The organism is Streptomyces sp. NPDC025638 (assembly GCF_055558775.1).
The window spans coordinates 578633-633203 of record NZ_JBVHLX010000001.1 but is presented as its reverse complement, the minus strand read 5'-3'; the positions used below and the strand labels follow the sequence as shown (position 1 = coordinate 633203).

General features: G+C 70.7%; 55 protein-coding genes (1 of these 55 only partly in view). 21 read left to right on the top strand and 34 right to left on the bottom strand.

The window, feature by feature from the left end; genetic code table 11:
• Positions 1-954: the 5' portion of a tRNA dihydrouridine synthase DusB gene (gene dusB, locus ACZ4EG_RS02835; RefSeq protein WP_467789284.1), read on the bottom strand. Its footprint begins 189 nt before the window's first position; only the first 954 of its 1143 coding nucleotides appear in the window; it begins with the start codon at positions 952-954; its stop codon lies off the left edge, out of view.
• A 79-nt stretch (positions 955-1033) separates the two neighbouring features.
• On the opposite strand from dusB, the gene ACZ4EG_RS02830 reads away from it, so the two are divergent.
• Positions 1034-2479, top strand: a complete 1446-nt coding sequence (locus ACZ4EG_RS02830) for an MFS transporter (protein WP_467789283.1) — start codon at positions 1034-1036, stop codon at positions 2477-2479.
• On the opposite strand, the gene ACZ4EG_RS02825 is transcribed toward ACZ4EG_RS02830, so the two are convergent.
• On the bottom strand, positions 2437-3357 hold the full coding sequence (locus ACZ4EG_RS02825) for a helix-turn-helix transcriptional regulator (RefSeq protein ID WP_467789282.1): 921 nt from the start codon (positions 3355-3357) through the stop codon (positions 2437-2439). The two genes, ACZ4EG_RS02830 and ACZ4EG_RS02825, sit on opposite strands and share 43 nt — an antisense overlap.
• Before the next feature lie 101 nt (positions 3358-3458).
• On the opposite strand from ACZ4EG_RS02825, the gene ACZ4EG_RS02820 reads away from it, so the two are divergent.
• From ACZ4EG_RS02820 to ACZ4EG_RS02810, 3 genes are all read left to right on the top strand, one after another.
• Positions 3459-4886, top strand: coding sequence for an MFS transporter (locus tag ACZ4EG_RS02820; protein WP_467789281.1), 1428 nt, complete (start codon positions 3459-3461; stop codon positions 4884-4886).
• A 111-nt stretch (positions 4887-4997) separates the two neighbouring features.
• Positions 4998-5216, top strand: a complete 219-nt coding sequence (locus ACZ4EG_RS02815) for a hypothetical protein (RefSeq protein WP_467789280.1) — start codon at positions 4998-5000, stop codon at positions 5214-5216.
• Between the two features lie 57 nt (positions 5217-5273).
• Entirely contained in the window at positions 5274-6434 is a 1161-nt protein-coding gene (locus ACZ4EG_RS02810; protein WP_453551940.1) for a serine hydrolase domain-containing protein, read from the top strand.
• Positions 6435-6703: 269 nt separating this feature from the next.
• Here the strand turns inward: ACZ4EG_RS02810 and ACZ4EG_RS02805 are convergent, their stop codons facing one another.
• Positions 6704-7291, bottom strand: coding sequence for a TetR/AcrR family transcriptional regulator (locus ACZ4EG_RS02805; protein ID WP_467789279.1), 588 nt, complete (start codon positions 7289-7291; stop codon positions 6704-6706).
• Between the two features lie 29 nt (positions 7292-7320).
• Entirely contained in the window at positions 7321-8328 is a 1008-nt protein-coding gene (locus tag ACZ4EG_RS02800) for an aldo/keto reductase (RefSeq protein ID WP_467789278.1), read from the bottom strand.
• A gap of 184 nt (positions 8329-8512) precedes the next feature.
• Here ACZ4EG_RS02800 and ACZ4EG_RS02795 point away from each other — a divergent pair, with 184 nt between their 5' ends.
• Positions 8513-9565: a chitinase gene (locus ACZ4EG_RS02795; protein ID WP_467789277.1), complete on the top strand. Its 1053-nt coding sequence runs from the start codon at positions 8513-8515 to the stop codon at positions 9563-9565.
• A 30-nt stretch (positions 9566-9595) separates the two neighbouring features.
• Here the strand turns inward: ACZ4EG_RS02795 and ACZ4EG_RS02790 are convergent, their stop codons facing one another.
• The gene (locus ACZ4EG_RS02790) at positions 9596-10207 is read right to left on the bottom strand and encodes a LysE family translocator (protein WP_467789276.1); all 612 of its coding nucleotides are present in this window, start codon (positions 10205-10207) and stop codon (positions 9596-9598) included.
• A 101-nt stretch (positions 10208-10308) separates the two neighbouring features.
• The gene (locus ACZ4EG_RS02785; protein WP_453551928.1) at positions 10309-11691 is read right to left on the bottom strand and encodes a glycine--tRNA ligase; all 1383 of its coding nucleotides are present in this window, start codon (positions 11689-11691) and stop codon (positions 10309-10311) included.
• Positions 11692-11852: 161 nt separating this feature from the next.
• On the opposite strand from ACZ4EG_RS02785, the gene ACZ4EG_RS02780 reads away from it, so the two are divergent.
• From ACZ4EG_RS02780 to ACZ4EG_RS02765, 4 genes are read left to right on the top strand one after another with little or no spacing between them, the layout of a single operon-like run.
• Positions 11853-12812 carry a metal ABC transporter substrate-binding protein gene (locus ACZ4EG_RS02780; RefSeq protein ID WP_467789275.1) on the top strand — a complete coding sequence of 320 codons (960 nt, stop codon included), beginning with the start codon at positions 11853-11855 and terminating at the stop codon, positions 12810-12812.
• A 20-nt stretch (positions 12813-12832) separates the two neighbouring features.
• Entirely contained in the window at positions 12833-13600 is a 768-nt protein-coding gene (locus tag ACZ4EG_RS02775; protein WP_453551922.1) for a metal ABC transporter ATP-binding protein, read from the top strand.
• A complete protein-coding gene (locus ACZ4EG_RS02770) occupies positions 13600-14502 on the top strand; it encodes a metal ABC transporter permease (RefSeq protein ID WP_363295048.1) in 903 nt (300 codons plus the stop codon). The genes ACZ4EG_RS02775 and ACZ4EG_RS02770 overlap by 1 nt, the downstream gene beginning before the upstream one ends.
• 58 nt (positions 14503-14560) lie before the next feature.
• The gene (locus tag ACZ4EG_RS02765; RefSeq protein ID WP_453551919.1) at positions 14561-14971 is read left to right on the top strand and encodes a Fur family transcriptional regulator; all 411 of its coding nucleotides are present in this window, start codon (positions 14561-14563) and stop codon (positions 14969-14971) included.
• A gap of 33 nt (positions 14972-15004) precedes the next feature.
• Here ACZ4EG_RS02765 and ACZ4EG_RS02760 read toward each other — a convergent pair whose 3' ends face one another.
• From ACZ4EG_RS02760 to ACZ4EG_RS02730, 7 genes are all read right to left on the bottom strand, one after another.
• Positions 15005-15523, bottom strand: a complete 519-nt coding sequence (locus ACZ4EG_RS02760) for a hypothetical protein (protein ID WP_453551917.1) — start codon at positions 15521-15523, stop codon at positions 15005-15007.
• Positions 15524-15583: 60 nt separating this feature from the next.
• Entirely contained in the window at positions 15584-16909 is a 1326-nt protein-coding gene (locus ACZ4EG_RS02755; protein WP_467789274.1) for a histidine-type phosphatase, read from the bottom strand.
• A gap of 37 nt (positions 16910-16946) precedes the next feature.
• Positions 16947-17783 (bottom strand): isoprenyl transferase, encoded by an 837-nt coding sequence (locus tag ACZ4EG_RS02750; protein WP_453551911.1) that lies wholly within the window; start codon positions 17781-17783, stop codon positions 16947-16949.
• A gap of 36 nt (positions 17784-17819) precedes the next feature.
• A complete protein-coding gene (gene recO / locus ACZ4EG_RS02745; protein ID WP_390706485.1) occupies positions 17820-18566 on the bottom strand; it encodes a DNA repair protein RecO in 747 nt (248 codons plus the stop codon).
• Positions 18567-18588: 22 nt separating this feature from the next.
• Positions 18589-19212: a DUF1266 domain-containing protein gene (locus ACZ4EG_RS02740; protein WP_390706486.1), complete on the bottom strand. Its 624-nt coding sequence runs from the start codon at positions 19210-19212 to the stop codon at positions 18589-18591.
• A gap of 16 nt (positions 19213-19228) precedes the next feature.
• The gene (locus tag ACZ4EG_RS02735) at positions 19229-19444 is read right to left on the bottom strand and encodes a hypothetical protein (RefSeq protein ID WP_453552289.1); all 216 of its coding nucleotides are present in this window, start codon (positions 19442-19444) and stop codon (positions 19229-19231) included.
• 126 nt (positions 19445-19570) lie between these two features.
• Complete coding sequence (locus ACZ4EG_RS02730; protein WP_467789273.1) at positions 19571-20287, bottom strand: FadR/GntR family transcriptional regulator; 717 nt, start codon at positions 20285-20287, stop codon at positions 19571-19573.
• 215 nt (positions 20288-20502) lie between these two features.
• On the opposite strand from ACZ4EG_RS02730, the gene ACZ4EG_RS02725 reads away from it, so the two are divergent.
• From ACZ4EG_RS02725 to ACZ4EG_RS02705, 5 genes are read left to right on the top strand one after another with little or no spacing between them, the layout of a single operon-like run.
• Positions 20503-22137 carry an ABC transporter substrate-binding protein gene (locus tag ACZ4EG_RS02725; protein WP_467789272.1) on the top strand — a complete coding sequence of 545 codons (1635 nt, stop codon included), beginning with the start codon at positions 20503-20505 and terminating at the stop codon, positions 22135-22137.
• A gap of 3 nt (positions 22138-22140) precedes the next feature.
• Positions 22141-23100: an ABC transporter permease gene (locus ACZ4EG_RS02720; protein WP_453551905.1), complete on the top strand. Its 960-nt coding sequence runs from the start codon at positions 22141-22143 to the stop codon at positions 23098-23100.
• Entirely contained in the window at positions 23100-25079 is a 1980-nt protein-coding gene (locus ACZ4EG_RS02715; protein ID WP_467789271.1) for a dipeptide/oligopeptide/nickel ABC transporter permease/ATP-binding protein, read from the top strand. Before ACZ4EG_RS02720 ends, ACZ4EG_RS02715 begins: the two co-directional genes overlap by 1 nt.
• Positions 25076-26092, top strand: coding sequence for an oligopeptide/dipeptide ABC transporter ATP-binding protein (locus tag ACZ4EG_RS02710; protein ID WP_467789270.1), 1017 nt, complete (start codon positions 25076-25078; stop codon positions 26090-26092). The genes ACZ4EG_RS02715 and ACZ4EG_RS02710 overlap by 4 nt, the downstream gene beginning before the upstream one ends.
• Positions 26092-27027: a dihydrodipicolinate synthase family protein gene (locus ACZ4EG_RS02705; protein WP_453551897.1), complete on the top strand. Its 936-nt coding sequence runs from the start codon at positions 26092-26094 to the stop codon at positions 27025-27027. The genes ACZ4EG_RS02710 and ACZ4EG_RS02705 overlap by 1 nt, the downstream gene beginning before the upstream one ends.
• An 18-nt stretch (positions 27028-27045) precedes the next feature.
• Here ACZ4EG_RS02705 and ACZ4EG_RS02700 read toward each other — a convergent pair whose 3' ends face one another.
• The 10 genes from ACZ4EG_RS02700 to leuA form a co-directional block, all read right to left on the bottom strand.
• Positions 27046-28233 (bottom strand): sialidase family protein, encoded by a 1188-nt coding sequence (locus ACZ4EG_RS02700; protein WP_467789269.1) that lies wholly within the window; start codon positions 28231-28233, stop codon positions 27046-27048.
• 102 nt (positions 28234-28335) lie between these two features.
• Positions 28336-28974 (bottom strand): hypothetical protein, encoded by a 639-nt coding sequence (locus ACZ4EG_RS02695; protein WP_390706492.1) that lies wholly within the window; start codon positions 28972-28974, stop codon positions 28336-28338.
• Positions 28964-30244 carry a hypothetical protein gene (locus tag ACZ4EG_RS02690; RefSeq protein ID WP_453551891.1) on the bottom strand — a complete coding sequence of 427 codons (1281 nt, stop codon included), beginning with the start codon at positions 30242-30244 and terminating at the stop codon, positions 28964-28966. The genes ACZ4EG_RS02695 and ACZ4EG_RS02690 overlap by 11 nt, the downstream gene beginning before the upstream one ends.
• Positions 30245-30389: 145 nt before the next feature.
• Positions 30390-30755 carry a hypothetical protein gene (locus ACZ4EG_RS02685; protein ID WP_363295063.1) on the bottom strand — a complete coding sequence of 122 codons (366 nt, stop codon included), beginning with the start codon at positions 30753-30755 and terminating at the stop codon, positions 30390-30392.
• A gap of 19 nt (positions 30756-30774) precedes the next feature.
• Positions 30775-31323 (bottom strand): HD domain-containing protein, encoded by a 549-nt coding sequence (locus tag ACZ4EG_RS02680; RefSeq protein ID WP_453551887.1) that lies wholly within the window; start codon positions 31321-31323, stop codon positions 30775-30777.
• Positions 31324-31753: 430 nt separating this feature from the next.
• Complete coding sequence (locus ACZ4EG_RS02675; protein WP_467789268.1) at positions 31754-32419, bottom strand: response regulator; 666 nt, start codon at positions 32417-32419, stop codon at positions 31754-31756.
• Positions 32416-33642: a sensor histidine kinase gene (locus ACZ4EG_RS02670; protein ID WP_453551881.1), complete on the bottom strand. Its 1227-nt coding sequence runs from the start codon at positions 33640-33642 to the stop codon at positions 32416-32418. The genes ACZ4EG_RS02675 and ACZ4EG_RS02670 overlap by 4 nt, the downstream gene beginning before the upstream one ends.
• A gap of 69 nt (positions 33643-33711) precedes the next feature.
• Positions 33712-35787, bottom strand: a complete 2076-nt coding sequence (locus ACZ4EG_RS02665) for an MMPL family transporter (protein WP_467789267.1) — start codon at positions 35785-35787, stop codon at positions 33712-33714.
• A 143-nt stretch (positions 35788-35930) separates the two neighbouring features.
• Positions 35931-36626 (bottom strand): tellurite resistance TerB family protein, encoded by a 696-nt coding sequence (locus ACZ4EG_RS02660; protein WP_467789266.1) that lies wholly within the window; start codon positions 36624-36626, stop codon positions 35931-35933.
• Between the two features lie 185 nt (positions 36627-36811).
• Positions 36812-38533: a 2-isopropylmalate synthase gene (gene leuA / locus ACZ4EG_RS02655; protein WP_467789265.1), complete on the bottom strand. Its 1722-nt coding sequence runs from the start codon at positions 38531-38533 to the stop codon at positions 36812-36814.
• Positions 38534-38872: 339 nt separating this feature from the next.
• On the opposite strand from leuA, the gene ACZ4EG_RS02650 reads away from it, so the two are divergent.
• The 4 genes from ACZ4EG_RS02650 to ACZ4EG_RS02635 all read left to right on the top strand — a co-directional run bounded on the left by ACZ4EG_RS02650 (position 38873) and on the right by ACZ4EG_RS02635 (position 42876).
• Positions 38873-39943 (top strand): M4 family metallopeptidase, encoded by a 1071-nt coding sequence (locus ACZ4EG_RS02650; protein ID WP_453551871.1) that lies wholly within the window; start codon positions 38873-38875, stop codon positions 39941-39943.
• A 21-nt stretch (positions 39944-39964) separates the two neighbouring features.
• The gene (locus tag ACZ4EG_RS02645) at positions 39965-40231 is read left to right on the top strand and encodes a protealysin inhibitor emfourin (RefSeq protein WP_453551870.1); all 267 of its coding nucleotides are present in this window, start codon (positions 39965-39967) and stop codon (positions 40229-40231) included.
• A 63-nt stretch (positions 40232-40294) separates the two neighbouring features.
• Entirely contained in the window at positions 40295-41626 is a 1332-nt protein-coding gene (locus ACZ4EG_RS02640) for a GH1 family beta-glucosidase (protein ID WP_467789264.1), read from the top strand.
• The gene (locus ACZ4EG_RS02635; protein ID WP_467789263.1) at positions 41623-42876 is read left to right on the top strand and encodes an MFS transporter; all 1254 of its coding nucleotides are present in this window, start codon (positions 41623-41625) and stop codon (positions 42874-42876) included. The genes ACZ4EG_RS02640 and ACZ4EG_RS02635 overlap by 4 nt, the downstream gene beginning before the upstream one ends.
• Positions 42877-42883: 7 nt before the next feature.
• Here the strand turns inward: ACZ4EG_RS02635 and ACZ4EG_RS02630 are convergent, their stop codons facing one another.
• The 3 genes from ACZ4EG_RS02630 to era all read right to left on the bottom strand — a co-directional run bounded on the left by ACZ4EG_RS02630 (position 42884) and on the right by era (position 44601).
• Positions 42884-43138 carry a hypothetical protein gene (locus tag ACZ4EG_RS02630; RefSeq protein ID WP_467789262.1) on the bottom strand — a complete coding sequence of 85 codons (255 nt, stop codon included), beginning with the start codon at positions 43136-43138 and terminating at the stop codon, positions 42884-42886.
• Between the two features lie 75 nt (positions 43139-43213).
• Positions 43214-43579, bottom strand: coding sequence for a DUF6183 family protein (locus ACZ4EG_RS02625; RefSeq protein ID WP_467789261.1), 366 nt, complete (start codon positions 43577-43579; stop codon positions 43214-43216).
• A gap of 59 nt (positions 43580-43638) precedes the next feature.
• Positions 43639-44601 (bottom strand): GTPase Era, encoded by a 963-nt coding sequence (gene era, locus ACZ4EG_RS02620; protein WP_402628366.1) that lies wholly within the window; start codon positions 44599-44601, stop codon positions 43639-43641.
• Between the two features lie 152 nt (positions 44602-44753).
• Between era and ACZ4EG_RS02615 the strand changes: the two genes are divergently transcribed.
• Positions 44754-46064 carry an ammonium transporter gene (locus ACZ4EG_RS02615; RefSeq protein ID WP_467789260.1) on the top strand — a complete coding sequence of 437 codons (1311 nt, stop codon included), beginning with the start codon at positions 44754-44756 and terminating at the stop codon, positions 46062-46064.
• Positions 46061-46399: a P-II family nitrogen regulator gene (locus ACZ4EG_RS02610; protein ID WP_235452279.1), complete on the top strand. Its 339-nt coding sequence runs from the start codon at positions 46061-46063 to the stop codon at positions 46397-46399. Before ACZ4EG_RS02615 ends, ACZ4EG_RS02610 begins: the two co-directional genes overlap by 4 nt.
• On the opposite strand, the gene ACZ4EG_RS02605 is transcribed toward ACZ4EG_RS02610, so the two are convergent.
• From ACZ4EG_RS02605 to ACZ4EG_RS02570, 8 genes are all read right to left on the bottom strand, one after another.
• On the bottom strand, positions 46293-47324 hold the full coding sequence (locus ACZ4EG_RS02605; protein WP_467789259.1) for a DUF916 domain-containing protein: 1032 nt from the start codon (positions 47322-47324) through the stop codon (positions 46293-46295). The two genes, ACZ4EG_RS02610 and ACZ4EG_RS02605, sit on opposite strands and share 107 nt — an antisense overlap.
• A 91-nt stretch (positions 47325-47415) precedes the next feature.
• The gene (locus ACZ4EG_RS02600; protein ID WP_467789258.1) at positions 47416-48744 is read right to left on the bottom strand and encodes a beta-xylosidase; all 1329 of its coding nucleotides are present in this window, start codon (positions 48742-48744) and stop codon (positions 47416-47418) included.
• A gap of 173 nt (positions 48745-48917) precedes the next feature.
• Complete coding sequence (locus ACZ4EG_RS02595) at positions 48918-49394, bottom strand: hypothetical protein (RefSeq protein ID WP_467789257.1); 477 nt, start codon at positions 49392-49394, stop codon at positions 48918-48920.
• Between the two features lie 199 nt (positions 49395-49593).
• The gene (locus tag ACZ4EG_RS02590; RefSeq protein ID WP_363295081.1) at positions 49594-49947 is read right to left on the bottom strand and encodes a cytidine deaminase; all 354 of its coding nucleotides are present in this window, start codon (positions 49945-49947) and stop codon (positions 49594-49596) included.
• 54 nt (positions 49948-50001) lie between these two features.
• Positions 50002-50361 (bottom strand): MmcQ/YjbR family DNA-binding protein, encoded by a 360-nt coding sequence (locus tag ACZ4EG_RS02585; RefSeq protein WP_453551840.1) that lies wholly within the window; start codon positions 50359-50361, stop codon positions 50002-50004.
• On the bottom strand, positions 50358-51659 hold the full coding sequence (locus tag ACZ4EG_RS02580) for a hemolysin family protein (RefSeq protein ID WP_363295083.1): 1302 nt from the start codon (positions 51657-51659) through the stop codon (positions 50358-50360). Before ACZ4EG_RS02580 ends, ACZ4EG_RS02585 begins: the two co-directional genes overlap by 4 nt.
• A gap of 9 nt (positions 51660-51668) precedes the next feature.
• Positions 51669-52166 carry an rRNA maturation RNase YbeY gene (ybeY, locus tag ACZ4EG_RS02575; protein ID WP_453551837.1) on the bottom strand — a complete coding sequence of 166 codons (498 nt, stop codon included), beginning with the start codon at positions 52164-52166 and terminating at the stop codon, positions 51669-51671.
• A gap of 15 nt (positions 52167-52181) precedes the next feature.
• On the bottom strand, positions 52182-53249 hold the full coding sequence (locus ACZ4EG_RS02570; RefSeq protein WP_363295085.1) for a PhoH family protein: 1068 nt from the start codon (positions 53247-53249) through the stop codon (positions 52182-52184).
• A 242-nt stretch (positions 53250-53491) separates the two neighbouring features.
• Between ACZ4EG_RS02570 and ACZ4EG_RS02565 the strand changes: the two genes are divergently transcribed.
• The gene (locus ACZ4EG_RS02565) at positions 53492-54199 is read left to right on the top strand and encodes an FAD binding domain-containing protein (protein ID WP_467789468.1); all 708 of its coding nucleotides are present in this window, start codon (positions 53492-53494) and stop codon (positions 54197-54199) included.
• The last annotated feature ends 372 nt before the right edge of the window (positions 54200-54571 follow it).

Here is a 54571-nt window from a genome sequence, read left to right as displayed (position 1 = left end):
GGAGGTGATCGCGAGCCGCTTGCGCATCTCGGAGCCGACCGAGAAGCCCTTCAGATACCAGGCGACGTGCTTGCGGAAGTCGATGACGCCCCGCGACTCGTCGCCGATCCACTCCCCGAGCAGGGTGGCGTGCCGGACCATGATGTCGGCGACCTCGCGCAGCGAAGGCCGCTCGATGTCGTCGGTCCGGCCCTCGAACGCCGCCACCAGGTCCGCGAACAGCCACGGACGGCCGAGGCACCCGCGGCCGACGACCACCCCGTCGCAGCCCGTCTGCCGCACCATCCGCAGCGCGTCCTCGGCCGACCAGATGTCGCCGTTGCCGAGGACCGGGATCTCCGGGACGTGCTCCTTGAGACGGGCGATGGCGTCCCAGTCCGCCGTGCCGCCGTAGTGCTGGGCGGCGGTGCGACCGTGCAGCGCGATGGAGGTGACGCCCTCCTCGACCGCGATCCGGCCGGCGTCGAGATAGGTGATGTGGTCGTCGTCGATGCCCTTGCGCATCTTCATCGTGACCGGCAGGTCACCGGCGCCGGAGACCGCCTCGCGCAGGATGGCCCGCAGCAGGTTGCGCTTGTAGGGCAGGGCCGAGCCGCCGCCCTTGCGGGTCACCTTCGGGACCGGACAGCCGAAGTTCAGGTCGATGTGGTCGGCGAGGTCCTCCTCCGCGATCATGCGGACGGCCTTGCCCACGGTCGCCGGGTCGACGCCGTACAGCTGGATCGAGCGCGGCTTCTCGGTCGCGTCGAAGTGGATCAGCTGCATCGTCTTCTCGTTGCGCTCGACCAGCGCCCGGGTCGTGATCATCTCGCTCACGAAGAGGCCCTTGCCCTCGCTGAACTCCCTGCACAGGGTGCGGAAGGGCGCGTTGGTGATGCCGGCCATGGGGGCCAGCACGACGGGCGGCTGGACGGTGTGCGGGCCGATCTGGAGAGGGGACGCGGGCGTGGGCATTCCCCCATTGTCGCGTACGACGACAGATGCCCCAGTCATTAGTTAGACGCACTATTGAAATCGGCGTACGATGCAACGCATGCCCGAGTTCAGCCCTCGTCGACGCCAACTGGTCCTCGCGATCTGCTGTATGAGCCTGCTGATCGTGAGCCTCGACGTCACCGCCCTGAACGTCGCCCTGCCGTCGATGCAGCACGAACTGGGCGCCGGTACGTCGGGGCTGCAGTGGACGATCGACGCCTACACGCTGGTGCTGGCCTCGCTGCTGATGCTCGCGGGCTCCACGGCCGACCGGGTCGGCCGCAAGAGGGTCTTCATGGCGGGCCTGATCGTGTTCTCGCTCGGCTCGCTGCTCTGCTCCCTCGCGCCCAGCCTCGACGCACTGATCGCGTTCCGCATGCTCCAGGCGATCGGCGGCTCCATGCTCAACCCGGTCGCCATGTCGATCATCACCAACACCTTCACCGACCCGCGTGAGCGCGCCCGCGCCATCGGCGTGTGGGGCGCGGTCGTCGGCATATCGATGGCCGCGGGACCGCTGGTCGGCGGCCTGCTGGTGGAGTCGGTCGGCTGGCGCTCCATCTTCTGGGTCAATCTGCCGGTGGGCCTCGCCGCGCTGCTCCTCACCCTGCGCTACGTCCCCGAGTCCCGCGCGCCCAAGGCCCGCCGCCCCGACCCCGTCGGCCAGCTGCTGGTGATCGCGCTGTTCGGCTCGCTGACGTACGCGATCATCGAGGCGCCCTCCTCGGGCCCCGGCACGGTGGCCCCGTTCGCCGCCGTGGCCCTCGTCGCCCTGCTCGGGCTGCTCCGGTACGAGCCCCGGCGCGAGGAGCCCCTCATCGATCTGCGCTTCTTCCGTTCGGTGCCGTTCAGCGGCGCCACGGTGATCGCGATCAGCGCGTTCGCGGCGCTGGGCGGCTTCCTGTTCCTGTCCACGCTCTATCTGCAGAACGTGCGCGGGCTCGACGCGCTGCACGCGGGGCTGTGGATGCTGCCGATGGCGGTGCCGACGTTCCTGTGCGCGCCGCTGTCCGGACGGCTGGTGGGCAGCCGGGGGCCGCGTCTGCCGCTGCTGATCGCGGGGTTGGCGATGACCACGAGCGGGGTGCTGTTCGCCGCGTTCGAGGCGGAGACGTCCGACGCCACGCTGTTCGCCGGGTACGTCCTGTTCGGCATCGGCTTCGGCTTCGTCAACGCGCCGATCACCAACACGGCGGTGTCGGGGATGCCGCGCGCCCAGGCCGGGGTGGCCGCGGCCGTGGCCTCCACCAGCAGACAGCTGGGGCAGACGTTGGGCGTGGCCGTGATCGGCGCCGTACTGGCCTCCGGGGTGGGCTCGTCGCCGTACCGGAACGTGTTCGTGTCGGCAGCCCGGCCGGGGTGGTGGATCCTCACGGTGTGCGGCCTCGCGGTGCTCGTCGTCGGCATGCTCACCAGCGGCCGCTGGGCCCGCCGCACGGCCGAGCGCACCGCTCAGCGGCTTCAGTCGCCGGAGATCAGGGAGGCGGCGGGCGTCACCGCCTGATCCTGCTGGGCGAGGACGAGGGCGTACAGCTTCTCCAGCCGCTCCCGGGACTCCTCGTCCGCCGGCACGTACGTCACCATCCGGGCCCCGGCCTCCGGGCTCAGCCACAGGTCCGTGTGCTCCAGGGTGAGCGGGCCCACGTCCCGGTTGCGGAAGTACTTGATCTTGGTGCGGGCGTTGACGACCTCGTACCGGTCCCAGTTGGCGCGGAACTCCGCCGACTCCGCCGTCAGCCGCTTGATCAGCATCTTCCAAGCGGGCTCGCCCAGATGACCGGCCATCGAGGCGCGCAGCCGTGCGGCCATGAGCCGTCTGGTCTCCTCCAGGTGGACGATCGCCTGCCGCCAGTCGGGGTTGGTGTGGACGAGCAGCATGCAGTTGCGGTCCTCGGGCGGTACGGCGTCGAGGTCGCCGAGGAGCCGGCCGTAGGTGCGGTTGTAGGCGAGGATGTCGTACCGGCTGTTCTGGATGCAGGCCGGGACGGGCTCCAGCCGGCGCAGCATCTCGCGCAGGGCCGGGGTCACGGTCTGGCAGCTCGCGGCGGGCGTGGGGTCGGTGGCGCCGGCCAGCTGGAAGAGGTGGGCGCGTTCGCTGGCGTCGAGCCTGAGCGTACGCGCGAGCGCGTCCAGCACCTGTACGGAGACCTGGATGTCCCTCGCCTGTTCGAGCCAGGTGTACCAGGTCACACCGACCGCGGAGAGGTGCGCGACCTCCTCGCGGCGCAGGCCCGGGGTCCGGCGGCGCGCGCCGCGCGGCAGCCCCACCTGCTCCGGGGAGATCCGCTCACGGCGGCTGCGCAGAAAGGTGGCCAGCTCGTGCCGCAGGATCTCCGAGCCCCGTATCGGCTGGGCGGGCGCCTCTTCGGTCATGGACGTCATGTCCCCAGCCTGCCCCTGCGCGAAGCCTGTTTCCAGGTAGTTCTTCTACCAGGACAAGAAGACTCTGGTACCAGTCTGAGCCGCGGAGCAGGCTCGGGATCATGACCGAAACCGTCACCACACCGACAGTCCGGTCCCCGGCCGTGTCTGCCTCGCTCGGCGGCCTGGGACTTTTCACCGTACTGCTGGCCGCGGCCCTTCCTCTGGTCGACTTCTTCATCGTCAACGTCGCCCTGCCCACGATCGGCAGGGACCTCGCCGCGGGCGAGGCCGTCCTCGAACTCGTCGTCGCCGGGTACGGGGTCGCGTACGCCGTCCTGCTGGTCCTCGGCGGGCGGCTCGGCGACCTGTTCGGCCGGCGCCGGCTCTTTCTCGGCGGCATGGCCGCCTTCGGCCTCACCTCGCTGGCCTGCGGGCTGGCACCGGGTGCCTGGAGCCTGGTCGCGGCGCGGGTCGCGCAGGGCGCCTCGGCCGCCGCGATGCTGCCGCAGGTCCTCGCCACCATCCAGGCGGCCACCACGGGCCCGCGCCGCGCCAGGGCGATGAGCCTGTACGGCGCCACGGCGGGCCTGTCCATGGTGGCGGGCCAGATCCTGGGCGGGGTGCTGGTCGCCGCGGACATAGCGGGCAGCGGCTGGCGTGCGGTGTTCCTCGTCAATGTGCCGGTCGTCGTCCTCGGTCTGGTCCTCGCCGCCCGCGTCGTACCGGAGACCCGGTCGCAGCGGCCCGAGCCGGTCGACGGCCCCGGCACGGTCCTGCTCGCGCTGTCCCTGCTCGCGCTTCTCGTCCCGCTCACCGAGGGCCGGGCGGCGGGCTGGCCGCTGTGGACGTGGCTGTCGCTGGCCGCGTTCCCGGTCGCGGCCGGGCTGTTCTACGCGGTGGAGCGGCGCGCGGACCGCAGGGGCCGCACCCCGCTCGTCCCGCCGAGTCTGTTCGCGCTGGCGTCGCTGCGCCGGGGTCTGGTGCTGATGCTGCCGTTCTCGATCGGTTTCAGCGGCTTCATGTTCGTGATCGCGGTGGCGCTGCAGAGCGGTGCGGGCCTCGGCCCGGTCCAGGCGGGTCTTGCGCTCGCTCCGATGGCGGTGGCGTTCTTCTTCGTCTCGCTCGCCGGGCCGCGTCTGGTGGCCCGGTACGGCACCCGTGTGGTGACCGCCGGCTCGCTGATCCAGGGGGTGGGCGTGGCGCTGATCGCGCTGGCCGCCTGGCGCGACTGGCCCGGCCTGGGCTTTGTCGAACTGCTCCCCGGTGTCGCCGTCGCCGGTGCGGGGCAGGCGCTCCAACTGCCCGTCGTGATGCGGATCGTGCTGTCCGAGGTGCCGTCGGTGCGGGCGGGCGTCGGCAGCGGTGTGATGGTGACCACGCAGCAGTCGGCCCTGGCGCTGGGCGTGGCGACGCTGGGCACGCTGTTCCTCTCCCTGATCCCGGGGCACGGTATGCGGAACGCCCTGGTCACGACGCTGCTGGTGCAGCTGGCGGGGGTGGCCCTCACCGGTGTGCTGAGCCTGCGTCTGCCGAGAACGATCAGCTGACGCCTTGGCCACAGCTTGGCCAACTCGCCGGGCGACTCCCCCTGTTGATGTTGGTCTTGCTGCACACTCCTAGCTGTTCGAGATTCACCGGACAGGGACGCTGGAGGCGTCATGCCGCAGATCAGCTCGAGCAAGGTGAGCCGCTGGGACGGGCACGGGCGGGAGCACGTGGTCCGGGTGCAACGCACGGGAGTACAGCGCACGATCAGATGTGAGACGTGCGGCTGGCGCAAGGGGGCACAGTTCCTGCCCTGGCTGAAGGCCGAGGAGCATCTCGCCGAGGCGCACCAGGCCACGGTGGACCCGACGCCGGTGCAGCCGGCCCGATGAGTTCCGGCCGCGCGGAGAGTCGTACCCGGTACGACGCCCCGCACCGGAAGGCCGGACATGACCAGCGCCCTGTACGACACCCTGCGAAGGCACCTGGACGAGGGCTCGGTGCCCGGTGCCGTGGGCCTGGTCGCCCGCGGTGACGACGTCGAGGTCGTGGCCGTCGGCTCCGTGGACGCCGACGGCTCCGCACCGATGGCCCGGGACTCGGTGTTCCGGATCGCGTCGATCACCAAGCCGGTCACGGCGGCGGCGGTGCTGATGCTGGTGGAGGACGGCCGGATCGGGCTCGACGACCCCGTGGACGCCTGGCTGCCGGAGCTGTCCGAGCCGATGGTGGTCCGGACCCCGGCCGGCCCCCTGGACGACCTGGTGCCGGCGGCCCGCCCGATCACGGTGGAGGATCTGCTCAGCTCGCGGGCCGGCTGGGGCTTCCCGTCCGACTTCTCGCTCCCGGCGGTGGGCGCCCTGTTCGAGGTCCAGAAGGACGGCCGGGCCCCGCAGGAGTACCCGGACCCGGACACCTGGGTGGCAGCGCTCGCCCGGGTACCGATGCTGTACCAGCCGGGCGAGGCGTGGCTGTACCAGACGTGCTCCGACCTCCAGGGCGTCCTGGTGGCGCGGGCGTCGGGGCGTACGCTCCCGGAGTTCCTCGCGGAGCGGATCTTCGAGCCGCTCGGCATGACGGACACGGGGTTCGAGGTCCCGGCGTCGAAGCGGCACCGCTTCACGAGCTACTACCGCCCCGGTCCCGACGAGGGCACGCTGGAGCTGGCGGACACCCCGGACGGCGACTGGAGCCGGGTGCCGGTCTTCCCGTCGGGCGGCGGAGGCCTGGCCTCGACGGCCGACGACTACCTTGCCTTCGCCCGCATGCTCCTGAACGGCGGCGAGGGCAACGGCCACCGTCTGCTCTCCCCGACCTCGGTGAGCCGCATGACCACGAACCATCTCACCGCCGCCCAGCGCGAGTTGGGCGCCCTCTTCCTGGAGGGCCAGGGCTGGGGCTACGGCGGCCAGGTGGACGTCACCCCCGCCGAACCGTGGAACGTCCCCGGCCGCTACGGCTGGGTCGGCGGCACGGGCACCACGGCCCACATCGTCCCGCCCACCGGCACGATCACGATCCTGCTGACCCAGGTGGCCATGCGAAACCCGGTCCCGCCCCCGCTGATGAGGGACTTCTGGAACTGCACGGCGAGCGCCGCGCAGCGCTAGGCGCAGTGAGCGGGGAGGGTGCGGGGCGGGCCCGCCACTCGCTGCCGGCCCACGCCGAGACCGGCTGCCCCTCACGGCGGGTGTGGCGCGGGGCGGGACAGGCGGGGAACTGACGCCCGCAGAGGCGGCGTTCAGCGCCGGCCCGGCGCGAGGGCGACGCCCCCGGTAAGCGCCGGCACCGCGACGACAGGACCGGACCGCGCTGCATTCGGCGCATGCGAGCGCGCGTGCCGGACGTCGCGCGGCAGGCGGGAATCAGCCGACAGGCCCTAGCCCCGCAGCCCCCGGACCAGCAGGTCCACCACCGCTGTGAACTCCTCGTCCGCTCCGGGGCGTTCCCACTCGCGGGCGTAGCCCGGGTCGTGGAAGCGGCCCGTCGCCTGGAAGACCGCGCGGGCGGTGACGTCCGGGTCGGGGGTGGTGAAGGCGCCGGTGGTGGTGCCGTCCTGGATGATGCGGGCCAGCTGGGCGGTCAGGTCGGCGATGTGGTCGGCGACCGCCGTGACGTTCTCCTCGGCGAGCACCGTGTACGTGCGGAACAGTTCGGGGTCGTCGCCCGCCTTGCGCCGCTTGGCCGCGAACAGGCCGGCCAGCCAGTCCCGCAGCCGGGACTCGGGGTCCCGGTCGGCGGTGACGATGCCGGACAGCGCCTCCGACGTGCGGTCCAGCCACCGCTTGGTCACGGCCTCCCGCAGCGCGGCCTTCGTACGGAAGTGCCGGTAGACGCTGCCGTGGCTGACGCCGAGCGCGCGGGCCACGTCCACCACGGTGGCCTTCGCCGGGCCGTGGCGGCGCAGCACCTCCTCGGTCGCCTCGAGGATGCGCTCGGCGGTCAGGGTCTCGGTGCTGGGTGCCATGGCCTAGACCGTACCCGGCGCCGGTCCCACTACTTGGTCCCGAGGTGTGCCATCTGCGCGGCCGGGTAGCGGTCGCCCGCCGCCGCGTCCGCCGGTACGGCCTCCTCGATCGCCCGCAGATCGGCCGCCTCCAGCGTGACGTCCAGCGCGCCCAGCGACTCGCCGAGCCGCTCCCGGGTGCGGGCGCCGATCAGCGGCACGATGTCCGCGCCGCGGGACAGGACCCAGGCGATCGCGATCTGGGCCACGCTCACGCCCTTCTGCTCGGCGATCTTGCGCAGAGCGTCGACGAGGTCGAGGTTGTGCTGGAGGTTCTCGCCCTGGAAGCGGGGCGAGTGCGCGCGGAAGTCGGTCGCGGCGAGCTGCCGGTCGCGGGTGAAGTGGCCGGAGATCAGCCCCCGGGACAGGACGCCGTACGCGGTGATGCCGATGCCCAGTTCACGGGTGGTCGGCAGGATCGACTCCTCGATGCCGCGGGAGATGAGCGAGTACTCGATCTGGAGGTCCGCGATCGGTGCGGTGGCGGCGGCCCGGCGGATCGTCGCGGCATCGACCTCGCTGAGGCCGATGTGCCGGACGTAGCCCTTCTCGACCAGTTCCGCGATCGCGCCGACCGTCTCCTCGATCGGCACGTCCGGGTCGCGGCGGGCGATCCGGTAGACGTCGATGTGGTCGACGCCCAGGCGCTGGAGGGAGTACGCGGCGAAGTTCTTCACGGCCACCGGCCGGCCGTCGTGGCCGGTCCAGTTGCCCTCCGGGTCGCGCAGCGCGCCGAACTTCACGCTGACCAGCGCCTGTTCGCGGCGGGCCGCGGGCGCGCCGCGCAGGGCCTCGCCGATCAGCATCTCGTTGTGGCCCATGGCGTAGAAGTCGCCGGTGTCGAGCAGGTTCACGCCGGCCTCCAGCGCGGCGTGGATGGTGGCGATGGCCTCACCCCGGTCCGCCTCGCCGTACAGCGGGGACATGCCCATGCAGCCGAGACCGAGGGCGGAGACCTGGGGGCCGGTGGTTCCGAGGGTTCGGGTTTGCGTCGTCATGCATCCACCCTGGCATGACAGCTGACGGATTTCAATATCTGTCAGCTGTCATTTGTCAGCCGCCATGCGTCGGGCCGTCGCTCGCATGTCGCGATTTGGTCCAGACCTATTGACTAGAGGTCTGGACCACCCGGACACTGTCATGCCTACGACACCTCACCGCACCCCCACCGGGAGGCTCCGTATGCTGCGCCGCACGCTGCGTCTGTTCGCCGCCGCGCTGACCACCGCCGTCCTTGTCCCCCTCTCGATCGCCGCCGCCCCCACCGCGTCCGCGGCCGACACCTGCGCGGTCAAGTCCCGCCCCGCCGGCAAGGTCCTCCAGGGCTACTGGGAGAACTGGGACGGCTCCGCCAACGGCGTCCACCCGCCCTTCGGCTGGACCCCGATCACCGACTCCCGCATCGCCGCCCACGGCTACAACGTGATCAACGCGGCCTTCCCGGTCATCCGCTCCGACGGCACCGCGCTGTGGGAGGACGGCATGGACACCGGCGTGAAGGTGGCCACGCCCGCCGAGATGTGCGCGGCCAAGGCGTCCGGTCAGACGATCCTGCTGTCCATCGGCGGCGCGGCGGCCGGTATCGACCTCAGTTCGTCGGCGGTCGCGGACCGGTTCGTGGCGACGATCGTCCCGATCCTGAAGAAGTACAACTTCGACGGCATCGACATCGACATCGAGACGGGCCTGGTGGGCAGCGGCAGCATCGGCCAACTGTCCACGTCACAGGCCAATCTGATCCGCATCATCGACGGGGTGCTGTCCCGGATGCCGGCCGGCTTCGGCCTGACGATGGCCCCGGAGACGGCGTACGTCACCGGCGGGAGCATCACCTACGGCTCGATCTGGGGCGCGTACCTGCCCATCGTCAAGAAGTACGCGGACAACGGCCGCCTGTGGTGGCTCAACATGCAGTACTACAACGGCAGCATGTACGGCTGCTCCGGCGACTCGTACTCGGCGGGCACGGTGGCGGGCTTCACCGCGCAGACCGACTGCCTGAACAAGGGGCTGGTCGTGCAGGGTACGACGATCAAGGTGCCGTACGACAAGCAGGTGCCCGGCCTGCCCGCGCAGCCGGGCGCGGGCGGCGGCTACATGTCCCCGAGTCTGGTCTCCCAGGCCTGGCGCCACTACGGCACCTCGCTCAAGGGCCTGATGACCTGGTCCCTCAACTGGGACGGCTCGAAGAACTGGACCTTCGGCGACAACGTCAAGGCACTGCAGGGCCGTTGAGCCTGATGGGTCTCATGAGTCCCACGTGTCTCAGCGGGCGGTGAGGGCGAGCTTCGCCCCCAGCGCCACGAACGACCCCGCGAAGCCCCGCCGCAGCCACGTCATCACCCCCGGCCGTGAGGTGACGTGGCTGCGCACGGAGGCGGCGAGGACGCCGTACGCCGCGAAGACGACGAACGTCGCCAGCATGAACACGCCGCTCAGCCCCAGCATCCGGACGACCGCGTGCGGCTCGTCGGGGCTGACGAACTGGGGCAGGAACGCGAAGAAGAAGATCGTCAGCTTGGGGTTGAGAAGGTTGACCAGAACGCCCCGGACGATCACCTGCGCCGCCGAGACCGGGGCGGTGTCCCGCTCGACGGCGATCGCGTCCTTGTCCCGGACCGTGGCCCACGCCATGTGGAGGAGGTAGGCCACACCGGCGTACTTGAGGATCTGGAAGGCGGCGGCACTGGCGTTCAGCAGCGCGGCGACACCGGTGACGGTGGCGACGACGTGCGGCACGATCCCGAGCGTGCAGGCGAAGGCCGCGACGACGCTCGCGCGGCGGCCGCGGGAGAGCCCGGCGGCGAGGGTGTAGACGACGCCGGTACCGGGGGTGGCCACGACGACAAGGGTGGTGAGGAGGAAAGCGAGGCTCATGGGGCCACCCTGAACGCGCGACGGCCCTTGATACAGGTCCAATGAGGCACCCGTATCAAGGACCAATGCGCCGAGGGGCGGCAGGTCCCCGCGCTACGGCACTAGCAGCCGATCAGACGCCCGGCGAGGTAGCCCTCGATCTGGTCCAGCGACACGCGCTCCTGCTTCATCGAGTCACGCTCACGCACCGTCACGGCGTTGTCCTCAAGCGTGTCGAAGTCGACGGTGACGCAGTACGGCGTACCGATCTCGTCCTGACGGCGGTAGCGGCGGCCGATGGCACCCGCGTCGTCGAACTCGATGTTCCAGTGCTGGCGCAGCGCCTGGGCGAGCCCCTTGGCCTTCGGGGACAGCTCGGGGTTGCGGGACAGCGGGAGCACCGCGACCTTCACCGGGGCCAGACGGTGGTCGAGGCGCAGCACCGTGCGCTTCTCCATCTTGCCCTTGGCGTTGGGCGCCTCGTCCTCGACGTAGGCGTCGAGCAGGAAGGCGAGCATCGCGCGGCCGACACCGGCCGCGGGCTCGATGACGTACGGCGTCCAGCGCTCCTGGGCCTCCTGGTCGAAGTAGGAGAGGTCCTGGCCGGAGGCCTTGGCGTGGGCGCCGAGGTCGTAGTCGGTGCGGTTGGCGACACCCTCCAGCTCGCCCCACTCGTTGCCGCCGAAGTTGAAGCGGTACTCGATGTCTGCGGTGCGCTTGGAGTAGTGGGAGAGCTTCTCCTGCGGGTGCTCGTACCAGCGCATGTTCTCTTCACGCAGGCCCAGGCCGGTGTACCAGTTCCAGCGCTGCTCCATCCAGTACTCCTGCCACTTCTCGTCCTCGCCCGGCTTGACGAAGAACTCCATCTCCATCTGCTCGAACTCGCGGGTGCGGAAGATGAAGTTGCCGGGCGTGATCTCGTTGCGGAAGGACTTGCCCATCTGGGCGATGCCGAACGGGGGCTTGCGGCGCGAGGTGGTCTGCACCTGGGCGAAGTTGGTGAAGATGCCCTGGGCGGTCTCGGGACGCAGATAGGCGATGGAGCCGGAGTCCTGGGTCGGGCCGAGGTGGGTGGAGAGGAGGCCCGAGAACTGCTTGGGCTCGGTGAACTGGCCCTTGTTGCCGCAGTTCGGGCAGTTCACGTCCGCCAGGCCGTTCTCCGGGAGGCGGTTGTGCTTGGCCTCGTAGGCCTCCTCCAGGTGGTCCGCGCGGAACCGCTTGTGGCAGGAGGTGCACTCGGTCAGCGGGTCCGTGAAGGTGGCGACGTGGCCGGAGGCGACCCAGACCTCGGGGGCCAGGATGACGGACGAGTCGATACCGACCACGTCCTCGCGCGACGTCACCATGTAGCGCCACCACTGACGCTTCAGGTTCTCCTTGAGCTCGACACCCAGCGGCCCGTAGTCCCAGGCGGCGCGCTGACCGCCGTAGATCTCACTGCAGGGGAATACGAAGCCACGGCGCTTGCTCAGGCTGACGATGGTGTCGATCTTGTCGGCGGCCACGGTGCTCTCTTCATTACGACGACGGGCGACGAAGCGAGATGCTTCAGAGCGAATGCTTCAGGTTACCGGCGAGGGCTCCCCCTCAACCAAATCGGCCTCCCCTATGAACATCCCGCAGAGCTTGTTGACAACGGTTTCCATCTTCGTTGAAAATGACTGTCATGAACGTACGACGACGTCACATATCCGCAGCCGCGGCGATCGCGGTCACCGCCCTCGGGACCGGCACCCTGTCCGGCTGCTCCGGCGACAGCGTCGCGGCGGCGCAGACGGACAAGTTCGACGTCGTCGCGTCGTTCTACCCGATGGCCTTCCTCGCCGAGCAGATCGGCAAGAGCCACGTCCACGTCACCAGTCTGACCTCTCCGGGCCAGGAACCGCACGACCTGGAGATCAGCCCCCGGCAGATCGCGCAGCTCGAAGAGTCCGACGCGGTGCTCTACCTCAAGAACCTCCAGCCCTCCGTCGACAACGCGGTCGCCCAGTCCGGGCTCAAGACCAAGATCGACGCCGCCTCGCTGACCACGCTGGAGGAGCACGGCAACGAGGTCGGCGGCCACGCGGCCGAGCACGACACCGGCGAGAACACCGAGGAGTCCGGCAAGGACCCGCACATCTGGCTGGACCCGGTGAAGTACGCCGAGGTCGCCAAGGGGGTCGGCGCGGCCTTCGAGAAGGCGGACCCGGACCACGCGGCCGACTACCGGAAGAACACCGCGGCGTTGGTCAAGAAGCTCGACGAGCTGAACACGCGGTTCGAGGACGGCCTGGCGAACACGAAGACCAAGGTCTTCCTCACCACCCACGCCGCCTTCGGCTACCTCGCCGAGCGCTACGGCCTGACCGAGGAGGCCATCAACGGCCTCGACCCGGAGTCGGAGCCCAGCGCCGCCCGTGTCAAGGACCTTGAGAAGATGGCGCGGGCCGACGGAGTCACGACCGTGTTCTACGAGACGCTCGTCAGCGACAAGACCGCGAAGACCGTCGCCCGGGACGCGGGCCTGAAGACCGACGTCCTCGACCCGATCGAGGGCATCACGGACAAGTCCCGCGGCACGGACTACTTCTCGGTCCAGGAGGCGAACCTCAAGGCGCTCCGAACGGCCCTGGGAGAGAAATGATCTTTACGGAGGACGACGCCATGGGTGAGCCCGTCATATCGATGCGCGACGTGCGGGCCGAGCTGGGCTCGCGCCCCGTCCTGCGCGGAATCGATCTCACCGTGAACCGCGGCGAGGTCGTCGCGCTGCTCGGCGCGAACGGTTCCGGCAAGTCGACCGCGATCCGCAGCCTCATCGGCCAGGTGCCGGTCAGCGGCGGCGAGATCGCGCTGTTCGGCACCCCGCGCCGCGGCTTTCGCGACTGGGCGCGCGTCGGATACGTGCCGCAGCGCACCACGGCCGCGGGCGGGGTCCCGGCGACGGTGACCGAGATCGTCTCCGCGGGCCGGCTGTCCCGCACCCGCTTCGGGCTGTTCCGCAAGGCCGACCACGAGGCCGTACGGCGGGCCCTGGAGCTGGTCGGCATGGCGGACCGGGCCAAGGACTCGGTGAACGCCCTGTCCGGCGGCCAGCACCAGCGCGTGCTGATCGCCCGCGCCCTGGTCGCCGAACCCGAGCTGCTGATCATGGACGAGCCGATGGCCGGCGTCGACCTGGCCAGCCAGGAGGTGCTCGCCCAGACGCTGAGCGAGCAGGTCGCCGCCGGTACGACCGTCCTGCTCGTCCTGCACGAACTGGGCCCCCTGGAGCCCCTGATCGACCGGGCCGTCGTCCTGCGCGACGGCTGCGTCCTGCACGACGGGCCGCCGCCGCGCGCGGTGGGCCAGCATGCGCTGCCCGGCCACGACCACGTACACCCGCACGCACCGGCGGGCACCGAACCGATCCGCACGGGACTGCTGAGCTGATGGACTTCCTGAACTACGCCTTCATGCAGCGGGCGCTGCTCGCCGCCGTTCTGGTCGGCATCACCGCCCCCGCCGTCGGGATCTATCTGGTCCAGCGCCGCCAGGCCCTGATGGGCGACGGCATCGGCCACGTCGCCATGACCGGCGTCGGCCTCGGCTTCCTGCTGTCCGCCTCCCCGGTGTGGATGGCCACGGCGGTCTCCGTCCTCGGCTCGGTGCTGATGGAGCTGATCCGCTGGTACGGCAGGACGCGCGGCGACATCGCCCTCGCGATGCTCTTCTACGGCGGCATGGCCGGCGGTGTGATGCTGATCAACCTCGCGCCGGGCGGCTCCAACGCGAACCTGATGTCGTACCTGTTCGGCTCCCTGTCCACGGTGTCGCAGTCCGACGTGACCGCGATCTGCGTACTGGCCGCCTTCGTGCTGCTGGTGACGCTCGGCCTGCGCCGGCAGCTGTTCGCGGTCAGCCAGGACGAGGAGTTCGCGCGGGTGACCGGACTGCCGGTGCGCGCCCTGAACCTGCTGACGGCGGTCACGGCGGCGGTGACCGTGACGGTCGCGATGCGTGTGGTCGGCCTGCTCCTGGTGTCCGCGCTGATGGTGGTCCCGGTGGCGGCGGCACAGCAGCTCAGCCGGAGCTTCACCGCCACGTTCGCGATCGCCGTCGCCATCGGGGTGACCGTGACGATCAGCGGCACGATCACCTCGTACTACCAGTACGTGCCGCCCGGCGCGACGATCGTTCTGCTGACCATCGCCGCGTTCCTCGTGCTGACCGCGCTGGCCACTCCGCTGGCCCGGCGCCGGGCCCGTGCGGCCGCCGCGGGCCGCGCTGCCGGGGACCCCGCGGAGTGCTCGATTCCGGCCACACGCGGGGCCGCCGACGAGGTCGGAGTCTGACTGCGCGCATGCCGGGCTGGCACAATGGCCGGCAGACGCAGATGCAAGGAGGCAACCGGTGACGACCGCTGGACCGCCCGTGAAGGGCCGTGCGACCCGCCAGCGGGCCGCCGTGGCGGCGGCCCTGGACGAGGTCGACGAGTTCCGCAGCGCGCAGGAGCTCCACGACATGCTCAAGCACAAGGGCGACTCGGTCGGCCTGACCACGGTCTACCGCACCCTCCAGTCCCTCGCCGACGCAGGTGAGGTCGACGTCCTGCGCACCTCCGACGGCGAGTCCGTCTACCGCCGCTGCTCCAGCGGCGAACACCACCACCACCTCGTCTGCCGCACCTGCGGCAAGGCGGTCGAGGTCGAGGGCCCGGCGGTCGAGAAATGGGCCGAGGCCATCGCCGCGGAGCACGGCTACGTCAACGTGGCCCACACGGTGGAGATCTTCGGCACCTGCGCGGACTGCGCCGCGGGTTGAGCCGCTTGTCGTGCGGTTCAGGCTGACGTCGGCCTACACCTTCGGCAGGTGGTGGCCGATCAGTGTGCGCAGTCGGTCGATCTCCGCGGGATCGGCCGCACCCCGCTTGACCAGTACATTGGCGCAGCGTCCGGCACGGTCCGGGCTGCGCAGCACGAACACCCGGTCGTTCTCGGCGTAGCTGCCGTAGTTGCGCCATGTCGTGCGCAGGTCAGCCTGGGCGCCGACCATCCGGAGACCCTCCTCGTCCGCGGTCAGCCGCAGGCGGCCCTGGTGGGCGTTCGCCTTCAGGAGCCGGCCGGCGGAGAGGTGCGGCAAGAAATACAGGAGCACCGCGTACAGCGGGAGGAAGAACGAGAAGAAGTCCAGCCGGCCCGACCGCGCCTGCAGCAGGATCAGCGCCACGCCCAGCAGGGCGACCGTGAGGACGAAGGGCAGCCGGTAGACGAAGCCCGACTTCCGCTTGCGCAGGATGAGCCGGACCGCGTCCACCAAATCCGCGTGCTGCAGCTCGTACTCCAGCACGACCTCGGTCTTCTGCTGCTCGATCACGGCCCCTCCCCGGTCCTACGACGACGAGCCGTGATCGTATCCGCCCTCTCCGACCGGCCGTCAGGCGCGTCCGAAGCAGTGTTCCAGTTCGTTCAGGTCGTAGAACTTGCTGCCCTTGGAGAGCGGGTGGCAGGTGGCCTTGAAGGGGGTCTCCTTCTCGTTGTAGAGCATGCGCACCAGGTAGCGGCCGTCCTTCTCGTACACGTCCCACTGGATGTTCACGCCCAGCGGGGCGACCGACGCGCCCCGCCAGGGGTTGTCGGCGTAGGTGTACGGCTGCTGTGGTGCCGCCGGCTTCGTGCTGCCGGGCAGGCCCATCAGGGCCGCGAGCGGGATGATCTCCTCGGCGTGGGTGAAGCGGAGTTCGGCGCCGAGGGCACTGGTGCCTGCCCGCTTGGCCTCGACCTGCTCGAAGAGGTCGTCGAGCAGGACACCGGCCATCTTGTAGGTGATGTCGCTGTCGGCGAAGCCGGGCCCCTTCTCGTAGAAGTCCTCGGTGTCGCCGAGGAAGCCGAACCAGGCCGCGTCGCGGTGCGAGAGGTAGCGGTCCATGCCCCAGCCCTTGCCGCCCGGGCTCTCCTCGCTCATGGCGGGGGCGATGGCGTACAGGTTGTAGACGGCCCGGGCGGCGGTGACCCGGTCGGTGATCCGGTCGACGAAGGCGCCCTTGAAGATCCGCCGCAGCACGCTGCGGGCAGCCTCGTGCGTGCGGGGCTGGTCGGTGATGCTCTTGAGCGTGCTCGCCAGGCGCTGGTCGTGGGCGATGTAGTCGCGGTACGCGGCGCCGCCCGCCGCCTTGTGGAAGTACAGCAGGTCCTTGTCGGTGCGGGTCGGCCCGATCAGCGGCTTCAGCGCCGGGTCGGTCTCGGCGAGGGCACCGGTGTACAGGTCGGCGCTGTCGACGGCCCGGCCCTGCCCGGAGCTGACGACGTCGATCTTCTCGCCGTCCCGCACGATCCGCGCGAACAGCCCCGGCAGCCGCTGCTGCGTCCGCCGGGCGGTCGACCGCATCTCCTGCTTGCCGCGTCCGCTGAGGTTGCCGTACCCCACCTTCGCCATCGCGTCGAGCAGCGCCCGCACCTTCGGGCCGAACTCCTCGCCCCTGCGGGTGAGTTGCCCATCCGACTCGGCCTTGTCCCACAGGGCGAGGACGAGGTCCCCGTCCTCGCTGTCGGTGGCCGCGCGGGAGCCGTGCCGGGAGACGTTCTCCGTGAAGACGGGCGTGAATCCGGCGGGCGGCCGCTCGTAGCCGCGCGGGTTCTGCCCGGGGGCGTACGGCGCCTTGGTGCCGTAACTGTCGTAGTGCGCGGGCCGGTCCGCGGCCTGCGTGGGCAGCGCCGCGGCCAGCAGGGCGCACAGGGCGAGGGCGGGGCTGAGGCGTCTCATGGGCGGATCGTCGGCGATCCCCGTGAACCGCCGGTGGCTACGAAGTGGACTTGCCTTCCATCGCCAGCAGTTCCTCGTTGGGAATGGCTCCGCCGAACCGCCGGTCCCGGGAGGCGTATTCGATGCAGGCCCGCCACAGGTCGCGCCGGTCGAAGTCGGGCCACAGCACGTCCTGGAAGACCATCTCGGCGTAGGCGCTCTGCCAGATCAGGTAGTTGGAGGTGCGCTGCTCGCCACTCGGGCGCAGGAACATGTCCACGTCCGGCATGTCCGGGTAGTACATGTACTTCTGGAGGGTCTTCTCGTTCACCTTGGACGGGTCGAGGCGCCCCGCCTTCACGTCCGCGGCCAGCGCCTGCGCGGCGTCGGCGATCTCGGCGCGGCCGCCGTAGTTCATGCAGAAGTACAGGGTGAGCAGGTCGTTGCCCTTGGTCTGCTCCTGGGCCACCTGGAGCTCCTTGGCGACCGACTTCCACAGCTTGGGCATGCGGCCCACCCAGCGCACCCGGATGCCGAGTTCGTCGAGCTGGTCGCGGGTCTTGCGGATGAAGTCGCGGTTGAAGTTCATCAGGAAGCGCACCTCGTCGGGCGAGCGCTTCCAGTTCTCGGTGGAGAAGGCATAGAGGGAGATGTTGCGGACGCCGATCTCGATCGAGCCCTGGAGGACGTCCAGGACGCGCTCGGCGCCGACCTTGTGTCCTTCGGTGCGCGGCAGCCCGCGCTCCTTGGCCCAGCGGCCGTTCCCGTCCATGACGATCGCCACGTGGTTCGGGACGAGTTCGCCGGGGAGCTTCGGCGCGCGGGCGCCGGACGGGTGCGGCTCCGGCGCCCTGTACTCGCGGCGCCGGCGTCCCAGGATCCCGCGTACGACCATGTGCTTCTCGTCTCCCTCGTGCTTCTTCGCTTGCTTCTACTTCTCGACGTATCTGAGCGAGCGCAGTCCGCGCTCCAGATGCCAGTGCAGGTAGGCGGACACCAGCCCGCTGCCCTCCCGGACGTACCGCGGCTCGCACGCGTCCGCGGTCTCCCAGTCTCCCGTAAGCAGCGCGCCGAGGAGGACCAGGGTCTGCGGCGAGGGTACGACGCTGCCGGGCACCCGGCAGTCGGCGCAGACGCTGCCTCCGGAGGCGACCGAGAAGAAGCGGTTCGGTCCGGGCATTCCGCACTTCGCGCAGTCGCCGAAGCTGGGCGCGTAGCCGTTGACGGCGAGGGAGCGCAGCAGGAAGGCGTCGAGGACGAGGTGCGGGGCGTGCTCGCCGCGGGCGAGGGTGCGCAGCGCGCCGACGAGCAGCAGATACTGCTGCACGGCCGGCTCGCCCTCGTGGTCGGTGAACCGCTCGGCGGTCTCCAGCATGGCGGTTCCGGCGGTGTAGCGCGCGTAGTCGGTCACGATCCCGCCGCCGTACGGAGCGATGGTCTCGCTCTGGGTGCACAGCGGCAGCCCGCGTCCGATCAGCTCACTGCCCCGGGCGAAGAACTGCACGTCGACATGGGAGAACGGTTCGAGCCGGGCCCCGAACTTGGACTTGGTCCGCCGTACGCCCCGGGCGACGGCCCGCACGCGGCCGTGACCGCGGGTGAGCAGCGTGATGATGCGGTCCGCCTCGCCGAGCTTCTGGGTCCGCAGGACGATGCCGTCGTCCCGGAAAAGACTCATGCGTCCATTGTCGCGTACGCGGTCAGCGGGCGTGGTCGGGCTGATAAATGGCGTCCCAGGGGGCGAGGTTCCAGGGGCCGGCCCGGTTCGCCGGGTCGAGCAGGGACCGCACGTGCGCGTCGGCGGTGGCCTGGGGTGCGGGAGAGCCGGCGTCCTGGGTGCTCCGCAGCCCGTCGTGCCACACCTTGCGCCCCAGCAGGTAGTGATCGGCGTACTCCTGCCAGGAGGCGTACGTCCGCGCCACCGACGGCACGATGCTCTTCAGCGCGGTCCAGGCCTCGTGCTCCGTGATCATCCCGCAGGCGAAGCCGCGGCGGGCGACGTCGACGTACAGGGCGGCGTCCCAGGCCAGCGGCGCCACGCCGGTGAGCTGCTGGGCGCGGACCCGGTAGCCGGTGCGCGCCAGCCCCGCGAGCCGGCCGACGAGCTTGTCGCGCGAGGTGATCTCCCACCGCTCGGCCAGCCAGCGCCGGGCGCTGTCGTCGTCTATTCGCGTGAACGGGTACAGGGTGGTCCGGGAGGCGTCGCGGTCGTGGTTCACCGGCGCGCTCAGCGACACCATCCACAGCTGGTGCATCGTGAGCGGGACGGGGTACCGCCGCGCGGCCTTCGGTTTCCTCCACTCTCGCAGTCTCGTCAGCGCCATGGGCCCGCACCCTACGTCAAGGGGCCTCACCCCGGCCGCGCGCGTCGGCGTGGGCCGTGGCCGCGCTCAGCCGCTCGGCCGGGGTGGCCCGGCGGACGGCCTCCGGCCTGGCGTCCCACTCCAGCCCGCCGCCGTAGGGCCGCAACTGCACATACGGCCCCTCGTGACCCATCACGATGCCCAGTCTTCCGGTGTGGGTGTCGACGGCGTGGCAGCCGAGCGGGAGATTCATCACGTTCACGTTCACCTCGGTCCCCTCCCGCCACGACTTTCACGCTTCGCCTCCCTCCAGTGGCTCTGTGTCACTAGAATCCGCGCCCCGGGAAGCACGCCGTCGGTGCGACCCCCGTCGGACCGCTCATTCCACGCCGCGTGACTCCTGGGCCGCGCGTGCCTCTATTCCGCGGAAGTGGACCGCCATCGCGTGCTGCGCGCCCTCCACGTCGCGGGCGCGCAGTGCGGTGACGATGTCGCGGTGGCGGCGGACGGTGACGTCGGGGGCGGGGTCGGCGGTCCATCCGCGGGCGCCCGCCACCCGGCGGAACACCGTCCAGAAGGCGCCCAGGAGCTGCGGCACGAGCGCGTTGCCGAGCGAGGTGTAGAGCAACTCGTGGAACTCGCGGTCGAGTTCGGCCAGGGAGTGCCCGGCGCGGCCGGCCGCCTCCATCCGGGTCACCACCGACTCCACCCGGTCCAGCTCCGCCTCGGTCAGGGTGGCCGCGATCTGCCGGACCAGCCCCACCTCCAGCACCTCCCGGATCTGGAGGATCTCGGCCAGCGCGCTCTCGTCGTCGTCCTGCCGGGTCAGCGTGCGGAAGGTCAGGCCGTCGGCCAACGGGGTGAGGGAGGCCTGGCCGACATAGGTGCCGTAGCCGTGCCGGATCTCGACGATGTCGAGGGCCTGGAGCGCCTTGAGTGCCTCGCGGACGGAGTTGCGGCTGACGCCGAGGGCCTCCATCAGCTCCGCCTCGGTGGGCAGCGGGGCACCCGACCGGAGCTTCCGGTCGAGGATCAGCTGCACGACCGCGCGCTGTATCCGGCTGTTCCTGGGTTCCCCGGCGGCCATGCGCCGCATGGTACGCGCACCAGACGTCCTACGTCCCATGTCTCGGGTCCACCTGCGCCAACTCCCGCCATTTCACTGTGCCATTGGTCCAACCTCTGACGGCTACGCCATTCGTGTGCGATCCCTTGACCGCCCCCACGGGCACTCCTATGGTCACGCTGACCGACAGGACGTAGGACGTCGTATCTCCCCCCATCCACCAGACCCTCTTCGCTGGAGGAACCGTGCGCGACGACGTGACCCACGACGTGCCGGCACTGCATCGCCGGTCGTTCCTGAAGTACTCCGGCGCGCTGGGCGCGGCCGCCGCGCTGTCCTCCTCGCTGGCGGCCTGCTCGTCCGGGCCCCAGTCCACGAACGACACCGGCGGCTCGGGCAGCGGCAAGAACCGCACACTGACCGCGGTGATCGGCTACGGGAACGACGGCAGCTGGGACCCGACCCAGACGGCATCCGCATTCGCCATGGCCGGCAACAACCACATCTACGAAGGACTGCTCGACACCGACCCGATCTCCCGTGAGCCGTACGCGGCGCTGGCGACCCAGGTACCGGCGGACCTCAAGGCCACCACCTGGCGGTTCACCCTGCGGGCGGGCGCCAGGTTCCACGACGGCAAGCCGGTCACGGCCGACGACGTCGTCTTCGTCTTCGACCGGATCCTCGACCCGAAGACACAGACCCTCGCCAAGGGGTTCTTCGCGAGCTGGCTGAAGGAAGTACGGAAGGTCGACGCGCAGACCGTCGAGCTGGTGCTCAAGTTCCCCTTCCCGGAAGGGGTGTCCCGGCTCACCCTCGCCAAGATCATGCCCAAGCACGTCTACTCGCAGCCGGGTGCCTGGGACGACGCGATCAAGGGCAAGGCCATCGGCTCGGGACCGTACCGGCAGACCGCGCACCACCCGAAGTCCAACACCACCTTCGAGGCGTTCGCCGACTACAACGGCCCGCGCAAGCCCGCCTTCAAGCGGATGAACTGGCTGACCATCGTGGACGCCGCGCCCCGGGTGGCGAAGATCTCCGGGGCCGGCGCGGGCGCGCAGATCGCCGACAACATCCCCTACGCCAACATCCCGCGGCTGGAGAGCGGCGGGATGTCGGTCGCGGGCGGGGCCGGGATGAACAACCTGTTCCTGATGTTCAACACCGGGCACAAGCCCTTCGACGACGTACGGGTCCGGCAGGCACTGCACTACGCCATCGACACCGGGAAGATGGTCGAGGTCGCCCTGAAGGGCCATGGAAAGCCGTCCTCGTCCTTCCTCAACGAGGGCAACCCCTCCTACCGGCGGGCCAAGACCGTCTACGACTACGACCCCGACAAGGCCAAGGCCCTGCTGAAGGCGGCCGGGGTGAAGAACCTGAAGATCGAGATCCTGTCGGTGAACGTCAGCTGGATCGTCGACTGCCTGCCGACCATCAAGTCGTCCTGGGACGCCATCGGCGTCGAGACGACGCTGTCGCCGCAGGAGACCACGGCCGTCTTCACCAAGTTGGACCAGAAGCAGGACTACCAGGTCGTCGCCGCCGCCTCGAACCCCAACCAGTTCGGCCTCGACGCGGACCTGATCATGCATTACAACTACGGCCCGCAGAACCTCTGGATGGGCTACGCCCGCTGGGCCGACGACTCCGTCGCCAAGCAGCTCTTCAAGGACATGGACCGGGCCACCCAGGAGCCGGACGCCGAGAGGAAGAAGGCGATGATCCAGGACTACATCGACATCGTCGCCGAGCAGGCCGTGCTCTACCCGGTCGTGCACAACGAGCTGATGACCGCCTGGGACCCGAAGAAGCTGACGGGGATAAGGGCACAGCCGTACCCCGGGATCAACCTGCTCCAGGCCAAGTGGGTCTAGCGCGTGGTCGCCGTCCTGCGCATCCTGCTCCGCCGTGTCGCCCTGCTGGTGCCGCTGATGCTGGGCATCGTGCTGTTCGTGTTCCTGGTGATGCGGTTCTCGGACGTCGACCCGGCGTCCGCGTTCTTCCAGGGCGCCAATCCGACGCCCGGGCAACTGCACGACTTCCGGGAGCGGAACGGGCTGCTCGATCCGCTCCCGGTGCGCTACGTCCACTTCGTCGGCGACCTGCTCCACGGCGACATGGGCACCAGCGCCCTCACCCGGGCGCCGGTCCTCGACCAGGTCACCACCGCGCTGCCGCTCACCCTCCAGCTCACCTTCCTGGGGCTCGGCGTCGCGGTGGTGCTGTCGCTGCTCGGAGGGGTCACGGCGGCGATCTACCGGGACCGGCTGCCCGACCAGATCATCCGGGTCGTCTCCCTGACCGGGGTCGCCGCGCCCGGCTTCTGGCTGGCGCTGCTGATGATCCAGTACCTGGCGGTGGACCAGGGCTGGTTCCCGACCGGCGGCTACATCAACCCCGCCGACTCCTTCACCGGCTGGCTGAGGACGATGACCCTGCCGGCGTTCGCGCTGTCGCTGCCGGTGGCCGCCCAGCTGACCCGGATCGTGCGGACCTCCGTGGTGGAGGAGCTGGACAAGGACTACGTACGGACCGCGATCGGCGGCGGGCTGCCGCCACGGGTGGTGGTGGGGCGCAACGTGCTGCGCAACGCCCTGATCAATCCGCTGACCGTGCTCGGTCTGCGCGTCGGCTATCTGCTGGGCGGCGCGGTGGTCATCGAGACGATCTTCTCGCTGCCCGGGATGGGCAAGCTGATGATCGACGCGGTGCAGAACGGCGACCCGGCGGTCGTCCAGGGTGTCGTACTGACCACGGCGACCGGTTTCGTCGTCGTCAACCTCGCCATCGACATCCTCCATCTCCTGGTCAACCCGCGACTGAGGGACGCGACCTGATGTTCACGCGCGAAGACCTCACCCGGGCGCTGTCCCGGCCCGGCGTCCGGCTGCGCGGCCGGCGCCGGCTGCCCCCGCTGTCGAGGATCGCCGTCTGCTTCCTGGCGGTCGTCGTGCTGACCGCTCTGCTGGCACCCGTCCTCGCCCCGGACGACCCGCTCGACCAGCAGCCGCCGGTCGACGGCACCGGGCACCCGTCCGCCGGCCACTGGATGGGCCAGGACAGCCTCGGCCGGGACATCCTCAGCAGGCTGATGTACGGCGCCCGCTGGTCCCTGGCCATCGGTCTCGGCGCCACCGCGCTCGCCCTGGTCGTGGGCGCGGTCGTCGGGGCGGTGGCCGCCACCTCCCGCAAGGGTGTGGACGAGACGCTGATGCGCTGTCTGGACGTGGTGATGGCGTTCCCCGGCATCGCGCTGGCCGCCGTGCTCGTCGCCGTCTTCGGCGGCGGCATCACCGTACTGATCTGTGCGATCGCGTTCCTGTTCACCCCGCCGGTGGCCCGGGTCGTACGGGCGAACGTCCTCGACCAGTACGGCGAGGACTACGTCACGGCGGAACGCGTGATAGGTGCCCGCACCCCGCACATCGTGCTGCGGCATGTGGCCGTCAACTGCGCCGCCCCCGTCCTGGTGTTCTGCACGGTCCAAGTCGCCGAGGCCATCGTCTTCGAGGCGTCGCTGTCCTTCATCGGCGCGGGGGTACGGCCGCCGGACCCGTCCTGGGGCAGCGTCATCGCCGACGGCAAGAACATGGTGCTCACCGGCGGCTGGTGGGCGACCGTCTTCCCCGGGCTGCTGATGCTGGTCACCGTCCTGTCGCTGAACGTCCTGTCCGAGGGCGTCTCGGACGCGTGGGCGGCCCCGGCGGCCCGGGACGTGACGGCGCGCAAGGACGACGACCCGGTCGAGGCGCCGGAGCCGGGCGGCGGCGAGGTGCCGCAGCTGCCCGGCCTGACCGAGGCCGCCCGGCGGCTGCGCTCACGGGCCAGGCCCCTGCCCGACCCCGGCGCGGTGCCGGTGCTCGCTGTGGAGAACCTCGCCATCGGCTTCGACGCACGCCACGGGGGCGTGGACATCGTCGACGGCATCAGCTTCGAGGTGCGGCCCGGCGAAGTGCTGGGACTGGTGGGCGAGTCGGGCTGCGGCAAGTCGCTGACCGCGCTCACCGTCATGGGGCTCCAGCCCAGGGACGCCCGGGTCAGGGGTCAGATCCGCTTCCGCCAGCGGGACCTGCTCGCCGAGCCGATGCGGGTACGGCGCCGACTCCTCGGCCACGAGATGGCGATGGTCTACCAGGACGCGCTGTCGTCCCTGAACCCGGCGATGACCATCCGCGCCCAGCTCAGACAACTGGTACGGCGCGGCGGCCGGCGCTCCCCCGCGGAGCTGCTGACCCTGGTCGGCCTCGACCCCGAACGCACCCTGCGCAGCTATCCGCACGAACTCTCCGGCGGACAGCGCCAGCGCGTCCTGATCGCCATGGCGCTGTCCCGCGACCCGAAGCTGATCGTCGCCGACGAGCCCACGACCGCACTGGACGTGACCGTGCAGGCGCAGATCATGGAACTGCTGCTGCGGCTGCGGGCGGAGCTGGGCTTCGCGCTGATCCTGGTCTCGCACGACCTGGCGCTGGTGGCCGACGTCACCGACCGTGTGGTGGTGATGTACGGCGGGCAGATCGTGGAGACGGGCGTGACCGCCGACCTGGTCGCGGCACCGGCCCACCACTACACCCGGGGGCTGCTCGGCAGCGTGCTGTCCCTGGAGTCGGCGGCCGAGCGGATGACCCAGATCAGGGGTGTTGTCCCGGCCCCGGCCGACTTCCCGGCGGGCTGCCGGTTCGCGGACCGCTGTCCACGGGCGAGCGAGGTGTGCCGTACGACCGCTCCCGACCTGCTCGGCACGCCCACCCACACGGCGGCCTGCCACCACCCGGCGGTCGACCTGGTGACGACGGAGAGCGAGGCCGTCAAGTGAACACGGTCGTGGAGCTGTCGGACACCCATGTCGTCCACAGGGCGCGCAGCGGCGGCCTGTTCACCCGGGACCGGGTGTACGCGCTGACCGGCGCCGATCTCGCTGTCGCGCCCGGTGAGACGGTCGGTGTGGTCGGCGAGTCCGGCTGCGGCAAGTCGACGCTGGCGAAGGTGCTGGTGGGCGTGGAGCGGCCGACATCCGGGGCGGTGTCGTTCAGGGGCCGTGACCTGTGGTCCATGCCGCCCGCGGAGCGCCGGGCCGCCGTCGGTGCCGGCACCGGAATGATCTTCCAGGACCCGTCGACGGCCCTCAACCGCCGGCTGCCGGTGCGACGGATCCTGCGCGACCCGCTGGACGTCCACGACCGCGGAACGAGGAAGGAGCGCGAGGAGCGGGTGCGGGAGCTGATGGCTCTTGTCGGCCTTCCCCGCGCCCTCGCCGACGCGTTGCCCGGCCAGCTGTCCGGTGGCCAGCGCCAGCGCGTCGCCATCGCCCGCGCGCTGGCCCTCGACCCCGACCTAGTGGTCGCGGACGAGCCGACGAGCGCCCTCGACGTGTCCGTGCGGGCGCAGATCCTCAACCTCCTGCTCGATCTGAAGGAACGGCTGGGCCTCGCCCTGGTGTTCGTCTCGCACGACATCCAGACCGTACGGCGGATGAGCGACCGGGTGATCACCATGTACCTGGGCCGGATCGTCGAGGAGTGCCCGGCCGGCCGGGTCACCGACCAGGCGCGGCACCCGTACACCCGTGCCCTGTTCTCCGCCACGCCCGGCCTGCTCGACCCGATCGACCCGATCCCGCTGACCGGCCCGGTGCCGTCGGCGACCCGGCCGCCGAGCGGCTGCCCGTTCCGCACCCGCTGCTGGAAGGCGGACGAGGTGTGCGCCGCGGCCATGCCGGACTTTTCGGCCGCGTCGCGCCCGGCACATCGCTACCGGTGTCACCATCCTGTGGAGGAGGACCAGTCGACCCGCGACCTCGTGCGCCAGAGTCTTCCCAGGGAGCCTTGATGACCTTCCCCGCCCCGCTGACCGGTGTCGTACCGCCCGTCTGCACCCCCCTGACACCGGACGGCGAGGTGGACGTCCCCTCGCTCCTCAGACTCGTCGACCATCTGGTGGAGGGCGGGGTGCACGGTCTGTTCGTCCTCGGCTCGACCTCGGAGGCCGCGTATCTGACGGACCTGCAGCGCATCCTGGTGATGGAGGCGGTCGTGGGTCATGTCGGCGGGCAGCTGCCGGTGCTGGCCGGGGCGATCGACATGACCACGCCCCGGGTGCTGGACAACGTCCGGGGGGCCACCGCGGCGGGCGCCCAGGCGGTCGTCGTCACCGCGCCCTTCTACACCCGCACCCATCCGGCGGAGATCGCCCGCCACTACCGGCGGGTCGCGGCGGTCAGCAGCGTCCCGGTCATCGCCTACGACATCCCGGTCGCCGTGCACACCAAGCTCCCCGCCGAGCTGGTCCTGGAGCTCGCCGCGGACGGGGTGCTGGCGGGCGTGAAGGACTCCAGCGGCGACCTGGGCGCCTTCCGCCAGGTCGTCACCGGCGCCCGGAACCTCACCGGCACCACCCGCTTCAGTGTGCTCACCGGCTCGGAGCTGGTCGTCGACGCGGCCCTCGCGCTCGGGGCCGACGGGGCCGTGCCGGGCCTCGCCAACGTCGACCCGCACGGCTACGTCCGGCTCTACCGGCTGTGCCGGTCGGCGGACTGGAACGGCGCGCGGGCCGAACAGGACCGGCTGTGCGCCCTGTTCGGCATGGTGCGCGTCGGCGACCCGGCCCGGATGGGCGGCAGCTCGTCGGCGCTCGGCGCGTTCAAGGCGGCGCTCCATCTCAGGGGCGTCATCGACTGCCCGGCGACGGCCGAGCCGCAGATCCCGCTGTCCGCGGAGGAGGTCGAGCGGGTGGGGAAGTATCTGGCGGGCGCCGGGCTGCTGTAGGTCCTGTCGGGACCGGGCTCACCGGAAGTCGCCGGCCGGCAGGCGCCGGAACTCGATCGTGTCGTACGTCCCCGTCACCCCCGTCTCGTACAGGATGCCCACCGTCCGGTGGTCCACCTGGACGAGGTCGGAGTAGGCGGCCTTCTGCGCGGACAGCGTCAGCACCTTGGCGAAGGTCGCCCCGCCGTCGGTGCTGGACCAGAGGGCCATCTCCCGGCGGGCGGTGGGCACGGACGGGCCGGAGAACAGCAGCGGGGCCTTGGGGCCGCGGAGCTGGAGGACGGAGGCCTCGACGACGGGGACGTCGTCGAGGGTGGGCTGGGCGGTGTAGGGGCGGTCGAGGGTTTCGGCGCCGTCGCTCGAGTAGGTGTCGAGGCGGTTGCCGGGGCCGCTGCCGTTCTGGTCGCGGGAGCTGAAGTACAGCCTGCCGTCGGGGAGTTGCGCGGCCGTGCTCTCGTTGGAGTTCGCCACGCCGTCGTAGGAGTCGTCGACGAAGCCCAGCCGCCAGGTGCGGCCGCCGTCGTCGCTGTAGATCGCGTGGGCGCCGTAGTACCTGGCCTCCTGGCCGGTGTCGGGAGAGCCGGCGGGCGGGGCCGCCGAGTGGTTGGCCGGGACGACCAGGCGGCCCCGGTACGGACCCCGGGTAAGCGCGACGGCGTGCCCGGGGCCGGTCGCGTACCAGCGCCAGTCCGCCGGCTTCACCTCGGCCGTGATGTCCCGCGGAGTCGTGAACCGCCGGCCGTCGTCCCAGCTGCGCTGCACGAACACCCGGCGGCTCTGTTCCGGGGTGGCCTCACCGCGCATGATCTGCGCCTCGGTCACGGCACCGCTGTTGTAGGAGGTGAGCAGCACGACCGCGCCGGTGCGCGGGTCGACCACCGGTGCCGGGTTGCCCCGGGTGTTCCCGTCCCCGGCGGCGACCACCCGCAGCGGGCCCCAGGTGCAGCCGCCGTCGGTGGAGCGCCTGAGGACGACATCGATGTCACCGGTGTCGCCCGCGCTGTTGTGTCTGCCCTCGGCGAAGGCGAGGACGGTGCCTCTTGGGGTGGTGACGGTGGCGGGGATCCGATAGGTGTCGTACCCGCCCTCACCGGAGACGTACGGCACCGAGGAGGCACAGCCCTCACCGGCATGGGCGGGCTGTGTGACGGTGAGCGGAGCGAGGAGCACGGCGGCGGTCAGGAGGGTGCGGCTCAGGAGTGTCATCCCTCTCCCTTACGGAGCGGCGTCCCGCACGGGACGGTGACCGTTGTCGGTCACATGCTCCCCGGCGACACCCGTTCCGACTCCCGCACCGACGCGGAGTGTCTACGCCACATCCGCGTTCTCCCACTCCAGGACACGCACCGCGGCCTGGACGCACAGTCCTCTGATGCACACTTCCAGCGGGCTGGCGTCGGGGAAGAGCCGCTGCCCGTCCCTGGTGCGCCAGGCCGTCACGAACTCCTCCGGGTCCACCCAGGAGAGTGCCGAGTAGCTGGCGCTGCTGACCGGGAACGCCTCGGTGCCGGAGTGGATCCGGGCGACCAGCGCCACCATGAAGGTGGGTTCGACGCTGCCGTCACGTCCCGTCGGGTCCTCCACGTCGCCGTGCAGCACACAGTGGACGAAGCACTCGCCCGAGACCAGCCCGGACTCCAGGGCGTCCCCCATGCGCAGCTTCTTGGCGAGCACGGTCTCCACCAGCAGCCCCTCCAGCGTCGTGGTCGCCCGGGAGACCCCGAAGCCGCGGGAGGTCCCGTTCCCGTCGGCGCGGGCGAGGCCGGGCAGGCCGACCGGGACCAGGCAGGCCAGTTGCAGGGCGAGTTCGCGCGGTATCCGGATCGTGGGGACGCTGACCACGCCCGGATGCCGGTCGTTGCATTCCGGCCTTCGTATTCCCACAAGCACCTGCGGGCGCGGCTCGGCGCGCAGGAAGACGAAGGCCGCCACCGCTTCATGGTCCATCGGGCACCACCGGAACAGGCTCGTTGAAGACATGGTTCACCAGCCACTCCCGCCCGCGCAGCAGCAGCCGGTTCAGCTCGCTGTCGTACGTCCCCGAGTAGAGGAGGGACTCGCCCACACGCGACAGAACGCGGGGATCTCCGCCGTTCCACTGGCTGGCGAGAGCGAGTTCGTCGGGCTGGCGGTAGAGCACCACTTCGAAGATGGAGAAGAACAGCTGTTCGTCGGTGTTCTCGCGTTCCACCACCTGGAACCCACGCAGCCGGAACCGGTTCTCGGGGATGTCGAGACCGGTGGAGTAGAACAGTTCGCGCTGTCCGGCATGGACGAACGCCTCCCGCGACAGGGTCAGCGCTTCGTTGGGGGCGTTGGCCGCCATCCACATGGCGTCGATCGCGTCGCCGGAATCACGGTCCAGAAAGGGCACGACCCCCAGGGCGACCGCGACGTCCTCCTCCAGCACCCGCGCGCTCAGCAGCGACAGCTTTCCGAAGTCGTCGTTGGCCGTCATATGGCTGCGCCGTTTCAGCAGCACGACCGTCTGTCCCGCGGATCTCGCCCGCACCACGCAGATCGTCACCGGAAGGCATGTGCTGCGCCGCGCCTTCGCGCCGTAGGGTTCGAGGGACCGGATCGGCAGCTTCCACAGCTGTGGGTCCGTCGTCGCGGTGCCCGACGCCAGGAGATCGTTGCCCACCTCGGCGATGCGCGGGTCGACCGGAGCGCAGTCGACCTGCCGGGTCAGGAAGTCACTGGCGCCGTCGGCCCATTCCCTGATGTTGGCGGCGATCTGCTGGAACTTCGGCGTGCCCTCCTCGTAGGACTCGTACTGCTCGACGCCCGAAGCGGAGGGCGGCCCGATGGCCGCCCACACCCGCTGTCGCCCGGTCTCCCGCTGCTTCACCAGGATCGACATCTGCAGATACAGAAGATCCATGGAGAGCAGGTGGAACCCTCTGTCCCGGGCTTCGGTCACGGCCTGCGGCCGCTGCCACTGCTGGACCGAGTTGCGCAGCGCGGTGACGGCCGACTGCCACTGCTGCACCACCGGGCCGAGGCGTACGTTCCAGCGGTTGGCGAGGATCAGGGTGGGTGCCGGGGTCACATAGCGGAAGACGTCCCACGGCAGTTCGGGGTCGGTCCCCGGCGCGCTGGAGGCCACCGACTGGATCGCGGTGATGAACTCCCGTGACGCCACACCGCACACCGTGACCTCGGAGGCCTCACGCAGTGCCTGGCCCAGCTCGCTCTGCAGCGAGGCCGCGGTCATGCTCACCGCCCCCGCGTTCGGCGCGACACCGACCCCCGCACGCCCCGTACCCGAACCGGAACGGAGCAATCCTCTGGCCGCCAGCGCCTGGTCGGCTTCTAATCCTGATGGCATACGCCACCACCATCCCCCGATATGAGCCTGCTCAGGTTATCGATCGATACACACGGGCAACTTCGTGAATCATCACGCTCCACCGGTTCAGCAGTTCGTCCTCTCGGAATTCCGGGCCCACGGCGTATTCGACGAGATCGTGGCACGCCTGTCTGGCACGGTCGTCCTGAATACGGACCGCCCGCAGCAGAAGACTGCGTCTGACGACGCTGCTCGGTTCGGTGAGGGACTGCACGACATCGACACCCTGGAAAAGCGTGAGTATTTCGTCGCACTGCACGCGCTGGTTGTCGGTCCGGCGTTTACGGCCGTCCAGCAGACTGCTGACCATCGGAGCGAGCAGCCCCGCCAGCAGTCCGAGAATCGCCGTACCCGTGGGAAGCAGCGCACTCAGCATTTCCCCCCTCGCTCCCCCGTCATGTCTTGGTGAGCAGACCCCGCTCGATTCCCTTGTCGATGGCCTCGTACGCGACCTTGGCCAGCGCCGGGATGGTCTCCTCGACCCGCTCCACCCGGTGCCGTACTGCCGCCGCGGCGACACCGTGCCGCTGCCACGAGGACTTCTCCCCGGCCATGAGGTTCATGAAGATCGGCAGCAGGACGTCCAGGGCCATGACGTACTTGCCCTCGGCCGTCTGGGTGAACTCGTACTCACGCCAGCCCGTCTCCAGCTCCTCGCGCTCCTGGGCGGGCAGTGGCCGCAGCAGGACGTCGATGGCGCGCTCCTCACGCCGCCGGCGGCCGGCGGCCGCGGGGCCGTAGACGAAGGTGTCCCCGGCAACCACCTCGACCATGTCGTGCACCACCGCGAGACCCACGCAGCGCATCGGGTCGATCGGCTCGGCGGCGTATCGGGTGAACAGTAAGCAGGCCAGGGCGACGTGCCAGGAATGCTCGGCGGTGTTCTCGCGGCGCGATCCGTTCGACACCGGATTCTGCCGCTGGACATGTTTCAGTTCATCCATCCGGCCGAGGAAATCAAGGAGTTGCGAAAGCTCGGTATCCGGATCGCCTATTCCCAGTTCGGTCAGTTCGTCGACACGTGGGAAACCAGGAAGGGTTCGCACCGCTTCGGCCCATGTCATGATCTACCTCCCCTTGTGTGATCGAGACACCGAGGCTAGCAGGGCGACATGGCCGAGTTGTGCCCTTTTACAGGTCCCCGGCTACAGGTCCCCGACGTGCCAAGATCAGCGGAGTTGATCGATTGCGGCACGGCGGCCCCGGAATTCGATCATGCCAGGATGCACGCGGAAGTAATCGCTCCCCCTCCCCCCGCAACTGCCAGGCGGCAGCTTCCTCCGCCCTATACCCGATTCGACCGGCGGCGAAGCCAGAAAGAATACCGAAAGTGAGTTCCACGGGAATATGACTCATTCCCGACGCGCCTCGGCTTCAGCCGTTCCCCGGAACGATCAGACCCGACTCGTACGCCACGACGACGAGTTGTGCCCTGTCCCTCGCCCCCAGCTTGCCCATGATGCGGCTGACATGGGTCTTGGCCGTCAGCGGGCTCAGGCCCAGGGCCTCGGCGATCTCGGTGTTGTTGAGGCCGCGGGCCACCAGGGCCAGCACCTCGCGCTCCCGCTCGGAGAGGCATTCCGGTCCGGCCGTGGACGGCGCCGACGGGCTGCGCAGGAAGCGCTCGATCAGCCGGGCCGTCGGGCCCGGGGAGAGCAGGGCCTCGCCCGCGGCCACCGTGCGGATGGCGTCCAGGAGTTCGGCCGGGCGGGTGTCCTTCACCAGGAAGCCGGAGGCACCGGCGCGCAGCGCCTCCACGATGTGCTCGTCGGTGTCGTAGGTGGTCAGGACGAGGACCCGCACCCCGGCCAGGTCCTCGGCCGCGGCGATGCGCCGGGTGGCCTCGATGCCGTCGAGGTCGGGCATGCGGATGTCCATGACGACGAGATCGGCGCGCTCCCGGCGGGCCAGCTCCACGGCCTCCCGGCCGGTGCCGGCCTGCCCGACGACCTCCATGTCCTTCGCCGACTCGACGAGCATGGCGAAGGCGGCCCGCACGAGGGTCTGGTCGTCGGCGAGCAGGACGCGGATGGCGCTCATGCGGCTCCCTCCAGAGGCAGTTGCGCGGTCACCTCGAAGCCCTCCCCGTCCGCCCGGGGCCCGGCCTGCACCGTGCCGCCCACACTGCGCGCCCGCTCCCGCATCCCGACCAGGCCGAAGCCGGGGGTGGCGTCAGCCGCGCCCGTGCCGTCGTCGGTGACCCGGACCCGCAGGGCGCCGTCCAGCTCGTCCACGCTCACCCGCACGCACAGATCGTCCCGCCCGCCGTGCCGCACCGCGTTGGTGAGCGCCTCCTGCACGATGCGGTAGGCGGCCGCGCCGACGGCGGGCGGCGGATCACCGGCCCGTACCGTCAGCTCCACCTTCGCCCCCGCCGCCCGCGCGGTCACCGCGAGGTCCGGCAGGCCGTGCAGGCCGGGCAGGGGGCCGCGGGTGTCCGGCGAGGCGTGGTCGCCGTCGCGCAGGACCTCCAGGGTCGTACGGATCTCACCGCGGGCCGTGCGGCAGGTCTCGGCGATGTCGTCGAGGGCCTTGGCGACGGCCTCGCGGTCCAGACGCGTCGGGTCGGCGGCGAGGACATGCGCGGCAACCGAGGTCTGGACGCCGATCAGGGTGATGCTGTGGGCGAGGAGGTCGTGCAGGTCACGGGCGATGCGCAGACGCTCCTCGGCCACCCGGCGGCGGGCCTCCTCCTCGCGGGTGCGCTCGGCGCGTTCGGCCCGCTCCACGGCGGCGGCCACGTTCTCCCGGTGGACGCGGAGGTAGCTGCCGATGACGAGCATCGCGATGACCCACCCGGTGATGCGCATGCTCTCGGCGACCCCGGCCATGCCGTCGCCGATCTTCAGGAGCACCATGAGTCCGATGACGCCGGCCCCGATCGGCAGCGTGCGCCGCAGGTTCCGGGTCTCGGCCACGGTGTAGAGCGCGGCCATCGAGGCGGCGGTGGGCGCGGAGTGGTTGAAGTCGAGTTGGTGGTACGTCGCGAGCAGCGCGATCGCCACGCACAGCACCGCCATCGGCGCCCGCCGCCGCCACACCAGCGGCACATGGGCCGAGAGCAGCAGGGTCCAGCCGAGCGCGTCCGGGTGCCGCCCGCTGCCGAGGTCGGCGGCGGCGAGGACGGACGCGACGACGGCGAGGGCGGCGGCGAGGCTCGCGTCCTGCCGCAGGGTGTCGCGGGGCGCGAACCCGAGGGCCGCGCGGATTCGCCGGCCGGGACCGGGCCGGGCGTCGATGAGGGTTGCCTGCACGAGGTTCATCTTCCGCTGGACGGGCGCCCCCGCGGCAGGCAGGGGCGCCCGGTTCTTCGGCTCACCGGCTCCGGTGCTTCAGCCCACCAGCTCCGGCGCGGCTTGCGGCCGTACCGGGTCCGGTGTCCGCGACAGCCGTCCCGGCCACCACACCCGCCGTCCCAGCGCCACGCTCGCGCTGGTCACCAGATAGGTCCGGACGAGGAAGGTGTCCAGCAGCACGCCGACCGAGATGACGAAGCCGAGCTCGACGAGCGGGACCAGGCCCATGTTGGTCAGCACCGCGAAGGTGGCCGCGAGGACGAGTCCCGCGGAGGCGATCACCCCGCCGGTGGTGCGCAGCGCGGTCAGCGCGGCAGCGGCGGGTTCGGCGCCGTTCAGCGACTCCTCCCGCATGCGGTGCATGAGGAAGATGCCGTAGTCGACGCCGAGGGCGACCAGGAACACGAAGGACAGCAGTCCGAGGCCGGGATCCGTGCCGTGGAGGCCGAACAGCGGCTCGAAGACCAGCCCGCCGATGCCGAGCGCCGCGCCCCACACCGCGACCACGGCGGTCACCAGGATCAGCGGCGCGACCAGGGAGCGCAGCAGGGCGACGAGGATCAGCAGGACGGAGAGGAGGACGATCGGCACGACGACCAGCCGGTCGCGCGCGTTGGTGTCCTCCAGGTCGATCTGCTGGGCGCTGGGCCCGCCGACGTAGGAGCCCTTGAGGGCGTGCCGGAGTTCCTTGATGGTGGCGGTCTCGGCCGCGGACTGGGGCGGCGCCGCGGCGATCACGGCGATCTCGGTCCAGCCCCCGCCGGTGCGGCCGCGTTGTGCGCTCACGACTCCGTCCGTGTCACGGACCGCTGCCAGGGTGGCGTCGGCCCGGTCCGCCGGGGTGATGACGTCGATGGGCTGGGCGGACCGCTCGGGGTAGGCCTTGGCGAGGGTCTCCATGGCGACGACGGAGTCGGGCTTGTCGATGAAACTGTCCTGCTGTTTGACCGTGCCGGGCAGGTTCAGGGTGCCCAGCGCGAGCGCGCCGAGCAGGACGGCTCCCGCGGCCAGGACCGTGCGCGGGCGGCGCCCGGCGGAACTGCCCATCGCGGCGAACAGCGACCGGCGGACCTTGGGCGTGCTGCCGTAGGCGGGCACCAGCGGCCAGAACACCCGACGCCCCAGCAGGACGAGGACGGCGGGCAGGAGGGTCAGCATGGCGGCGAGGGCGCACAGCACCCCGACGGTCCCCAGCGGGCCCATGCCCCGGCTGGAGTTGAGGTCGGCGGCGAGCAGGCACAGCAGTCCGGCGGCCACCGTGCCCGAGGAGGCGAGGACGGCGGGCCCGCAGCCGCGCAGCGCGGCCCGCATCGCGTCGTACGGCCGCTCGTGGCGCCGCAGCTCCTCCCGGTACCGGGAGACCAGCAGCAGGGCGTAGTCGGTGCCGGCACCGAAGACGAGGATGGTCATCACGCCCTGGCTCTGGCCGGAGACGGTGGTGCCGAAGCCCTGGTTGAGGCCGTAGGCCACCCCCATGGACAGGAAGTCGGCGGTGCCGGCGACGACCAGCGGGACCAGCCACAGCAGCGGGCTGCGGTAGATGAGGATCAGCAGGACGGCGACGACGGCGACCGTGGTGTAGAGCAGCGGTCCGCCGAGCGAGTCGTAGACCTTGCCCGCGTCCGTGGCCAGGGCGCTCGGGCCGCCGACGTCGACGGTCAGCCCGTCCTGGTCGTGGGCGACCCGGCGGACGTCCGCGACCAGGGCGTCGCGCTTCTTCTCGTCGGTGCCGGGCTCGTTGCTGGTCACCGGGTACATGAGGGTGGTGCCGTCCTTGGCCGGGATCCCCCTCGGGGTGGCGGTCAGCGTGTGCTGCCCGGCGATCGTGGCGATCTGCCTGCCCGCCGTGGCCCGGTCGGCGGCGGTGAGGCCGCCGTCGCGGTGGTAGACGAGGACCAGTTCGGTGGTCTCGCCGCCGGGCAGGCGGTCCTGGATCTTCGCGACCTGGGTGGAGTCGGCGTTCGCCGGCAGGTAGTCGGTGACCCGGTTGTGCTGGACGTCGGCGAGTTTCGAGGCGAACGGCGAGGCAACGGCCAGGACGCCGATCCACAGCGCGATCAGCAGCCAGGGGATGGCGCGTCGTCTTGTGCGTGTCGTTTCTGCGGCCCCCATGGTGACGGGCTCTCCCTCCGGCGCGGATGTCTGGGTGTGGTCTCCAGACTTCCGGCGCCGAGGGCGGGATTCGTCGCGCGGGAGGGCGAGTTCGGGGGTACTGCGACGGGTGACCGGGGGGCCGGATTACTCCCCGGGGAGTATCAGGAGGGCGTACGCGCCGCCGCGAGAAGCCGGGTGACCTCGTCCGCGCAGATGGTCAGGGCGCCGCCGATGGTGGTGAGGACATCGCGCTCGGCGGGCGTGTAGGGGCCGTCGGCGAGGGCGATGCGGGCGGCCTGGAGGAGGACCGACTCACGGCCGGCGGGGGCGAGGTGCGGGGCCAGCGGGTCGAGGGACTCGTGCAGCTCTATGGCCAGGCCGGCACCGCACGGCTGGTCGTAGAGCCGCCCGGTGTCGGCGGCGAGGGCCTCGACGAGCGCGCTGAGCTGGTCCTCGGTGCAGTCCTCGAAGCCGGCGGCACGGACCGTGCTCGCGGCGGCCTCCAGGGACGTACGGGCGCAGGTGTCGCCCGTGGCGAGGACGGCCAGGGCGACGGTGTGCACGGCGTCGCGCAGCATCGCGGAGAAGCGGGAGGTGGTCGGATGGTCGAGGACGTCGGTGCCGAAGTGGCGGCGGCAGGCCGCGCACTCGACGACCGGTCCGGTCGCCCCGCGCGGCAGCACCGGCACGCCGAGGAGGGTGAAGCGGCGCCGGCCGGTGAGCCGCTGGTAGTTGCGGTCCCCTCCGCAGCCGGGACAGAAGAACTCGCCGTCGCCCACGGGGGTCCACGCGGTGCGGGTACCCACAATGCGCACAGGCCTGGTGGCACGGTCGTCTCGTCCCCGTACTGGCAGCACGTCGCACCTCCGTAACGCCGCGGCAACATCGCCGCGCTGGCGTGATGTTAGCCACATTGTCGAGGTGGAGTCATTACCCAGTACGAGACCTGTCCGTGACCTCCTCGTACCCATGGCCGAGAAACGACGCCGGCCCGACCGCCGTGCACAGCGGTCGGGGCAGCGAAATGCCTGGTCGGACGGGGTCAGCGGGTCGCGCGGTTCACGGCGGACACGACCGCCTTGAGCGACGCACGCGTCGTGTTCGCGTCGATGCCGATGCCCCACAGAACCTTGTCGCCGATCGCGCACTCGATGTACGAGGCGGCCTGCGCGGAGGCGCCCTCGCTCATCGTGTGCTCCTGGTAGTCCAGCAGGCGTACGTCGATGCCGATGGACTGCAGGGCGTCGAAGAAGGCCGAGATCGGACCGTTGCCGGTACCGGTCAGGACGGTGTCCTCGCCGTCGACCGTCGCCTCGACGGTGAGGCTGTCCACGCCGTCGGTGTCCGTCGTCGACTGGCCGGTGCGGACCTGGATGCGGCCCCAGGGGTTGTCCGGGTTCGGCAGGTACTCGTCCTGGAAGACCGACCAGATGTCGGCGGCCGTGACCTCGCCGCCCTCGGCGTCCGTCTTCGCCTGGATGAGCTTCGAGAACTCGATCTGCATCCGACGCGGCAGGTCCAGCTTGTGGTCGTTCTTCAGGACGTACGCGACACCGCCCTTGCCGGACTGCGAGTTGACGCGGATGACGGCCTCGTAGGAGCGGCCGACGTCCTTCGGGTCGATCGGCAGGTACGGGACCGCCCACTCGATGTCGTCGACGGTGACGCCCTTGGCCTCGGCGTCGGCCTCCATGGCGTCGAAGCCCTTCTTGATGGCGTCCTGGTGGGAGCCGGAGAAGGACGTGTAGACCAGGTCGCCCACGTACGGGTGGCGCGGGTGGACCTCCATCTGGTTGCAGTACTCCCACGTACGACGGATCTCGTCGATGTCGGAGAAGTCGATCTGCGGGTCGACGCCCTGCGAGAACAGGTTCATGCCCAGGGTGACCAGGTCGACGTTGCCGGTGCGCTCGCCCTGCCCGAACAGGCAGCCCTCGACGCGGTCGGCGCCGGCCATCAGGGCCAGCTCGGCGGCGGCGACGGCCGTACCGCGGTCGTTGTGCGGGTGGATCGACAGGCAGACGTGCTCGCGGCGGGACAGGTTGCGGCCCATCCACTCGAAGCGGTCGGCGTGGGTGGAGGGGGTGGAGCGCTCGACCGTGGCGGGCAGGTTCAGGATGATCTCGCGGCCCGGACCGGGCTGCCAGACGTCCATGACCGCCTCGCAGACCTCCAGGGCGAAGTCCAGCTCGGTGTCGGTGAAGATCTCCGGCGAGTACTGGTAGCCGAACTCGGTCTCCGGGCCCAGCAGCTTCTCGGCGTACTCCATCACCAGGCGGGTGCCGTCGACGGCGATCTGCTTGATGTCGTCCTTGGAGCTGCGGAAGACGACCCGGCGGAAGACCGGGGCGGTGGCGTTGTAGAGGTGGACGGTGGCGCGCTTGGCGCCCTTCAGGGACTCCACCGTCCGCTCGATCAGGTCCTCGCGGGCCTGGGTCAGTACGGAGATCGTGACGTCGTCCGGGATCGCGCCCTCTTCCTCGATGATCGAGCGCACGAAGTCGAAGTCCGTCTGGCCGGAGGCCGGGAAGCCGACCTCGATCTCCTTGTAGCCCATCTTGACCAGCTGGTCGAACATCCGGCGCTTGCGCTCGGGCGACATGGGGTCGATCAGGGCCTGGTTGCCGTCGCGCAGGTCGGTGGAGAGCCAGCGGGGGGCGGCGGTGATCCGCGTCTCGGGCCAGGTACGGTCCGGGATGTCGACCTGCTCGTACCGGCCGTACTTGTGGATCGGCATGGAACTGGGCTGCTGGCGGTTCGCCATGATTGCGTGGGCTCCTCGAGAAGTCCGGTGTGTGTCCGGTGTCCGGAAGGACGGCCGACGACGCAACGCCAAGCTCCGCGGGGAGGGAGTCGGCCTTTTGACTACAGGCCCTCGCCGCGGCAGCTAAGGAGAAGCAGCCCGAAACGCATGATGCTCCGCAGCCTAGCCGAGCCGGGCCGGGTGCGCGGGCCTGTTTCAGTATGCGGGACCCGAGCGGTAAATAGGACAAAACGTGCGCCATACCACTCAGTGACGCCGACTGGGGTTCTTGTCCCCGTATTTCACCAATCATGGTGGCGGGTAGTGACAGCGGCATAACACAGTGCGAAGGTGCCGGACATGACCACCCACGGGGGCTTCGAGCCCGTTTTCTGCACGATCGTGCCACCGCACGTCCTCGACAAGCTCGCCCAGACCGAGGACCCCGCGATCGCCCGACCCGCCCGCCGCACCCTGGAGCGCGACGCCTTCGAGCGCACCCACCGGCGGCTGACCACCGTCATCGGCGCGCCGTCCGTCGCCCTGCCCGCCGCGGCCGAGGCCGGCAAGCCGCACCGCACCATCCGCGACCTCCACCACGGCACGGACCTGCCCGGCAAGAAGGTCCGCGCGGAGGGCGCCGACCCGGTCAAGGACGCCACCGTCAACCGCGCCTACGACGGCCTCGGCGCCACCTTCGAGCTGTATCTGAAGGCCTTCGAGCGCGACTCGATCGACGCCAACGGACTGCCGCTTGACGCCACCGTCCACTACGACAAGGACTACAACAACGCCTTCTGGAACGGCGAGCAGATGGTGTTCGGCGACGGGGACGGGGAGATCTTCCTCGACTTCACCCTCCCGATCGACGTCATCGGCCACGAGCTGACCCACGGCGTCACGCAGTACACGGCCAACCTCACCTACTTCGGCCAGCCCGGCGCCCTCAACGAGTCGCTCTCCGATGTCTTCGGCTCGCTGATCAAGCAGTACTCGCTGGGCCAGACCGCCGCGGAGGCCGACTGGCTGATCGGCTCGGGCCTGCTCGCCCCGCGCGTCACCGGCACCGCGCTGCGCTCGATGAAGGCCCCGGGCACGGCGTACGACGACGACGTCCTCGGCAAGGACCCGCAGCCCGCGACGATGGACGACTTCGTGCGCACCGGCCGCGACAACGGCGGCGTCCACATCAACTCCGGCATCCCCAACCACGCCTTCTACCTGCTCGCCACGGCCCTCGGCGGCAACGCCTGGGAGCGGGCCGGACAGATCTGGTACGACACACTGACGAGCGGCCAATTGAAGAAGGACGCGCTGTTCGCGGACTTCGCCACGCTGACCGTCGCGGCGGCGAAGGCACGCTACGGCGCGGGCGACGAGACGGACGCCGTCAGCAAGGCCTGGGAGCAGGTCGGGGTGCGCACCCTCTAGATCCGTACTAGACAGAGACCCATGCGTATTCAGGTGAGTCGCACGGGCGGATTCGCGGGCATCGAGCGGCATGCCGAGGTGGACACCTCGGGGCGGCCCGACGCACCCGAGTGGGAGGCCCTGGCCGGGCAGGCGCTCGCCGCCGGCCGGGGCACACCGCCCCTCGGGGTGCCGGACGGCTTCAGCTACGAGATCACGGTCGACGGCAAGACCGTGTACGCGGCGGATCCCCATCTGACCCAGGACCAGCGCAGGCTGATCACATGGGTGCTGAAGGAAGGGGCGTGACCCGCCGGGATCGTTGACTGCGGGTTCGCGCCTGGGCGTTGACTTCCGTTACCAGCGGTAAGGATGATCGCGCCCATGGCGACGAACCCGATACCTCAGTTCCCGGCCGGTTTTCTGTGGGGCGTGTCGACCTCGGCCCATCAGATCGAGGGGGCGGTGGACGAGCGCGAGCCGTCCGTGTGGGACGCGTTCACGGCAGAGCCGGGACGGGTGAAGGACGGCTCGACGGCGGCGGTGGCCTGCGACCACTACCACCGCTACCGCGAGGACGTGGCGCTCCTGGCCGGCCTGGGCGTGGACGCGTACCGCTTCTCCATCTCCTGGCCGAGGGTGAACTCCCCGAACGGCCTGGACTTCTACGACCGCCTGGTGGACGAGCTGTGCGCGGCGGGCGTACGCCCCGTCCCGACCCTCTTCCACTGGGACCTGCCGGTTCAGTACGACTGGCTGGACCGGGACACCGCGGCGCGCTTCGCCGAGTACGTCTCGGTGGTCGCCGCCCGGCTCGGCGACCGCGTCACCAAGTGGATCACCCTCAACGAACCCGCGGAACACACCCTGCTGGGCCACGCCATCGGCGCCCACGCCCCGGGAAAGCGGCTCGTCTTCGACGCGCTCCCCGTCGCCCACCACCAGCTCCTGGCCCACGGCCTCGCGGTACGGGCGCTGCGCGCGGCCGGGGCCACGGACATCGGCATCGCCAACTCGCATGGTCCGACCTGGCCCGCTTCGCAGGAGCCCGCCGACCTGGAGGCGGCGGGCTTCTACGACCTGCTGCTCAACCGACTGTTCGCCGAGCCGCTCATCCTCGGCGAATACCCGGACGGGATGGGCGAGTTGATGCCCGGCGACGTCCAGTCGGACCTGAAGGCGATCGCCGAGCCGGTCGACTGGTACGGCATCAACTACTACGCCCCGACGAAGGTGGGCGCCCCGCACGGCACCGACACCGAGTTCGGCGGTCTGACGATCCCCTCCGAACTCCCTTTCTCCGTCCGGGAGATCGAGGGCCGCCCGGTGACCGACTTCGGCTGGCCCGTCGTCCCCGAGGGCCTCACGGAGCTGCTCACCGGCTTCCGCGACCGCTACGGCGACCGGCTCCCTCCCGTCGTCATCACCGAGAACGGCTGCTCGTACGAGGGCATCGACGACCAGGACCGGATCGCCTACCTGGACGGCCATGTGCGGGCGCTGCACCGGGCGGTGGAGGCCGGGGTGGACGTACGCGGCTACTTCGTCTGGTCGCTGCTCGACAACTTCGAGTGGGCGGAGGGGTACGCGCGCCGGTTCGGTCTCGTGCACGTCGACTACGAGACGCAGCGACGGACCCCGAAGGCCTCGTACCGCTGGTTCCAGGAGGTGCTGCGGGCGCAGAGACAGGGGGCGCGGGGATGACGACGACCCGTCCGCCGGCCGCACTGGCCGAGCCGGTCGAGCGGGTCGGCCGGGGCTGGACGGCGGCGCTCTCGCTGGCCAACGGGGCGATATGGGTGGGCTGGTTCGGGCCGCTGCAGATCCTGCTCGCCTCCCAGGCAGGGGACTTCGCGCCCGGCTCCGGCATGTCCAAGGAGACGATGCTGGCGTGGGTCACGGGCGTGGGCGCGGTCGTGTCCCTGATCGCCAACCCGGTCTTCGGCGCGCTGTCCGACCGGACCACGTCCCGCTGGGGCCGCCGCACGCCGTGGATCGTGGCCGGCGCGGCGGGCGGCGCGCTGTCGCTGCTGCTGCTCGCGGGCGCGGGCGGGGTGTGGACGATGGCGCTGGGCTGGTGCCTGGTCCAGCTGACGCTCAACGCGGCCTTCGCGGCGGTCACGGCGGCGGTGCCGGACCGGGTGCCCAGGCTGCAACGGGGCGCGGTGGGCGGCTGGTTGGGGGCGGCGCAGATCCTCGGCGTGGTCGGCGGGACGGGCCTGGCGACGGCGGCGGGCGGGATCGGGGCCGGGTATGTCGCGTGCGCGGTGTTCACGCTCGCGGGCGTGCTGCCGTACGTCCTGCGCTACGAGGACCTGCGGCTGGCGGACGCGGACCGGCCGCCCTGGGACTGGCGGGGCTTCCTCGCGGGCTTCTGGCTGAGTCCGCGCCGCCACCCCGACCTCGGCTGGGCCTGGCTGACCCGCTTCCTGATCAACCTCAGCAACTCCCTCGTCCTGCTCTACCTCCTGTACTACCTGCGCGACCGCCTCGACTACCCCGACCCCGACGAGGGCGTGCTCATCCTGACGGCGGTGAACGGCCTGACCCTGCTGGGCACGGTCGTGGTCGGCGGGGTCTGGTCGGACCGGGTGGGCCGGCGCAAGCCGTTCGTGCTCTGGTCGGGCGCGCTGATGGCGGTGGCGACGGCACTGCTGTCGGGGTGGCAGACCTGGCCGGGCGCGATCGTGGCGGCGGCGGTCCTGGGCATCGGCTTCGGCGTGTTCACCTCGGTCGACTTCGCGCTGATGACGGACGTCCTGCCGAAGGCACTGGACCGGGGCAAGGACCTGGGCGTCATCAACGTGGCCAACGCCCTCCCCCAGGTAACCGCCCCCGCCCTCGCCGCACCGATCGTGACGTACCTGGGCGGCTACCGGGTGCTGTACCTGGTGGCAGCGGTGATCGGACTGGCCGGGGCGGGGCTCGTGAACCGGATACGGGGGGTCGACTGAGAGTCCCTCACAACCCGCACAGCCGCCCCACCAGGTCCACCCCGCACCGAGACCGCTCGTACCTCCACCGGCGGGAGACCGTGGTCGCCGGACCGCGCCCATGGCTGCGCTCGCCCGACCGCGCCTCCCACTGCTCCTGGAGGGTGCGCACCTCGCGGTCGGCCGGGACGAGACGCATCCGGGTGCGGAGCCTCAGCCTCAGCTCCGGCACCCGCCACTCCGCCACCAGCTCGCCGCCCTCCTTGGCGGTGGCGTGCCGCACGACCACGGCACATCCGGGCCATTGAGCGCGAGCAGCGCAGCCCGGAGCACCGGGTGCCGAGCCCGTGACGCCGTCTCAGGCCGCCTCGGTATCGGTCGCCAGCAGGACCGCGACCCTGGTGCCGGAGGGGTCGAGGACCGCGAAGGCCAGGTCCGCGGTGTCGTGGTGGAACCAGGGCGTGAACGCCATGAAGCGCAGCCACCGGTGGTCGATGCCGTACCGCACGGCATCCAGGAACGGAACGTCGGCGGGCAGTCCCAGCAGGGCGTAGAGGCTCTCCCCCGCGTACAGCCGCGCGTAGGCGCCGCCCTGTGCGCCGCCGTTCACCCCGCCGTTGCGGGCGGCCGAGAACAGCTCGCCCAGCACGTCGTCGGGGGTCGTCCGGCAGGCCACGGAGCCCCCGTACAACTCGGAGGGGCGGTGCTCGGCCAGTTGCGCCAACTCCGGCTCCGGCCGTTCCCAGAGCGGTCGCGGGGAATCTCCGCCGCCGTGCTGCCGGACTAGAACCCGAGCCGCCGCAGCTGCTTCGGGTCGCGCTGCCAGTCCTTGGCGACCTTGACGTGGAGGTCCAGGAAGACCGGCGTGCCGAGCAGGGCCTCGATGTGTTTGCGGGACTTCATGCCGACCTCCTTCAGGCGCTTGCCCTTCGGGCCGATGATGATGCCCTTCTGGCTGGGACGCTCGATGTAGAGGTTGGCGTGGATGTCGAGGAGGGGGCGGTCCGCGGGGCGGTCCTCGCGCGGGAGCATCTCCTCCACGACCACGGCGATGGAGTGCGGCAGCTCGTCGCGGACGCCCTCCAGGGCGGCCTCGCGGATCAGTTCCGCGATCATGACCTGCTCGGGCTCGTCCGTGAGGTCGCCCTCGGGGTAGAGCGCCGGGCCCTCCGGCAGCAGCGGGACGAGCAGGTCGGCCAGCAGGCCCACCTGCTTGTCGCCGACCGCCGACACCGGGACGATCTCCGCCCACTCGAAGCCCAGCTCCTTGCCGAGCTGGTCGATCGCGATCAGCTGCTCGGCGAGGGCCTTGGAGTCCACCAGGTCGGTCTTGGTGACGATGGCGACCTTGGGGGTCTTCCGGATCCCGGCCAGCTCCTTGGCGATGAAGCGGTCACCGGGGCCGATCTTCTCGTTCGCCGGCAGGCAGAAGCCGATCACGTCGACCTCGGCCCACGTGGTGCGGACCACGTCGTTGAGGCGCTCGCCGAGCAGTGTGCGCGGCTTGTGCAGTCCGGGGGTGTCCACCAGGATCAGCTGGGCGTCGGGCCGGTGCACGATGCCGCGTACCGTGTGCCGCGTCGTCTGCGGCTGGTTCGCGGTGATCGCCACCTTCTTCCCGACCAGAGCGTTCGTGAGGGTGGACTTGCCCGCGTTGGGGCGGCCCACGAAGCAGGCGAAGCCGGCGCGGTGGACGGCCTCGGCCGACTGCTCGGATGACTGGGTGCGAACGCTCATGGCGCCCATTCTCCCTGATCCACAAGGCCGCGCCGCACCGTGAGTGCACAGTGAGGTTCCAGAAACCCCCTCGCAACGAAACGTCACGGAAACACACCCGTACGCAACCGGAAACGCGTACCCAGGAATCTCTGACGAGCCCCCGCACCGTTGGAGACGACGTGATCCTCGCCGCCGCGCACGCAGACACGGGTGACACCGCCTGGCTGCTCGCCGCCACCGCCCTGGTCCTGCTGATGACCCCGGGCCTGGCCCTCTTCTACGGCGGCATGGTCCGCACGAAGAGCGTCCTCAACATGCTGATGATGAGCTTCGTGTCGATCGCCCTGGTCACGGTGGTATGGCTGGCGGCCGGCTACTCCCTCGCCTTCGGCGACGACATCGGCGGCGGACTCATCGGCGGGCTCGACCACACCGGTATGAGCGGTCTCGGCCCGGACAGCGTCCAGGGCACGGTCCCCACCCTTCTCTTCGCCACCTTCCAGCTCACCTTCGCGATCGTCACGGCGGCGCTGATCAGCGGTGCGATCGCCGACCGGGCGAACTTCGGGACGTGGCTCGTCTTCGTACCCGTCTGGGCGCTGCTGGTATACGTTCCCGTCACTCACTGGGTCTGGGGGCCCGGCGGCTGGATCCTGCACCACCTCGGTGCCCTCGACTTCGCGGGCGGGCTGCCCGTCGAGATCACCTCCGGTGCCTCCGGCCTCGCGCTGTGCCTGGTGCTCGGCCCGCGGCTGGGGTTCAAGAAGGACGCCATGCGGCCGCACAACCTGCCCATGGTCGTCCTCGGCGCCGGTCTGCTCTGGTTCGGCTGGTTCGGCTTCAACGCGGGCTCTGCCCTGGGCGCCAACGGGCTTGCGGCCGCCGTCTTCCTCAACACCCTCGCCGCCGGCTGCACCGGCCTGCTCGGCTGGCTCTTCGTCGAGCAGCGGCGCGACGGCCACCCGACCACGCTCGGCGCGGCCTCCGGTGCCGTGGCCGGTCTGGTCGCCATCACCCCGTCCTGCGGCTCGGTCTCCCTGCTCGGCGCCCTGGTCGTCGGCCTCGCCGCCGGTGGCGTCTGCTCCTACGCGGTGAGCTGGAAGTTCAGGCTGAACTACGACGACTCCCTCGACGTCGTCGGCGTCCACCTGGTCGGCGGCATCATCGGCACCCTGCTGATCGGCGTCTTCGCCGAGAGGGCGATGACCGGCGGCACGGAAGGCCTTCTCTACGGCGGCGGGCTCGCCCAGCTCGGCAAGCAGCTGGTGGCCGTGGTGGTCGTGGCCGCGTACGCGTTCGGCGTGACGTACGGCATCGGCAAGGCCCTCGACAAGGTCATGGGCTTCCGTGCGGGCGAGGAGCAGGAGCACACCGGCCTGGACCTTACGGTGCACGCCGAGACGGCCTACGATCACGGGGTCCTGGGCCATGGAGCCCCGGTCGCCCACTCCGTCGTCCCCACCGCCCAGAAGGTCACCCCCCAGGCATGAAGCTCATCACCGCGATCGTCAAGCCGTACCGGCTCGACGAGGTCAAGACCGCCCTCCAGGAGCTCGGCGTGCACGGCCTGACCGTGACCGAGGCGAGCGGGTACGGCCGCCAGCGCGGCCACACCGAGGTGTACCGGGGCGCCGAGTACCGCGTCGACCTGGTGCCCAAGGTCCGCATCGAGGTCGTCGTCGAGGACGCCGCCGCGGAGGACGTCATCGACGCGATCGTCAAGGCCGCGCAGACGGGGAAGATCGGGGACGGGAAGGTGTGGGCCGTGCCGGTGGAGACGGTCGTACGGGTTCGGACGGGCGAGCGCGGCCCCGACGCGCTCTGACGAACAGCGCCCCGCCGACCGCCCCCGCGGCGAAGGCCAGCGCCACCACCAGCCACGGCAGCGCGAAGAACGACGCGCTCGCCGACTCCCGGGTGCCCGTGGCGCTCGCCGTCAGCGTGATGTCTCCCCAGTCGAGCTGGGGTGCGCCCCGCCAGGGCTCGGTGAGCCGGACCCGCTGGCCCGGCAGCAGCTCGGAGGGGATCCGGGTCAGGTCGCGCGCCAGGAGCGTACGGCCGAACAGTCCCCGCGCACGGAGTTCCACCTTCGGGTCGAGGGTGACGTTGCCCGTGTTGTGCAGGGTGTAGGAGATCGTCGCGGTGCTGTCGCCGAGGCCGGGGACGAGCGGCTGGTGGTGGGTGACGTGCATGTTCTCGACGGAGATCGCGGGGACCGTGGGCCCGCTCACCCGCAGATAGACCCGGGCGCCGACGGCCCGCTGCACCGCTAGCGCGAGGGAGCCGCTGCCGGCGTCGACCCGCTCGTCGAGCGCGACGATCGCGCCCGGGTGGTCGCCCGGTTCGGCGCCCCGCGGGACGCGCAGCGTGAAGGGCACGGTCACGGTCTTGTGGCCGGGGACGGTGACCCGGGACTTCGCGGGCTTCGCCCAGGCTCCGACGCCCCGCATCCGCTCCTTGACCGTCCGCACGGCGAAGCCTCCGTCGCGGGCGGTGTTGTAGGCGTCGGCGGCGTAGAGCCGGAAGGTGAGCGGCTTCCCGGTCTTGTTGGCGACGACCACCTTGTCCGTGATCGTCTGCCCGGGGTCGGCCGAGAGGTAGAAGTAGGGCCGCGCGGCAACGCGGGAGGAGACGGGGTAGACGGACCAGCTGCCGTTGTCGGCGGCGTACGCGGACCCGGTCGTCAGCCCGCAGAACAGGCCCGAGAACAGACCGATGAGGCTCAGGAGGAGGACATACGGCTTGCGCATGGGTGCGGACCCCCCACGGGCGGAGTCGGGACGGCGGTCGGGCGGGTGCGGCCCGGTGCGGTCGGGCGCCCGGCCGCCGAGAGCGGGCGGATCAGGTGAGGGTGAGGGTCAGGACGCCGGAGTACGCGCCCGGAGGCGTGAACGCCGGTACGTCCAGGGAGAGTCCGGCATCCACGGTGAACTCACCGCCGGTGACCGTGCCGTCGGGGGTCGACGCCAGCGTCGCTCCCGAAGCGCCCACCGCGCCCACGGAACCGGCCTTGCAGGTGCTCGGGCTGCCCGCCTTGGTCGCGCAGGCGGGGGTCCAGCTCAGCTTCCCGGCACCGATCTTGGCGCCGGGACCGGTGAAGTCGGTGACCTTGCCGGTCAGGGACCAGCCCGCGGGCCCGCCGCGGAAGTCCTTGACGGTCACGGTCTGCAGGGCGCCCGTGGAGGCGCCGCCCTTGCCGAAGTCGACCGCCGAGAGCGCGACGGCGTCCCCGGCCTGGGACATGGACAGGGTTCCCGCCTTGACGGTGGTGGTCAGTTTCTGGCTGCCGTCGGGGACGGGCGTGGTGTCGTTCACGACGTAGGCGGCGGGACCGGCGCCCTTGTCGGCGTTCCAGGAGGCGCCCTCGTACGCCACGATCCCGGTCGTCGTCCTGTCGTTGACGGTGATCGGGGCGCTGAAGGAGCCCTGGGCATCGGCGGTCGCGGTCGCCGTGTCCGCGGTCTGGGTGTCCCCGGACCGTCCGGCGAGGGTGACGGTGGCACCCGGCGTGAAGTCGCTGCCGCTGACGGTGACACCGGCACCGGGGTTGCCGGATGCCGAACTCAGCGAGATCGCCCGGGTGTTGGTGGGCGTTCCGGAGGTCGCCGTGACGGTCTCCGACACCGGGGCGGGCGGTGTGATGACCGTGCACGGGGTGTCCAGCTCCAGGATGTAGCTGGTGTGGATGTTGTAGTCGCCGGGCGAGAGGGTGATCGCGCCGGGCGTGGTGACGGTGAACGTCCCGGTCATGGAGAACGACGGGAAGGCGCCCTTCCCCGGCACCGGGGTGTTCTTCTTGGGCCCGGCGACCGTGACCGAACCGGTCTGCGCACCGCCGAGGGTGACCTTGCCGGTCGGGGTCATGATGTCGGCCGGCAGGGCGATGTCGGTGGGGTTGCTGGCTGCGGGCGTGACGACCGTGTAGGTCACGGTGACGGTGTCGCCCACCTTGGGACTCGTGTTGTCCACCGAGACGCTTGCGGTGGTGGTGCCGTCGATCGGCGGGATGCCCGCGACCGCGGGCGGGATGCAGTGCGTGGCGAAGTCCACGTTCGTGCCCGCGGCACCGGCCGGGCAGGCCAGCGCTCCGCCCGCGGTGACCGCGAGCGCGGTCGCCCCGAACAGCGACGCCCAGCGCCACCGTCGGGATCTTCGGACTGTCGAACCCATGGGATGCCCCCTCCTGAGGGTTGCGGGCGCAGCGGCTCGGCTGCGCCGACAGGGGGCCATTGATGTGCAGGTCATGTGAGAAGTCAATGGAGATGCCGCAGAAAACTGACGGTTCATCAGTTTCTGCGGCATCCGGAACGAACCGCTCAGTCGAATGAGTCGAATCAGCCGAATCAGTCGAAGACGAACGGACCCGGCGACTGGTTCGCCGTCGCCGTGCAGGTGATCGTGATGCCGAAGACGGTCATCTGCAGCGAGCCGCCGTGCGCCTCCAGGCTGTCACCGGAGGCCACGGTGCCGCTGAGCGGGCCGACGCTGACCGGGTCCCCGGCGGCCATGGCCGGGTTCTTCTTCCCGCTGAAGACGGTGGTGCCGCCGCTCGCCTTCACCAGGGTGAGCTTGGACGTGATCGAGTCGGCCGACACGGCGAGTGGTGCGGTGACCGCGCTGGACGTGAGGGTGATGGTGGCCGAGGTGCCGTTCTGGGTGGCGGTGAGCGTGGCCGCACCGCCGCCGAAGACACCGCAGTCCGCGGTGATGGTCGCCGACTGGGGGGTGACGGCGACCGCGGTGGGTGCGAACGCGAGGCCGGTGACCGCGAGGGCCCCGACCGTCAGTGCCGCACCAGTTCCTGAGCGCTTGCCTCTCATGGGGAATCCGGCTCCCTTCCCGTTGGTGGGAATGCCATGTGGGGATGGACGGGATGCCTGTCTCAGGTGGGTGCGGACACACTGAAAGGCTCGGACCTGACGGTCCGTCGGAACTTGCGTTCTCATTGATGCGCAGGAGACAGGGAACGACAAGGTTGAATTCCGGCCGACCTGTCGTTCGGTAACGCTTCAAACACCTTCAGCCCGCGGAAACGGTCACCCGAACAACCCCGTCCGCCCCGGCGACATGCACCGGCGTCCCGGCCCCACCCAGGTCCCGTACGGCCGCCAGATCCTCCGCCGACGCACTGTCCGCAGACGTCACAACCGCCGCCGCCTCAAGAGACGTCGCCCCGGACGCCACCGCCATCGCCACCGCGGTCCGCAGCGCACTGAGCTTCAGCGAGTCGAGAGCGACGGTCCCGGCGACATACGTACGCCCCGTCTCGTCCCGTACCGCCGCGCCCTCGGGCACGTCGTTGCGGGCCCGCGCGGAACGGGCCAGGGTGACGATCTTGCGGTCCTCGGGGTCGAGCGCGTTGCTGTCGGTCATGCTCCGAGCATACGGAGCGCGGCCCCGCGCACCGCGCCACGGGGGTACACCGCCTCAGGGGCGGTCGAGGCGGAGGCGGTCGGCGCGTGGTAGTCCGGCCACGACCAGGTCGTACGAATCCTCGATGAGCTCCCGGACCAGGCGGTCCGGGAGCTCGCCGTCGACGGTGACCGTGTTCCAGTGCCGCTTGTTCATGTGATAGCCGGGGGCGATCAGGCCCTCGTACTCACCGCGCAGCCGGACCGCGTCCTCCGGGTCGCACTTGAGGTTGACCGTGAGGGGCCGCTCGTCCAGCGAGCTCAGCGCGAACATCTTGCCCTGGACCTTGAAGACCGAGACCCCCGGGCTGAACGGGAAGTCCTCCACCACCGCGTTGAACGACAGACAGAAGGCGCGCAGCTCCTCGGGTGTCACTCGGACTCCTCGTCCCGCTCCGCCGGCTGCCCCACCGGCTCCACCAGCACGGTCACGATCTTGTTCCGGCGGCCCGCGGCGGCCTCCGCCGTCAGCCCCAGCTTCCGCCCGTCGGGGAGCTCGACCTCGGCCGAGGCACCGGCGATCGGCACCCGGCCCAGCGCCTTGGCCAGCAGTCCGCCGACGGTCTCCACGTCCTCGTCGTCGTACTCCTCCAGGCCGTACAGCTCACCGAGGTCCGTGATGTCGAGGCGGGCGGTGACCCGGTAGCGGTCGTCGCCCAGCTCCTCCACGGGCGGGAGTTCACGGTCGTACTCGTCGGTGATCTCGCCGACGATCTCTTCGAGGATGTCCTCGATGGTGACGATGCCCGCGGTCCCGCCGTACTCGTCGATGACGACGGCGACGTGGTTGCGTTCCTTCTGCATCTCGCGCAGCAGGTCGCCGGCGTTCTTGGTGTCGGGCACGAAGAACGCGGGCCGCATGGCCGTGGACACCAGGTCGTTCTCGGCATCGCGGCTGATGTGCGTCTTGCGGACCAGGTCCTTCAGATACACGATCCCGACGATGTCGTCCTCGCTCTCCCCGGTGACCGGGATGCGCGAGAAGCCCGAGCGCAGGGCGAGGGTGAGGGCCTGGCGGATGGTCTTGTAGCGCTCGATGACGACCAGGTCGGTCCGGGGGACCATGACCTCCCGTACGAGCGTGTCGCCGAGTTCGAAGACGGAGTGCACCATGCGGCGTTCCTCGTCCTCGATCAGGGACTCCTGCTCGGCGAGGTCGACCAGCGCGCGCAGCTCCGCCTCGGAGGCGAAGGGACCGCGGCGGAAGCCCTTGCCGGGGGTCAGGGCGTTGCCGATGAGGATCAGGAGCGAGGGGATCGGGCCCATGATCCTGGCCAGCGGCAGCAGTACGTACGCGGCCGCCGTCGCCGTGTTCAGCGGGTGCTGGCGGCCGATGGTGCGCGGGGAGACACCGACGGCGACGTACGACACGAGGACCATGACGCCGATCGCGGCGAGCAGCGCCTGCCAGGTGACGTCGATCTCCTGGAGGCACGCGTAGGTCACCAGGGCCGCGGCCGCCATCTCGCAGGTGACACGGACCAGCAGCGCCACATTGAGATAGCGGGTCGGGTCGGCGGCGACCTGGGCGAGCCGGGCGCTGCCGCGCCGCCCGGACTTCACCGCCTCCTCCGCGCGGAAGCTGGAGACCCGCGCGATGCCGGCCTCGGCGCAGGCGGCGAGCCAGGCGACGACGACGAGGGCGATCGCGCCGATGACGATCTGCGGACTCATCGGAGCCGCTTACGAGACCGTCGGCGCCGGGGACGGGCCGGTCAGGCCCTTCTCATGGCGCCAGCCGTCCACGATGGCCGCCTGCAGGCCGAACATCTCGGCCTTCTCGTCGGGCTCCTCGTGGTCGTAGCCGAGCAGGTGCAGCACGCCATGGACGGTGAGCAGGTGGAGCTCCTCGTCCATGGAGTGCTGCGTGGGCGCCTCGGCCCCCTGCTTGGCGGCGACCTCGGGGCAGAGCACGATGTCGCCGAGGAGTCCCTGCGGGGGCTCCTCCTCGTCCTTGGCCGGCGGTCGCAGCTCGTCCATCGGGAAGGACATGACATCGGTCGGGCCGGGCAGGTCCATCCACTGGATGTGGAGCTGCTCCATGGCGTCGGCGTCCACGACGATCACCGAGAGCTCGGAGAGCGGGTGGATGCGCATCCGCGCGAGCGCGTAGCGGGCGATGTCGAGGATCGCCTGCTCGTCGACCTCGGTTCCGGACTCGTTGTTGACGTCGATCGACATGGTGGTGCCGTGTCTCTACTTCCCCTTGTGCCCGGACCTGCCCCGGCCGCCCTTGTGGGTGCCGTTCTCGGTGCCGTGCTTGCTGTCGTACAACTCGTACGCGTCGACGATACGGCCCACCAGCTTGTGCCGTACGACATCGTGGGAGGACAGCCGGGAGAAGTGGACGTCGTCCAGGCCCTCCAGGATCTCCTGCACCTGTCGCAGACCGCTCTTGGTGCCGTTCGGCAGGTCGACCTGCGTCACGTCACCGGTGATCACGATCTTCGAGTCGAAGCCGAGACGGGTGAGGAACATCTTCATCTGCTCGGGGCTCGTGTTCTGGGCCTCGTCCAGGATGATGAAGGCGTCGTTGAGCGTGCGTCCGCGCATATAGGCGAGCGGCGCGACCTCGATCGTCCCGGCCGCCATCAGGCGGGGGATGGAGTCCGGGTCGAGCATGTCGTGCAGCGCGTCGTACAGCGGGCGCAGATAGGGGTCGATCTTCTCGTAGAGCGTGCCGGGCAGGAAGCCGAGCCGCTCGCCGGCCTCGACCGCGGGGCGGGTCAGGATGATGCGGTTGACCTGCTTGGACTGCAGGGCCTGCACCGCCTTGGCCATGGCGAGGTAGGTCTTGCCGGTACCGGCGGGGCCGATGCCGAAGACGATCGTGTGCTTGTCGATCGCGTCGACGTAGCGCTTCTGGTTGAGCGTCTTGGGGCGGATCGTGCGGCCGCGCGAGGACAGGATGTTCTGTGTCAGCACCTGGGCCGGGGTCTCCTCCGGGCCCTCCCCGTTCTCGCTCGCCCGCAGCATCGCGATCGAGCGTTCCACTGCGTCCTCCGTCATCGGCTGCCCCGTGCGGAGCACCAGCATCATCTCGTCGAACAGGCGCTGGATGAGGGCGACTTCACCGGGGTCGCCGACCGCGCTGATCTCATTGCCCCGGACATGGATGTCGGCCCCCGGGAAGGCCTTCTCGATCACGCGCAGAAGGGAGTCGCCGGAACCCAGCACGGTGACCATCGGGTGCTGGGCAGGGACCGTGAACTGTGCTCTCGCCTGCCCCTGCGCGGGGGTGTGAGCTGTGGGTGTCTGAGTCATGGGCCGGCGCTGTAGGCCTGCGGTTCCTCCTCGTCACGGCCGCGTAGCTGAGGGCGGCCTCGCGATTCCAAGGGTACGACGGAGCACTGACAACGCCGTAGGGCTTTTCGGCACCCGGCTGTGCAGCCGTGAGCCCTGCATGCGCTCCCGGGCGTGTGGGCAGAATGCGCCGTGTCACGCCGCACGTGGTCGTGGGCCACGTCACCCAGGGCCACCTGTCCGAAGGAAGCAGGTCGGCCGCCATGTTGCTGCGTCTGCCCACGTCCGTGTCCGAAGCGCAGGGGTGTCTGGCCGAGGGTGCGACACCCGTCGGCGGCGCCACGCTGGTGTGGGCCGCCTGGCAGCGGGACGGCTTTCCCGAGCAGGCGGTGTCGCTGCGGCAGGTGCCCGAGGCGCGGGTGATCGGGGCCGAGGAGGTGGGCGGGGCCGTACTGCTGCACCAGGTCGACGAGCGGGTGCCGGAGGTGTTGTGGCGGGCGGCGGCCGGGGTGGGCACGGGTGCGGTGCGCCGGACCGCGACGGTCGGTGGCAACCTCGTCGGCAGCACGCTGCGCGATCTGCTGCCGGCGGCTCTGGTGCTGGACGCGCGTGCCGTGGTGCTGGCGACGGACGGCACGTACGAGACCGACCTCACCGAGGTCCTGGCGAAGCGCCCGGTCCTGCTGAAGCTCCGCTGGAGCACGCCCCTGGCCAGCGGCTACCGCAAACTGCCGGGCGAGCCGGGCGGTGCGCCACCCCTGATAGTCGCGGCGGCCGCCCACCCCACAGAACTCCGCGTCGCCGTCCGCGACGGCTGCGAGGTCCTCTCCGAAACCCTGCCCCGCGACGCGACCCCCACCCAGCTCCTCGACGCCCTGAGCCACACCCCCCTGGACGCCCTCCCGGACCCGGCCCGCGAGGCCCTCCGGGAGGAGATCACGACGGTCCTGTCCCAGGCATCGGACCACTGATCTGCGCCGGGGGGCGCACTATCGACGGGGCCTGGCAAACAGCGCAACCCAGGCGGGACGGACCCACACCCGAGACGACTGCCGGCGTGCTCGGCACCCTCGACAGCCCGGCCCACGCCACCACCCGCTCACGACAGCACAGTCCGGGCAGGACCGACCCGCACCCGGGACGACTGCCCCGGCTCACGGCGGCGCGGAAGAGGCGGGACCCGACCCGCGCCCGAGACGACTCCGGCACGCTCGGCACCCTCGACAGCCCGGCCCACGCCACCACCCGCTCACGGCGGCGCGGAAGAGGCGGGACCCGACCCGCGCCCGAGACGACTCCGGCACGCTCGGCACCCTCGACAGCCCGGCCCACGCCACCACCCG

What these genes read in the sequence shown, in the direction of transcription:
- ACZ4EG_RS02830 (WP_467789283.1), top strand. Translation starts at nt 1,034, where the DNA reads ATGCCCGAGTTCAGCCCTCGTCGACGCCAACTGGTCCTCGCGATCTGC.
- ACZ4EG_RS02825 (WP_467789282.1), bottom strand. Translation starts at nt 3,357, where the DNA reads ATGACGTCCATGACCGAAGAGGCGCCCGCCCAGCCGATACGGGGCTCG.
- ACZ4EG_RS02820 (WP_467789281.1), top strand. Translation starts at nt 3,459, where the DNA reads ATGACCGAAACCGTCACCACACCGACAGTCCGGTCCCCGGCCGTGTCT.
- ACZ4EG_RS02815 (WP_467789280.1), top strand. Translation starts at nt 4,998, where the DNA reads ATGCCGCAGATCAGCTCGAGCAAGGTGAGCCGCTGGGACGGGCACGGG.
- ACZ4EG_RS02810 (WP_453551940.1), top strand. Translation starts at nt 5,274, where the DNA reads ATGACCAGCGCCCTGTACGACACCCTGCGAAGGCACCTGGACGAGGGC.
- ACZ4EG_RS02805 (WP_467789279.1), bottom strand. Translation starts at nt 7,291, where the DNA reads ATGGCACCCAGCACCGAGACCCTGACCGCCGAGCGCATCCTCGAGGCG.
- ACZ4EG_RS02800 (WP_467789278.1), bottom strand. Translation starts at nt 8,328, where the DNA reads ATGACGACGCAAACCCGAACCCTCGGAACCACCGGCCCCCAGGTCTCC.
- ACZ4EG_RS02795 (WP_467789277.1), top strand. Translation starts at nt 8,513, where the DNA reads ATGCTGCGCCGCACGCTGCGTCTGTTCGCCGCCGCGCTGACCACCGCC.
- ACZ4EG_RS02790 (WP_467789276.1), bottom strand. Translation starts at nt 10,207, where the DNA reads ATGAGCCTCGCTTTCCTCCTCACCACCCTTGTCGTCGTGGCCACCCCC.
- ACZ4EG_RS02780 (WP_467789275.1), top strand. Translation starts at nt 11,853, where the DNA reads ATGAACGTACGACGACGTCACATATCCGCAGCCGCGGCGATCGCGGTC.
- ACZ4EG_RS02775 (WP_453551922.1), top strand. Translation starts at nt 12,833, where the DNA reads ATGGGTGAGCCCGTCATATCGATGCGCGACGTGCGGGCCGAGCTGGGC.
- ACZ4EG_RS02770 (WP_363295048.1), top strand. Translation starts at nt 13,600, where the DNA reads ATGGACTTCCTGAACTACGCCTTCATGCAGCGGGCGCTGCTCGCCGCC.
- ACZ4EG_RS02755 (WP_467789274.1), bottom strand. Translation starts at nt 16,909, where the DNA reads ATGAGACGCCTCAGCCCCGCCCTCGCCCTGTGCGCCCTGCTGGCCGCG.
- ACZ4EG_RS02750 (WP_453551911.1), bottom strand. Translation starts at nt 17,783, where the DNA reads ATGGTCGTACGCGGGATCCTGGGACGCCGGCGCCGCGAGTACAGGGCG.
- recO (WP_390706485.1), bottom strand. Translation starts at nt 18,566, where the DNA reads ATGAGTCTTTTCCGGGACGACGGCATCGTCCTGCGGACCCAGAAGCTC.
- ACZ4EG_RS02740 (WP_390706486.1), bottom strand. Translation starts at nt 19,212, where the DNA reads ATGGCGCTGACGAGACTGCGAGAGTGGAGGAAACCGAAGGCCGCGCGG.
- ACZ4EG_RS02735 (WP_453552289.1), bottom strand. Translation starts at nt 19,444, where the DNA reads ATGAATCTCCCGCTCGGCTGCCACGCCGTCGACACCCACACCGGAAGA.
- ACZ4EG_RS02730 (WP_467789273.1), bottom strand. Translation starts at nt 20,287, where the DNA reads ATGCGGCGCATGGCCGCCGGGGAACCCAGGAACAGCCGGATACAGCGC.
- ACZ4EG_RS02715 (WP_467789271.1), top strand. Translation starts at nt 23,100, where the DNA reads ATGTTCACGCGCGAAGACCTCACCCGGGCGCTGTCCCGGCCCGGCGTC.
- ACZ4EG_RS02705 (WP_453551897.1), top strand. Translation starts at nt 26,092, where the DNA reads ATGACCTTCCCCGCCCCGCTGACCGGTGTCGTACCGCCCGTCTGCACC.
- ACZ4EG_RS02700 (WP_467789269.1), bottom strand. Translation starts at nt 28,233, where the DNA reads ATGACACTCCTGAGCCGCACCCTCCTGACCGCCGCCGTGCTCCTCGCT.
- ACZ4EG_RS02695 (WP_390706492.1), bottom strand. Translation starts at nt 28,974, where the DNA reads ATGGACCATGAAGCGGTGGCGGCCTTCGTCTTCCTGCGCGCCGAGCCG.
- ACZ4EG_RS02690 (WP_453551891.1), bottom strand. Translation starts at nt 30,244, where the DNA reads ATGACCGCGGCCTCGCTGCAGAGCGAGCTGGGCCAGGCACTGCGTGAG.
- ACZ4EG_RS02685 (WP_363295063.1), bottom strand. Translation starts at nt 30,755, where the DNA reads ATGCTGAGTGCGCTGCTTCCCACGGGTACGGCGATTCTCGGACTGCTG.
- ACZ4EG_RS02680 (WP_453551887.1), bottom strand. Translation starts at nt 31,323, where the DNA reads ATGGATGAACTGAAACATGTCCAGCGGCAGAATCCGGTGTCGAACGGA.
- ACZ4EG_RS02675 (WP_467789268.1), bottom strand. Translation starts at nt 32,419, where the DNA reads ATGAGCGCCATCCGCGTCCTGCTCGCCGACGACCAGACCCTCGTGCGG.
- ACZ4EG_RS02670 (WP_453551881.1), bottom strand. Translation starts at nt 33,642, where the DNA reads ATGAACCTCGTGCAGGCAACCCTCATCGACGCCCGGCCCGGTCCCGGC.
- ACZ4EG_RS02665 (WP_467789267.1), bottom strand. Translation starts at nt 35,787, where the DNA reads ATGGGGGCCGCAGAAACGACACGCACAAGACGACGCGCCATCCCCTGG.
- leuA (WP_467789265.1), bottom strand. Translation starts at nt 38,533, where the DNA reads ATGGCGAACCGCCAGCAGCCCAGTTCCATGCCGATCCACAAGTACGGC.
- ACZ4EG_RS02650 (WP_453551871.1), top strand. Translation starts at nt 38,873, where the DNA reads ATGACCACCCACGGGGGCTTCGAGCCCGTTTTCTGCACGATCGTGCCA.
- ACZ4EG_RS02645 (WP_453551870.1), top strand. Translation starts at nt 39,965, where the DNA reads ATGCGTATTCAGGTGAGTCGCACGGGCGGATTCGCGGGCATCGAGCGG.
- ACZ4EG_RS02640 (WP_467789264.1), top strand. Translation starts at nt 40,295, where the DNA reads ATGATCGCGCCCATGGCGACGAACCCGATACCTCAGTTCCCGGCCGGT.
- ACZ4EG_RS02635 (WP_467789263.1), top strand. Translation starts at nt 41,623, where the DNA reads ATGACGACGACCCGTCCGCCGGCCGCACTGGCCGAGCCGGTCGAGCGG.
- era (WP_402628366.1), bottom strand. Translation starts at nt 44,601, where the DNA reads ATGGGCGCCATGAGCGTTCGCACCCAGTCATCCGAGCAGTCGGCCGAG.
- ACZ4EG_RS02610 (WP_235452279.1), top strand. Translation starts at nt 46,061, where the DNA reads ATGAAGCTCATCACCGCGATCGTCAAGCCGTACCGGCTCGACGAGGTC.
- ACZ4EG_RS02605 (WP_467789259.1), bottom strand. Translation starts at nt 47,324, where the DNA reads ATGCGCAAGCCGTATGTCCTCCTCCTGAGCCTCATCGGTCTGTTCTCG.
- ACZ4EG_RS02600 (WP_467789258.1), bottom strand. Translation starts at nt 48,744, where the DNA reads ATGGGTTCGACAGTCCGAAGATCCCGACGGTGGCGCTGGGCGTCGCTG.
- ACZ4EG_RS02595 (WP_467789257.1), bottom strand. Translation starts at nt 49,394, where the DNA reads ATGAGAGGCAAGCGCTCAGGAACTGGTGCGGCACTGACGGTCGGGGCC.
- ACZ4EG_RS02590 (WP_363295081.1), bottom strand. Translation starts at nt 49,947, where the DNA reads ATGACCGACAGCAACGCGCTCGACCCCGAGGACCGCAAGATCGTCACC.
- ACZ4EG_RS02580 (WP_363295083.1), bottom strand. Translation starts at nt 51,659, where the DNA reads ATGAGTCCGCAGATCGTCATCGGCGCGATCGCCCTCGTCGTCGTCGCC.
- ybeY (WP_453551837.1), bottom strand. Translation starts at nt 52,166, where the DNA reads ATGTCGATCGACGTCAACAACGAGTCCGGAACCGAGGTCGACGAGCAG.
- ACZ4EG_RS02570 (WP_363295085.1), bottom strand. Translation starts at nt 53,249, where the DNA reads ATGACTCAGACACCCACAGCTCACACCCCCGCGCAGGGGCAGGCGAGA.
- ACZ4EG_RS02565 (WP_467789468.1), top strand. Translation starts at nt 53,492, where the DNA reads ATGTTGCTGCGTCTGCCCACGTCCGTGTCCGAAGCGCAGGGGTGTCTG.